The sequence below is a fragment of the Streptomyces sp. NPDC102451 genome (assembly GCF_044765485.1).
Classification (GTDB): domain Bacteria; phylum Actinomycetota; class Actinomycetes; order Streptomycetales; family Streptomycetaceae; genus Streptomyces.
Genome location: NZ_JBIWKD010000004.1, coordinates 1 through 57,671, shown reverse-complemented (window position 1 = coordinate 57,671; position 57,671 = coordinate 1). Strand labels below are relative to the sequence as shown.

The window sequence follows — 57,671 nt, the reverse complement described above, 5'->3', positions numbered from 1 at the left end:
CACGGTCGAGGAGGTGCAGGCGGGGGTCGAGGACATCGCCGGGCTGCGCGCCTCGCTGCCGTTCGGGATAGACGGCATCGTGATCAAGGCGGACCTCGCGGCCGACCAGGGCGACGCGGGATCGGGGACGCGGGCGCCGCGCTGGGCCATCGCCTACAAGCTCCCGGCCGTGGAGAAGGTCACCCGGCTGCTGGGCGTCGAGTGGAACGTCGGCAGGACCGGCATCATCGCGCCGCGCGCCGTGCTGGAGCCCGTCGAGATCGACGGATCCACCGTCAGCTACGCCACCCTGCACAACCCGGCCGACATCACGCGCCGCGATCTGCGCCTGGGTGACCATGTCATGGTCTACAAGGCGGGCGACATCATCCCCCGCATCGAGGCCCCGGTCGCGCATCTGCGGACGGGTGAGGAGCAGCCGATCGCCTTCCCCGAGGTCTGCCCGCAGTGCGGCTCGGAGATCGACATGAGCGAGCAGCGCTGGCGTTGCACCCGGGGGCGCAACTGCCGTCTGGTCGCCTCCATCTCCTACGCGGCCGGCCGTGACCAGCTCGACATCGAAGGGCTCGGCGTCACCCGGGTCGTCCAGCTCGTCGACGCGGGCCTCGTGCAGGACTTCGCCGATCTCTTCACCCTGGAGCGGGACCGGCTGCTCTCCCTGGAGCGGATGGGGGAGACCTCCACCGACAATCTGCTGGCGGCCGTCGAGACGGCCAGGACCAGGCCGCTCTCCCGCGTCTTCTGTGCCCTCGGTGTACGGGGCACGGGGCGCTCCATGTCCCGGCGGATCGCCCGTCACTTCGCCTCGATGGACCGGATCGTCGCCGCCGACGCGGAGGCGTTGCAGCAGGTCGACGGCATCGGCAAGGAGAAGGCGGCGGCGGTCGTCACGGAGCTGGAGGAGCTGGCGCCGCTGATCGGCAAGCTGGTGGCCGCCGAGGTCAACATGACGGAGCCCGGTGCGACCCCGCCGCCGGAGCCCGGCGCCGAGCCGGAGGACGGCGCCGAGGACCAGGCGTCCGGCCTGCCGCTCGCGGGCATGACGGTCGTGGTCACGGGAGCCATGACAGGGGTCCTGGAGAAGCTCTCGCGGAATCAGATGAACGAGCTGATCGAGCGGGCCGGCGGAAAGTCCTCCTCCAGCGTCTCCAAGCGCACGAGCCTGCTGGTCGCGGGGGAGAAGGCCGGATCCAAGCGGAGCAAGGCCGAGGACCTGGGTGTCCGGATAGCCGCGCCCGAGGAATTCGCGGAGCTGGTCGAGACCTACCTGGCCCCGGTGGCGTAAAGGTATACGCGGGCACGAACCTTGGAATTATCAAGGGAGTGGCCTTTTCATCCCTTGTATTGCATAGTGAGGGATCGATCATGCCTCGCTATCAGCGGTCGACAAGTGGTGACGGCTGGGGCGTCAGACCTGAGGGTGAGGGCCGATGCGTTCTTCGCGTGACGGACGGCTGCGCGGCCGGCCCGTCCTCCGGCAGCGGGACGCACACACGGGTGCGGCGCACCGTCCCGGCCCCGTCAGGGGACTGGCCATCGACCTGGGCAGCTCCGGGACCCGTGCCTGGGTCCCGGGGCGGGGCCCCGTCGCCTGCGGACCGGCCGACTGGGACGGCGGCGGGGGCCGGCCGGTCCGGCGGGGCCGCATCGTCGACGCGGCGTCCTGCGCCGGACTGCTGGGCCGCCTCGCCGACACCGCGCTGGGCGAGCACCGCCAGGACAGTGTGATCGTGCTCAGTCACCCGGTCCTGGCCGGACGCGAACACCGCACGCTGGCGGCGGAACTCCTCGGCGCCCTGGGCGCGTCCGGTGCCGTGGTCCTCAACAGCGCCAGCGCCGCGGCCGCGTGCGCCGGGCTGCTCGGCGGCGGTCCCGTGCTGGTCGTCGACATGGGCGCCGAGCTGACCGAAGTCGCCCTGCTGGTGGACGGCAAGGTCGTCGACGCCCGCCAGGCCGACGCGGGACTCAGCGATCTCGAACCGAGGTCGCTGCCTGCCGAACTCGCCCGGAGCGTCCTCGATATGATCACGTCCATGTGGCATGAGGACCAGCACGGCGCGGTGCGCGGGGCGTTGCGCCGTGGGCCCGTGCTCACCGGCGGCGGTGCGTTCCGCCGCGATGTCACCGACCTGATCGCGGACTGCCTCGGTGCGCCGGTGCGGGTCGTCCCCGACCCCTCGACCGCTGTCGTACGGGGCGCCGCGCTGATCCTGGACTCCGTCCTGGCCTCCTCCGGCACGGGCACGGTGTCCCCCCGCCCGGTCCGGCTGAGGTGAGCCCCCTCCCGGGGGCTCCCCGGGGGAACGCGCCCCCGCGGGGGACGCACGGCACACCGCCGCACGACGTGCGGTACTTCCTCGCCGCGCTGCTCCTCGGCGTCCTGACACTTCTCGGCGGCGCGCCCGCGGCAGCCGGAGCCGCACTTCCCGCACCGCTCCCCGGCGCCGCGCATGCCGCGACCGGGCCCGCGCTTCCGGACACCGGCGCCGCGCGCGCCGCCGCAGGGCCCGCCCACCTCGCCGCGCGCGCCTCCCTGCCGGAGGCGACTGTCCGGTCCGCCCCCGTCCGGTGGTCGGAGGAGGACCGGGCGGCCGTCTCGGGCCCGGGGCCGCGTGCGGGCGCGGACCGCCCGCACGGGCCGCACCACGTTCCCCCGCCCGGCCACGGCGCCCTGCCCCCGCGCCCGCAGAGCCTTCCCCTGCCTCGGGGTGCCACGCCCGGCGGAGGGCGCGCCGCGCCCTTCGCCGTCGTACGGGCCGGGGCGGCGCTGCCGGGTGTGCGGGGTCCTCCAGGAGTGACGGCCGGTCAGCCGGCCCTTCGCCGGTCCTGCTCCACAGACCCGTCACCCCGCCCTCCCTCCTGAGGCCTCCCCTCCGGGGCCAGGGCGGACGACGCCCACTCAAGGGGACTCCCATGACTCGCGCCACCACGGTGCGAGCGGTTCTGGCTGCCGCCGTTCTGCTCGTCTCCGTGCTCATCACGCTGACCATGTCACCCAGACTCGGCCTCGACCTCCAGGGCGGCACCCGGATGGTGCTGCAGGCCAAGGACTCCGGCACCGCGAAGGCGGACCGGGAGAGCACCGACCGCACCCTGGAGGTGCTGCGACAGCGCATCGACTCCCTCGGTGTCGCCGAACCGGTCCTGACCCGCTCGGGCGAGGACCGGATCATCGTCGAACTGCCCGACGTCCAGGATCCGCGCCAGGCCGCCGAGGTCATCGGCAGGACCGCCCAGCTCAGCTTCCACGCCGTCCAGGGTCCCGGGACCGAGGAGAAGAAGGAGGGGACGGCGAAGGACGGGCCGACACTCCCCGACGAGCAGGGCGGCCTTCTCGATCTCGGCCCGGTGCAGCTCTCCGGCGCCGGCGTGAAGGACGCCACCGCGGACTTCGACGCCCAGCAGGGCACGGGCTGGAGCGTCTCCCTCGACTTCCACAAGGACGCGGGCAAGAAGTGGACCGGCCTGACCGGGGAAGCCGCGTGCCATCCAGCCGGTGACGAACGGCGCCGCGTCGCCATCGTCCTCGACGGGAAGGTCATCTCCTCGCCGCAGGTCTCCCCTTCGGTCGGCTGCAACGTAGGACTCCCCTCCGGGTCCACACAGATCACCGGCTCGTTCAGCGCCGGCGAGGCACGTGATCTCGCCCTGCTCATCAAGGGCGGCGCGCTCCCGCTCCCCGTGGAGATCGTCGAGCAGCGGACCGTCGGCCCGACGCTCGGTGCGGCCGCCATCGACGCCAGCGCCCGGGCCGCGCTCATCGGCGCCGCGGCCACCGCCCTCTTCATCACCGTGATGTACCGGCTGTTCGGAGCGCTCGCCGCGACGGCCCTCGCCGCGTACGGCGTGATCTCCTACGCCGTCCTCGTCGCCCTGGGGGTCACGCTGACCCTGCCGGGCCTCGCCGGTTTCGTCCTCGCCATCGGAATGGCGGTCGATGCCAACGTCCTTGTCTTCGAACGGGCCCGCGAGGAGTACGCGGACCGGCGGAACGGTTCGCTGCGCTCGGCGCTCAGCGCCGGATTCCGTAACGCCTGGAGCGCCGTCGCCGACTCCAACGTCACCACGCTCATCGCCGCCGGGCTCCTCTTCTTCCTCGGCTCGGGACCGGTCAAGGGCTTCGGTGTCACGCTCGCCATCGGGGTGCTGGTCTCGATGTTCTCCGCGCTCGTCATCGCGAGGGCGCTCACGGAGATCGCGGCCGGCTCCCGGTTCGTCGGCGACTACCGGGGCGTCAACGGCATCGCGCGGCCCGGCAGGGTCCGTACCTGGCTGAACGAACGCGACCCCCAGCTGTTCCGCTCCCCGCGCCGCTGGCTGATGGTGTCCACCGCGCTCGTCCTCCTCGCCGTGACCGGCATCCTCGTGCGGGGCGTCGACCTGGGGGTCGAATTCACCGGCGGGCGGCTGGTCGAGTACTCCACCAGCCGCCCCGTCGATGTCGAGACCGCCCGCGACGCGATCGCCGCCGCGGGCTTCACCGACGCCGAGGTCACCACCGCGGGCGAGCACGACCTCTCCGTACGCACCGGGACGCTGGACAACGACGGGGAACACGCCCTGCGGGCCGCGCTGGCCGAGGAGGGCGGCGAGGCCACCAAGGTGCGTGACGAGCTGATCGGCCCCAGCCTCGGGGACGAGCTGCGGCGCAACGCCCTGATCGCCCTGGGCGTGGCCGTGGTGGTACAACTCGCCTACCTTGCGGCCCGGTTCCGCTGGACGTTCGCGGTGGCCTCGGTCGGGGCCCTGGTCCACGACGTCGTCATCCTGGTCGGCGCCTTCGCCTGGCTCGGGCGCCCCGTCGACGGGATCTTCCTGGCCGCCCTGCTCACCGTCATCGGCTACTCCGTCAACGACTCCGTCGTGGTGTTCGACCGGGTACGGGAGCTGTGGGCCAGGAACCGGCGCGCCCCGGTCGCCGACGTCGCCAACCGCGCCGTCCTGCAGACCGTCCCGCGCACCGTCAACACGGGGATGGGCGCCCTGTTCATCCTGGTCGCCCTCGCCGTGCTGGGCGGTGACTCGCTCGCGGACTTCGCGCTCGCCCTCCTCATCGGCATCTGCGTGGGCACGTACTCCTCGGTGATGACCGCCGTACCGGGGGCGCTCCTCCTGGAGAGGAGCAGCAAGGCTCCGCCGCCCGCCCGGAAGCGGGCCCCGGGGCGTAAGAAGAAGGCGGTCGGCAGACCACGTCGGGACCCTGCCGACAACGGGGCACGCGTCTAGGCACTGTGACGCGCCGGGCGGGGCCGGGGTGCCGTCCCGCCCCGCCCGGCGTGTACGGGGAGTACGCGCGCCGGACTGCGGCACAATCCTGATCACATCGAGTGATCGGAGTGTGCCGCCCATGCCCCAGGTGCTGCGTGAGGCCCGGGACACGCTCGTACCGGACATGGGCGGCCCGCACGGCCCGCTGCCGCCGGTACTGCTCGTCCTGACCGTGCTCACCGGGCTGGTCGACGCGTTCAGCTATCTGCTCCTCGGGCACGTCTTCGTCGCCAACATGACGGGCAACGTCATGTTCCTGGGCTTCTCCTTCGCGGGCGCGGCGAGCTTCTCGACACTGGCCTCGGCGGTGGCACTCCTGTCGTTCGGGGCGGGGGCGCTGGCCGGCGGCATCGCGGTCCACCGGGCCAGGGCGCACCGGGGCCGTCAGCTGCAGCACGCGCTCCTCGTCGAGACCGTCTTCGTGGCCGCCGCCATGATCGTCACGCTGATCTCGGGCGGACCGTACACCGGGGGAGTCCGCTTCGCCCTCATCGTGCTGCTCGGCGTCGGACTCGGTGTGCAGAACGCGGTCGTCCGGGCGCTCGCCGTACCCGACCTCACCACGACCGTGGTGACCCGCACCCTCACCGGAGCGGTGGCCGACAGCCGGCTCGCCATGGGGCCCGGCAGCAAGGCGGGGCGCCGCGTCCTCTCCGCCGCGGCGCTGCTGGCCGGTGCCTCCGTCGGAGCCCTGGCCCTGCTGAACGGGCACCCGTCGCTGCCGCTGATCCTCGCCGTGAGCCTCCTGGCCGTCATGGCCACGGCGGCGACGCCACTGGCCCGGAGCGACGCGCCCTGGACGCGGCCCGCGGGCGGGGCATGAGCGCGGCCCGGCCGCCCGCCCCGTGTCACGCGCGACAGCCGGCGGGCCCGGACCGTAACGTCACGGGCACCCGTCGACCGCATCGATACGCTCAGGAGCCGCCGTATGCCCACCGAACCGCTGTCCGCAGACGACATCGACGCCGGCCTGCGCGAGTTGCCCGGCTGGCGGCTGGAGGGGGACCGGATCACGCGCACCTACCGGCTGCCGTCCCATTTCGCCGCCGCCGGGCTGACCGTCCACGTCGCCCAGATCCAGGAGGAGCTCAACCACCACTCGGACCTGACGCTGGGCTACAACACGGTGGCCCTCGCCGTGCACACGCATGACGCGGGTGGTGCCGTCACCCGCAAGGACCTCGCGCTGGCCGCCCGGGTGGAGGCGATCGCCGCCGGGCACGGCGCGGAGTAGGCGGCCCTCACGGGGCAGGGCCGAAGCGGGGGTGTGCGGCGAGCCAGCGCGCGTAACTGTCGCTGCGCCGCACGGCCTCCGTGTACGCCGCACGGGTGTGCCCGCTCACCGCGGCGGACGCGGCGCTCGCCGCGGGGGACCGCGGATGCCGGCCCAGCAGATGACGCCAGCTCAGCGGCGAGCCCGCCAGGGGCCGGGTCACCAGGCCCGGGGTCGGCGGGAACGTGGCCCGGCACAGTCCGATCGCCCGCCCCACCTGGACCAGATGCACGACGGACACCGTGTCCGTCTCGTACACCGACGCGGGGGTGAAGCCGGCCCGCGCGCACGCCGCGGTGAAGCAGTCGGCGAAGCAGCCGTCGCCGGGCACGTCGGCCCAGCACTCGTCCGCCAGCGCGGAGAGTTCGAGCTCCTGCCGGTCCGCCAGCGGGTGGCTCTCGGGCAGCATGACGAACACCGGGTCGATCCCGATCACCTGCCAGACGAGCCGGTCACCCATCGGCGGCGGGCTCTCCCCGCAGGCCCCGATCAGGGCGAAGTCCAGCCGCCCGTCGATCAGCAGCGAGGCGATCTCCGCCACCGACCACGAGGTGTACGTGGACACGGGCGCCGTCGGGTGTGCGGCGGCCAGCCGGTCGACCAGGCCGCCGAGCAGCGGGCCGTGCGTGCCGCCGAGCCGGAAGCGCTCCACGGCGGCCGAGGCGTTGGCGAAGCGCACCGCCTCCTCCTGGAGCCCGCTCACCGCGGGCAGCACCACCCGGGCCCGCTCCAGGACCAGTTCGCCGAGCAGGGTGGGCCGCGCACCCGTGTGGTCCCGGTCGAAGAGCGAACCGCCGAGCGCCTTCTCGATCCGCCGCAACTGGGCACTGAGCGCGGGCTGCGCGAGCCCGAGGGCCGCCGCGGCCTTCGTGAGACTGCCGGTGTCGGCTATGGCCCGTACGGTGCGCAGGTGACGTAACTCCAGCTCCATGCGCGCACGTTATGGCCGCCGGCACCCACCGGCAATACGTGGGGCGCGGCCGTCTCGACGGGTGGTCCGCCACGCCCGCCCGCTGCCTGCTCCGGACCGCTATCCGTTCCGCCCCGCCGAGTACCGGAGCGCGTCGACGACCAGGTCGAGGAGCGGGCCGGTCCGCTCCGGCGAGTCGCTCGCCGTCGTGGAGAGGAAGACCCCGAGCAGCATCATCATGACGTCCTCCGGCCCGACGTCCGCGCGCAGCGAACCGTCCCGCACGCCCCCGGCCAGGATCACCGCGATGGCCGCCGTGATCCGCTCCCGCGTCGCGGGCGTGGCGATGCTGCCCGATGCCCAGCCCGCCCGCAGCGTGGCCGACATCCCTCGCTTGACCTGGACGAACGCCGCGTACCGGTCCATCCAGGCGCGGAGCGCGGCTTCGGGCGGAAGCTCGGCGAGCAAGGTGGGGGCGCTGGAGACGACCTCGTCCAGCTCCGCGGAGTAGACGGCCTCCACGAGCGCCTCCCGGGTCGGGAAGTGGCGGTAGAGCGTGCCGATCCCGATACCGGCCTCGCGGGCGATCGCGTCCAGGGGGACGGTCTCGGCCGTCGAGGCGAAGGCGGTACGGGCGACGGAGAGGATCCGGTCGCGGTTGCGCCGTGCGTCGGCGCGCGCGGGGCGCCCGGACGGCGCCGTGCCGGGGTCCGTGGCCTGGGGTTCGGGCTCGGGCAAAGCGGAGGCCCTCCGTTTCTGCTAGGTTGGAGTAAGCGGAGACACTCCGCTTACCTCATCGTCTCACGAGAACGGGACCGTCATGGCCTCTCCCACCCGATCTCTCCAGCACACGGCATCCGGCGCACCGCGCGCCGGCGGGCCCGGGCGGCTCGCGGGCCGCACCGTCTCCCGCGTCGGCTTCGGCGCCATGCAACTCGAACGTCTGAGGGGCGACCGCAAGGCGGCCGTGGCCCTCCTGCGCCGCACCGTCGAGCTCGGAATCGATCACATCGACACCGCCCAGTTCTACGGCCACGGCTTCGTCAACGACGTGATCCGCGAAGCCATCCGCCCCGAGGACGATGTCATCGTGGTCAGCAAGGTAGGGGCCGATCCCGAGCCCGACGGCCCCATTCCCCTGCGCTTCGCCCAGCGCCCCGAGCAGCTGCGCGCCAGCGTCGAGGACAATCTGGCGAGCCTCGGCCTCGAACAGATCCCCCTCGTCAATCTGCGCCGGCCCGACTCCGGCCCCGGACTGCGCGCCGAGGGCGACCAGATCGTCGCCCTCGACGACCAGCTCGCCGTGATGACCGCCCTGCGGGACGAAGGCAAGATCGGTGCGATCGGCCTCAGCAGCGTGACCGCCGACGGAGTGCGCAGGGCCCTTCCCGCGGGCATCGCCTGCGTGCAGAACGCGTACAGCCTCCTGACGCGCGACGACGAGGACACGCTCCGGCTCTGCCTCGCCGAGGACATCGCCTGGGTGCCGTACTTCCCCCTCGGCAGCGCCTTCGACGGCCTGCCGAAGGTGTCCGACGAGCCCGCCGTGATCACCGCCGCCCGTGAGCTGGCGGCCACCCCCGCGCAGGTCGGCCTGGCCTGGCTGCTCCACCACGCCCCGCACCTGCTGCTGATCCCCGGCACGGCCGACCCCGGTCACCTGAAGGAGAACGTCGACGCGGGAGCACTCACGCTCGACGAGGCGACGCTCGCCGCCCTCGACGCCGTGCCGTCCCGCTCGGGGGACATCGCGTTGGGCTGAGGGAGGGGCGGGGCAGCCCTTAGGGTGGCGCCGTGCTGGATTACGACGAGGAAGCCGCCCGGTACGACAGGACCCGCGGTGGGGAGCCCCGGGCCGAGGCCGCGGCGAGTGCCGTCCTCGGACTGCTGCCCCCCACCGCCCGTACGCTGCTGGACATCGGCTGTGGGACGGGGCTGGTCACCCAACGGATCGCCCACGGCCGCCCGGCACTCCGGGTGTTCGGCGCGGACGCCTCGTACGGCATGGCCCGGCTGGCCCGGCAGCGGATCGGGTCGGTGACCCTCGCCGACGTACGGCAACTGCCCCTGCCCGCCGCGGCGGTCGACGCGGTCAGCGCCGTCTGGCTGCTGCACCTGCTGCGCGGTGACGGCGCCGTCCGCGAGGTGGTCACCGAGGCGGCCCGGGTGCTGCGGCCCGGAGGGGTGTTCGTCGCCACGGTCGACAAGGACGCCGGGCACGACGTGGGCAGCGACATCGACGCGGTGCTCGCCCCCTACCGCAGCTCACGGCCGGCCGACGCGGCGGACCTGGTCACCGGCTACGCGACGACCTGCGGCCTGGAGCCCGCCGACGGGGCCGGCTTCGCCGGGCACGGGCAGGGCCGCTCCCCGCTGCGCACCGCCCGGGCGGTGCTGCGGGGCGACTACGCCTCGCGGCTGGCCCTGCCCGGGACGGCCGCCACCCGGCTCGCCGCCGAGCTCACCGCGCTGCCCGACCCGGACCGCGCCCGCGCCGACCCCGCGTACCGGCTGCTGGCCTTCCGGGTACGCGGCTGACGGCGGGCCTCGAACGCCGGTGCGGGGAAGGGGACTTCGGGGAAGCGCCTCTACGCTGCAGGGCTGTCCACCCGGATCAGGGTCTGCTGACCGGCCGCGACGAGCTCGGACCGGCCGTCCCGCACGCCGAACACTTCAAGTCGGCACACGGTGAGCGTGCGTCCTGGCCTCAGGACCGTGCCCACCGCCTCGACCTGGTCGCCGAGGGCGGGCGAGAGGAGGTTGAGCTTGTACTCGACGGTGAGGACCTCACTGTTCCCGGGGAACAGGGTGAGCGCGGCATAGCCCCCGGCGCTGTCCGCGCCGGCGCTGGTGGCACCGGCGTGGATGTAGCCGTGCTGCTGGGTGACTTCGGGGCGGCTCGGCAGGACGATACGGCTCCACGGGCGGCTCGCTCACCAGCCGGCGTCGTCATGAAGCACGTCGTCGAGGACCGGCCCCTTCCGGGATGACCTCGGCGCGGCATACCGACCGAGCCGGCGCAGGCCGGCTACCCCGCCGGGGCCGTCTCCGTCCCCTCCCCGTCGTCCCTGGCCGCAGCCGTGCTGCCCCGCTCGATCAGCCGGGGCAGCGGGACCTGCACGGTGCGGGCCGGGCCGCCGTCGAGCAGCGCCGTCAGTTCCCGTGCCGCGAGGCGGCCGAACGCGACCGGGTCCCGGGACAGCGCGGTCAGCCACGGCGCGGTCAGCCTGCAGAGCGCGGAGTCCTCCCAGGACACCACCGACACGTCGTCCGGGACCGCCAGACCGAGGCCCGTGGCGACCGCCGAACCGGCCGCGGCCATCACGTCGTTGTCGTAGATCAGGGCCGTCGGACGGATCCGTCGCTCCAGCACCCGCCGGGTGACCGCCGCGCCCTCGATGTCGGAGTAGTCCGTGGTCACCGAGTGCGCCTCGGCCAGCCCGCGCCGGTCGGCCTCGGTCCGCAGGGACTCGATGCGGCGGTCGGTGTGGGCCAGGGTGGAGAGGCCCGCGATGTGCACGATGCGCCGGTGACCCAGCTCGCACAGCCGTCCGACGACCGCCGCCATGGCTCCCGCGTCGTCCGCGCGGATCTGTGAGAGCCCCGGATGCGGGCCCGTGTCTCCGCCGGGCAGTGTGCCGATGACGACGGCGTGCAGGCCCAGTTCGTCCAGCAGGGCGGCGCGCGGATCGTCCGTACGCGGATCGACCACCAGTACGCCGTCGACCCGGTGCTCGGCCCACCAGCGCCTGTAGACCGCGCATTCGGCCGCCATGTCCTCCACCACCTGGAAGAGCAGCCCGAGTTGGCGCTCGGCGAGCACCTCCTGGATGCCGGAGATCAGCTGGAGGAAGAACGAGTCCACGCCCAGATGGGCCGCCGGGCGTGCCAGGACCAGCCCCACCGTGGCCGACCCCTCGCCGGAGAGTGCCCGCGCGGCCGTACTGGGCCGCCAGCCCAGCTGTTCGGCGACCCGGCGGATCCGGTCGCGGGTGAGCTCCGAGACGCCCGGACGGCCGTTGAGCGCGAACGAGACGGCGCTCTCCGAGACCCCCGCGCGCTGAGCGATGTCCTTCATGGTCGGCCGGCGTGCCGGTGTGCGTCTGGCCGGTGAATCGTCCTCGGCCGACGGCCCCTTCGGTGTCACCCGGTGCCTCTCTCCCGCGTACCCGTGGTCCCCACATGAGGGCGGCGCGTTCGCCCGGCCCCGGGGAAGTGTAAGCCGTGCGGAGCGCCCGGTCGAGAGAACTCGACCGGATACTAATGCGCTTGAGCTGTTGCATCCTAATGCGCTTTAGTTCTCCGCCTTCAACTGGAGGTGAAACCGGTCTGACCTGTGTATATGTCGAAAGCGCCGGTCGATCTTCGGTGAATGTATTGACTTTCCCCCGGGTGCCTTGCAGTCTCAGCCGAGCGAAGGCGGCCGACGGGTTCGCCACTCCGCTTGCCTTCGCCTGCCTGGTCCGAGCAAAGGAGCCGTTCACCGTGCGCATCTCCCGCAGAGCAGCCGTCGCTGCCGTCGTACTCGCCACCGTCCTGCCGTTGAGCGCCTGCGGGGGCGGCTCCGGAGCGGGCTCCACCGATGCGTCGGGCAAGGTCGAGGGGGAGATCACCTTCCAGACCTGGAACCTGCAGGCGAACTTCAAGGACTACTTCAACGGCGTGATCGCCGACTTCGAGAAGAAGTACCCGGGCACCGAGGTCAAGTGGGTCGACCGCCCGGGCGAGGGCTACGCCGACAAGATCAGCGCCGATGCGGCCGGCGGCACCCTCCCCGACGTCGTGAACGTCTCGCCCGACCTGGTGGCGCCGCTGGCCGAGGCGGGCATCGCCCTGGACCTCGACAAGGCGGCCTCCAAGTACCGCGAGGAGTACCTGCCGGAAGCCTGGACGAGCCATCAGGTGCCCGGCACCGAGGGCACGTTCGCCTTCCCCTGGTACCTCAACACCGGGCCGATGTTCTACAACAAGCGGCTGCTGGAGAAGGCCGGACTCGACCCGGCGAAGCCCCCGGCCACGTACGACGAGGTCTTCGCCGCCGGGCTGAAGCTGGCCGGTGCGAGTGACGGGAAGGTCGCGGCCCTCGCCAATGTGCCGACCATCGAGGACTTCGGCCGCTACGGCGGCGCGCTGATGAACGACGACGGCACCGGCTTCGCCTTCAATGACGCCAAGGGCATCGAACTCCTCACCAAGTACAAGGAGTTGTACGACGCCAAGGCGCTCGACCCGCAGGCGCTGACCGCGACGCCCGAGTCCTCGGGCCACAAGTTCCTCACGGAGTCCGTGGCGATGAACCCCGGCAGCGCGCTGGACCTGGCCAACTTCAAGAAGCAGGCGCCCGGGCTCTACAAGAACATCGGCATCACCGACCAGGTCAGCAACACCGGCAAGGCCAACATGTACGTCATGGGCGTCATGGTGAACGCGCAGTCGAAGCAGAAGCCCGCCTCCGTGGCCTTCGCGCACTACGTCACCGACGCGACCCGGCAGATGGAGTTCGCGAAGCAGGTCGCCATCTTCCCGAGCACCGCGGGATCGCTCGACGACCCCTACTTCACCGAGGAGGACGGCACGGACGAGACCCGCGTCCGGGTCGCCGCCGCCAAGTCGCTGAAGACCGCGGTCAATTACACCCCGGTGCTGTTCAGCGAGCAGATGAAGACCGAGCTCCGCAACCAGATCGCCAAGGCCCTCCAGGGGAAGCAGAGCCCCGAGGAAGCTCTTGACAACGCTGTCAAGGCCTGCGACCGGCTCCTGCAGCAGAGCTGAGACCTGATGAAGACCCCAGTCACCCCCTCATCCGCCGTCCGCACGACGGCCGGCGGCGTCCCCGGGCCCCGCTCCCGCCCGGCGGAGAGCGGGCCCGGTGCCCCGGGCGGCAGCCGGCCGGGCCGTCGGTTCAGCCGCCATCTGCCGCTCAGTCCCTGGCTGTTCGCGGCTCCCGGGCTGCTGGTCGTCGGCGCCTTCAGCCTGTACCCGTTCTTCAGCACCCTGGTCAACGCCTTCACCGACCGCCGGACGCTCGTCCCCGGCACGTTCGTCGGCCTGGACAACTTCCAGGAGCTGCTGCACGACGAGATGTTCTGGATCGGGCTCCGCAACAGCACGCTCTACGTCCTCGGCGTCGTACCCGCGCTCGTGATCCTCCCGCTGCTGCTGGCGATGCTCGTCCAACGGCACATCCCCGGCATCACCTTCTTCCGCTCCGCCTTCTACACCCCGGTCGTCGCCTCCATCGTGGTCGTCGGCCTGATCTGGGTGTGGATGCTCGACGACCGCGGGCTGATCAACTCCCTGCTGGAGGCGGTGGGCGTCGGCAAGGTCGGCTTCCTCAGCGACCAGTGGCTGCTGCTCATGAGCGCGATGACGGTCACGGTCTGGAAGGGCCTCGGCTACTACATGATCATCTATCTGGCCGCCCTGGCCAACGTGCCCCGTGAGCTGCACGAGGCGGCCGCCGTGGACGGTGCGGGAGCGGTACGCCGCTTCTTCACCGTCACCGTTCCCGCCGTCCGCTCGACCATGGTGCTGGTCGCGGCGCTGGCCTCCGTCTCGGCCTTCAAGGTCTTCTCCGAGGTCTATCTGATGGCGGGCCCCTCCGGTGGTCCGGCCGGTGAGGACACCACCCTCGTGATGCTGGTCCAGCGCGTCGGCACCGGACTGACCGGACGCGTCGGATACGCCTCCGCCATCTCGGTCGTCATCTTCGTCGTCACCGTCGGGCTGATGCTGCTGGTGCTCCGCGCCGACCGCAAGGAGGACGCGTGAGCATCCTGAGGACCACCGACGCCGAGGGCCGCCGCATCCCGCTCCGGCAGCTCGTCCTGCGCTACGTGCTGCTGCTCCTCGTGCTGGCCCTGACCGTCGGGCCGTTCCTGTGGCAGCTCTCGACCTCGCTCAAGGGTCCGGGCGAGGACATCTTCAGCTCCCCGCCGAAGTTCTTCCCCAGCGATCCGACCCTGGACAACTACACGCGGGTCGCCGACACCATCCCGGTCTGGGAGTACGCCCTGAACTCCCTGAAGGTCGCCTCCGCCAACGTGGTGACCAACTGCGTGGGCGCCGCGCTGGCCGGCTACGCCCTGGCCAGGCTGCGCTACCGGGGGCGCCGGGCCGCCACCCTGGCGTTCATCCTGGCCATGCTGGTGCCCGTGGAGGGCATCATCATCGCCCAGTTCACCACCATGCGGGACCTCGGCCTCAACAACACCCTGCTAGGAGTGCTCCTGCCGGGCTCCATCGGCGCGATGAACGTCCTGCTGATGCGCAACGCCTTCCTGAACCTCCCGCAGGAGGTGGAGGAAGCCGCGTACGTCGACGGCGCCAACGTCTGGCAGCGCTTCCTGCGGATCGCGCTTCCCTCGGTCAAGGGCACCCTCGCCGTCGTGGCGATCTTCGCCTTCATGGGCGCCTGGGACGACTTCCTGTGGCCGCTGATCGTGCTCAGCGACCCGGAGAACTTCACGCTGACCATCGGACTGAACTATCTGCACGGCACCTTCGCCAACGACGAACGGCTCGTCGCGGCGGGCACGATCATCGCCGTCGCCCCGCTCATCGCGCTCTTCGCCTGCCTGCAGCGCTTCTTCTTCCGGGGCGTCGGTGAAGGCGCCGTCAAGGGCTGACCGTCCGCGCCGCCCGCCGCCCCCACCACAGAACCAGGATCACCCCTTCCATGAGCTCCACCGCGCCCCGCTTCGGCGCCAACTACACGCCCAGCCAGGGCTGGTTCCACCACTGGCTGGACTTCGACCTCGACTCCGTACGCGCCGACCTGGACTCGATCGCCGGCCTCGGCCTCGACCACATCAGGGTCTTCCCGCTCTGGCCGCTCTTCCAGCCCAACCGCACACTGATCCGCCCGCGCGCCGTCGAGCAGCTCGTCGCGCTCGCCGACGCGGCGGCCGAACGCGGCCTCGACGTCAACGTGGACGGACTGCAGGGGCATCTGTCGAGCTTCGACTTCCTGCCCGCCTGGACGCAGACCTGGCACCGCCGCAACCTCTTCGCCGATCCGGACGTCGTGGCCGCCCAGGCCGCGTACCTGCGGACCCTCGCAGGCGCCCTCGCCGACCGGCGCAACTTCATCGGCATGACCCTGGGCAACGAGATCAACCAGTTCTCCGGAAGCCCGCACCCCGACCCCGACCCCATCACGCCCAGGCAGGCCGCCGACTGGCTGCGGACCCTGCTCGACGCCTGCGAGGAGGGCGCCCCGGGCAAGCTCCATCTGCACGCGGAGTACGACGCCTCCTGGTACCAGGACGACCACGCCTTCACCCCCGCCCACGCCGCCCGGATCGGGGCGGTCACCGCCGTGCACTCCTGGGTCTTCAACGGCACCGCCCAGCGCCACGGCCGCGACGGCACGGCCACCGAGCACCACGCGGCGTACCTGATCGAGCTCTCCAAGGCCTGGGCGCACGACCCGCACCGGCCGGTGTGGCTCCAGGAGGTGGGCGCGCCCGCCCCCCTGATCCCCGCCGGGCACGCCGCCCCGTTCACGGAGGCGACCGTCGCGAACGCCCTGGACTGCGAGGACGTCTGGGGCGTCACCTGGTGGTGCTCCCACGACGTCTCGCGCTCCCTGGCCGACTTCCCCGAACTGGAATACGGGCTCGGGCTGCTCACCAACGACCGGCAGGTCAAGCCAGCCGGGCGGGCCATCGCCCGGATCGTCGAGGAACAGCGCGCCGCCGCCCACCGGCCCGCGCCCCGGACCACCGCGCTCGTCGTCGACACCGGGGACGACGACACCGCGCCCCGCCGCTCGGTGTGCGCCCCCGGCGGTGAGGTCTTCGAGGCGTTCGCCCGGCTCACCGCGGACGGCGCCCGCCCCACCACGGTCCTCGCGAGCCGCGCCGGTGACCGGGACCACCTCGTCGGGCGCGGTATCACCGAGGTGGTCACGCCCGCCCAGGTCCTCTGAACCGGCGTACCCCCCCCCCCCACAGCACCGGAATCGCACCCCGCACGATACGGAGCAGACCATGACCCAGCCCCAGCCCCAGCAGCGCCCCGCCACCCCCACCCGCCGTACCGTCGTCCTCGCCGGCGCCGGTGCCGCGGCCGCCCTCCTTGCCCCCGCCCTCCCCGGACGGGCCGCCGCAGCCAGCGCGGCACCGGCGCCGGGGGCGCCCCAGCCCTGTGCCTCGTACTGGTTCCCCGACTCGCTGCCCGCCGGCACCCCCGGCGACGGCGTCACCTGGCGCAGCCTGAAGGCATGGCGTCCGGAGACCGACCCGGACCTGCCGTTCAACACCGCGTCCGTGCCGCTCGCCGACCGCTTCACCCCGGTCCCGGCCAACACCACGGCCCGGACCGACCAGGCGCGGATCACCTCCCTGGTGGCCTTCGGCAACACGGCGGGCAACCCGTCCCAGGGCTCGGCCACCGCCGACTACTACGCCCTGAACCACTGGGCGTACATCGACGAGCTGGTCTTCTGGGGCGGCTCGGCCGGCGAGGGCCTGATCCTGGCTCCGAACGCCCCGGTCGTGGACGCGGCCCACCGGCACGGCGTGCCCGTCCTCGGCACCGTGTTCCTGCCGCCCGTGCACCACGGAGGCGACCTGCGATGGACCCGAGACCTCGTGCAGCGCGACGCGGCCGGGCGCTTCCCGCTGGCCGCGAAACTGGTCGAGGCGGCGGTCGCGCACGGCTTCGACGGCTGGTTCCTCAACGCCGAGACCGAGGGCGGGGACGCCGCGCTCGGCGCCGAGATGCTGGCGTTCGTCACCGACCTGCGCGCCCGCGGCGAGGCCGCCGGGCTCCGCACCACCTGGTACGACGCCATGACGGTGAGCGGCCGGGTCGGCTGGCAGGGCGCCCTCAACGACGAGAACACCGCCCTGTTCCAGCAGGCGGACTCGATGTTCGTCGACTTCCGCTGGACCCCGGAGACCCTCGCGGCGTCCGGTGAACGGGCCGAGGACATCGGGCGCAGCCGCTACGACCTGTGGGCCGGCGTCGACGTCGAGTCGACCGGCTGGAACCGGGAGGCCGACTGGGACGCGATCGTGCCCACCGACCGCCCGCACACCGTCTCGTACGGCTTCTACCGCCCCGAGTGGACGCTGAACCACCTGCCCGAGGACCGCACCCCCGGGCAGTTCCACGCCGCCGACCAGCGGTTCTGGACCGGCAGCTCGCTCGACCCCGCGAGGCCCGGCCCCGAGGACGGCTGGCGCGCCCCGGCGGTGGTGCTCGCCGACCGTTCGACGATCGACCGGCTGCCGTTCGCCACCACCTTCAACACCGGGCACGGCCTGCGGTGGTACGAGCGGGGGCGGCCGGTCTCGGACACCGCGTGGAACCATCTGGGGCTCCAGGACCGGCTCCCCGGGCGCCGCTGGGTCGTCCGCACCGAGGGCAGCACGCCGTCCGTCGGCTTCGACTTCGCCGACGCCTGGCGTGGAGGGAGCAGCCTCCTGGTCGACGCCGACCTCAAGGCCCCGGCCACCGTCGAACTGTTCGGGACCCGGCTGCCGCTCTCCCGGCGTACGGCCGTCGAACTCACCCACCGCACCGACCCGGGCTCCGGACCGGTCACCGTGGAACTGGCCGTCGCCCTGCACGAACCCGACCGGGCGGGCGACCCGATCGCCTACACCTATGTGCCGGCCGGAGAGCTGAGGCCGGGCGCGGGCTGGACCACAACGACCGTGCGGCTGGGCTCCCTGCGCGGCACCGCCCGCGCACTGGGCGTGCGGCTCACCGGCGCGGGCGCGGTGCGGTGGAGGCTCGGCGCGCTGGCCGTACGCGATACGGTCGGCAAGCCCCACGCACCGACCGCACTGCGCGTCACCGACGCCGCCGCCGACGGCACGGAGCTGCGCCTGCGCTGGCACCACGCACCCGGCCCCGTACGCCACTACGAGGTGCACCGGATCCTCCCCGACGGCACCCCGCGCTTCCTCGGAGGCACGTGCCAGACCGCTTTCCACGTGTCAGGCATCCGCAGGGAAGCGGGCGAGGAAACCGCGCGCTTCCAGGTCAGGGCCGTGGACGAGCTCTACGCCCTGTCCGGCCCCGCCGTCACCGCACACCGCTGGTAACCCGTCCTCACCCGCACCCACATCACAACGGAGTCACCCTCATGCACGACGACCGCACTCTGGTGGAAGCCCGTCTGAAGCGTGTCCTGGACGAACGCATCCGGCCCGCCGTACACCCGGAGTCCGTACCCCTGGACGTCGCCGTCTGGAACGCTCCCGGCGAACCCGTCCCCGTCGCCGAGGGCCTCGCCGGCCCCGTCGAGCCGATCGCGGTCGGCGACCGGTGGGGAGCCCCGTGGAGCACCTGCTGGTTCCGTGTCTCGGGGACCGTCCCCGCGCACTGGGCGGGCCGGACCGTCGAGGCGCTCCTCGACCTGGGCTTCGACGAGAACATGCCCGGCTTCCAGTGCGAAGGCCTGGTCTACCGGCCCGACGGCACCCCGGTGAAGGGCCTCAACCCGCGTAACCAGTGGGTGCGCGTGGGGGCTCCCGTCGAGGGCGGCGAAGAGGTCCTGCTGCACATCGAGGCCGCGTCCAACCCCGTCATCCTCGACTACCACCCCTTCCTGCCGACCCGGCTCGGCGACAAGGAGACGGCCGGCAGCGAGCCCCAGTACACCCTCGCCCGGATGGACCTCGCCGTCTTCGACGAGCACGTGTGGAACCTCGTCCAGGACCTGGAGGTGCTGGGTGAGCTGATGGCGGAACTGCCCGTCGAGGGGGCCCGCCGCTGGGACATCCTGCGCGCGATCGGCCGGGCCCTCGACGCCGTCGACCTCCAGGACGTCAACGGCACCGCGGAGGCGGCCCGCGCGGAGCTGGCCGGGGTGCTCGCCACCCCCGCGCAGCCGTCCGCCCACCGCATCAGCGCGGTGGGGCACGCCCACATCGACTCCGCCTGGCTGTGGCCGCTGCGCGAGACGGTCCGCAAGGTCGCGCGCACGACGTCCAACATGACGGCCCTGCTGGAGGACGAGCCGGACTTCGTGTTCGCGATGTCCCAGGCCCAGCAGTTCGCGTGGATCAAGGAACACCGCCCCGAGGTGTACGCCAAGGTCAAGAAGGCGGTCGCGGAGGGCAGGTTCGTGCCGTCCGGCGGGATGTGGGTCGAGTCCGACACCAATATGCCCGGATCCGAGGCGATGGCCCGTCAGTTCGTCCACGGCAAGCGGTTCTTCATCGACGAGTTCGGCATCGAGAACGACGAGGCGTGGCTCCCCGACACCTTCGGCTTCGCCGCCGGGCTGCCGCAGATCATCAAGGCGGCGGGCTCCAAGTGGCTGCTCACACAGAAGATCTCGTGGAGCCAGACCAACAAGTTCCCCCACCACACCTTCCGTTGGGAAGGCATCGACGGCACGCGGATCTTCACCCACTTCCCGCCGGTCGACACGTACAACTGCTCCATGAAGGGCAGTGAGATCGCCCACGCGGCGGACAACTTCAAGGACAAGGGCGTCGCCCGTCACTCGCTCGCCCCGACCGGGTGGGGTGACGGCGGCGGCGGGACGACCCGCGAGATGATCGCCAAGGCCGCCCGGATGCGCAGCCTGGAGGGCTCGGCCACCGTCGAGTGGGAGAAGCCCGCAGACTTCTTCGCCAAGGCCGAGGCCGAATATCCGGACGCCCCGGTGTGGGTCGGCGAGCTGTACCTGGAACTCCACCGCGCCACCCTCACCAGCCAGGCGAAGACCAAGCAGGGCAACCGGCGCAGCGAACACCTGCTGCGGGAAGCCGAACTGTGGGCCGCGACCGCTGCCGTGCGCGGCGGATACGCCTATCCGTACGAGCAGTTGGACCGGATCTGGAAGACGGTCCTGCTCCACCAGTTCCACGACATCCTGCCGGGTTCGTCGATCGCCTGGGTGCACCGCGAGGCCGAGAAGACCTATGCGGCCGTCGCCGGGGAACTGAACGCCATCGTGGACGCCGCGCAGCGCGCCCTGGCCGGCGACCCCGCCGCCGGGCGTGACCTCGTCTTCAACTCCGCCCCGCACAACCGCGCCGGAGTCGGCGCGGGTGCGGCCGGTGCCGCGCACCGGGGCAGCGAGGGGCAGCTCGCCCCGCGCGAGGGCGGCGGCTTCGTGCTGGACAACGGGCTCCTCCAGGTCGAGATCGACGCCAGGGGACTGGTCGTCTCGGCGTACGACATCGGCGCCGAGCGCGAGACCGTCGCGCCGGGGCAGGCGGCCAACCTCCTCCAGATCCACCCCGACTTCCCGAACATGTGGGACGCCTGGGACGTCGATGCGTTCTACCGGAACACCGTCACCGACCTCACCGGCCTCGACGAACTCACCCCGGTCGAGGACGGTGACACGGTCGGCGTCCGGATCGTACGGAGCTTCGGTGGATCGAAGGTCACCCAGCTGCTGACCCTGACCTCCGGCGCCAAGCGCCTCGACATCGACACCGAGGTCGACTGGCACGAGACGGAGAAGTTCCTCAAGGCCGCGTTCCCGCTGGACGTGCACGCCGAGCGCTACGCCTCCGAGACGCAGTTCGGGCACTTCTACCGGGCCACCCACACCAACACCAGCTGGGAGGCAGCCAAGTTCGAGGCGTGCAACCACCGGTTCGTCCACGTGGAGGAGCCGGGCTGGGGCGTCGCGCTCGTCAACGACTCGACGTACGGGCACGACGTGACCCGTACGGTGCGCACCTCGGACGCGGGCACCACCACCATGGTGCGCGTGTCACTGCTGCGCGCCCCGCGCTTCCCCGACCCGGAGACCGACCAGGGCGTCCACCGCTTCCGGCACGCCCTCGCGCCGGGCGCGGCGATCGGCGACGCGGTCCGTGAGGGCTTCCGCATCAACCTGCCCGAGCGCCGCGTCACCGGCGAGCACGAGGTCGCACCGCTGGTCACCGTCGACAACGACGCCGTGGTCGTCAGCGCGGTCAAGCTGGCCGACGACGCGAGCGGTGACGTGGTCGTACGGCTCTACGAGTCCACCGGCGGCCGGGCCAGGGTCCGCCTCTGCACCGGGTTCGTGGCCACCGGCGTCGCGGTCACCGACCTGCTGGAGCGGCCGCTGGCCGGTGTGACGGCGCCGGAGCTCACCGCGGAGGGCGTGAGCCTGTCGCTGCGCCCGTTCGAGCTGGTCACCCTGCGGCTGGCCCGCGGCTGAACCAGGGTGTGGGGCCGGCCCCCGGCCCCACACCGCCCGGGTCCTGAGGCGGGGGGAGGATCAGGCGTCCTTCCCGGCCGCAGCGCGGCGCTGCCGCTTGCCGAGGGGCGCCTGGGAGAGGTCCTCGGCGCGCTCGGTCGCCTCCAGGATGTCCTCTTCCGCCTCGCCCGAGTCCTGGGACCGTGATGCGGAAGGTTCGGGTACTCATCCGGCGACCATAACCAGCGTGGCCGGTGCGGTTCACCGTGTTTCCCGCGGACGACTCCTGGCCGCGCGGACACACCGGCGCCCCCACCGCACGTACAGCGGTGGGGGCGCCGGGGGATAAGCGGGCGTCAGGCGCCGATGTTCATCTCGGCCGGGTCGGAGCCGATGCGCTTGCCCTCGTCCAGCGCGGCGAACGCGGCCAGGTCGTCGGCGTCCAGCTCGAAGCCGAAGACGTCGATGTTCTCCGCGATCCGCGCCGGCGTCACGGACTTGGGGATCACCACGTGGCCGGTCTGCAGGTGCCAGCGGAGCACCACCTGGGCGGGGCTGCGGCCGTGCTTGCGCGCGACGGCGACCACGGTCGGGACCTCCAGGAGGCCCTTGCCCGAGCCCAGCGGCGACCAGGCCTCGGTGACGATGCCGTGCTCGGCGTGGAAGGCGCGGGACTCGGCCTGCTGGAGCTGCGGGTGCAGCTCGATCTGGTTGACCGCGGGGACGACGGAGGTCTCGCCCAGCAGGCGCTCCAGGTGCTCCGGGAGGAAGTTGGACACGCCGATGGTCTTCGCGCGGCCGTCCGCCAGGATCCGCTCGAAGGCCTTGTACGTGTCGACGTAGGCGTCCTTGGCCGGCACCGGCCAGTGGATGAGGTAGAGGTCGACGTACTCGAGGCCCAGCTTGTCCAGCGACGTGTCGAAGGCGCGCAGCGTCGAGTCGTAACCCTGCTCGGAGTTCCACAGCTTGGTGGTGACGAACAGCTCCTCACGGGGCACGTCCGTGGTGGCGAGGGCCTTTCCGGTGCCCGCCTCGTTCCCGTAGATCGCGGCGGTGTCGATGCTCCGGTACCCGGCCTCCAGGGCCGTGGCCACGGCCGTCGTGGCCTCGTCGTCCGGCACCTGCCAGACACCGAAGCCGAGCTGCGGCATCTCGAGGCCGTTGTTGAGGGTGATGGTGGGGACCTGGCTCACGAGCAGTCGATCCTTACGTTGTGGGTGGGTACTCCCAGAGGGAACGATCGGCAAAGGGTAAGCATTCCCACTCGTCCGGATCCGGTGAACCGGAGAAGAGACGAACCTTCGACCACCCGTCAGGTCCTGCTGCGGCTCAGCGGTAGAGGGCGTCGACCTCGGCCGAGTACGCCGTCTCGATCGCCTTCCGCTTCAGCTTGAGCGACGGGGTCAGCAGACCGTGCTCCTCGGTGAACTGGTGCGCCAGGATGCGGAAGGTGCGGATCGACTCCGCCTGGGACACCGCCGTGTTCGCGGCCACCACCGCCCGGCGCACCTCCATCTCCAGGTCGGGGTCGCGCACCAGATCGGCGGGGCGCATCGGCGTACGGCCCTGCATGGCGAGCCAGTGCTCCACCGACTCGTGGTCGACGGTGACCAGCGCCGCGATGTAGGGGCGGTCGTTCCCGACGACGATGCACTGCGCCACCAGCGGATGCGCGCGCACCCGCTCCTCCAGACCGGCGGGGGCCACGCTCTTGCCGCCGGACGTCACCAGGATCTCCTTCTTGCGCCCGGTGATGGTCAGATAGCCGTCCTCGTCGAGCGCCCCCAGGTCACCGGTGGCCAGCCAGCCGTCGTGCAGCACGGAGTCGGTGGCCTTCGGGTCACCCAGGTAGCCGGAGAAGACGTTGGCCCCGTGCACCCACACCTCGCCGTCCCGGGCGATGTGCACCGTGGAGCCGGGGATCGGCTGGCCCACGGTGCCGTAGCGGGTGCGCTCGGGCGGATTCGCCGTGGCCGCGGCGGTCGTCTCGGTCAGCCCGTAGCCCTCGTAGACCGTGACGCCCGCACCCGCGAAGAACAGCCCGAGCTGCCGGTCCATGCCGGAGCCGCCCGACATGGCGTGCCGCACCCGGCCGCCCATCGCGTCGCGGACCTTGCGGTAGACGACCTTGTCGAAGAACTGGTGCTGCATCCGCAGCCCGGCGGATGGCCCGGGACCCGTGCCGAAGGCCCGCTCCTCGATCGCCTCGGCGTACTTCACGGCGACGTCGACCGCCTTGTCGAACGCTCCGGCGCGGCCCTCGGACTCCGCCTTGCGCCGTGCGCCGTTGAAGACCTTCTCGAAGATGTACGGCACCGCGAGGATGAACGTGGGTCTGAAGGACACCAGATCCGGCATCAGCGCCTTCGCGGACAGCTCCGGCTGGTGCGCCAGCTTCACCCGGCCGCGCAGCGCCGCGATCTCCACCATGCGGCCGAAGACGTGCGCGAGCGGCAGGAAGAGCAGCGTCGCCGCCTCCTCGCCGGGCTTGGAGAGGAACACCGGATGCCAGCGGTCGACCATGGTGTCGGCCTCGAACATGAAGTTGGCGTGCGTGATCACACAGCCCTTGGGGCGCCCCGTCGTGCCGGAGGTGTAGATCACGGTCGCCACCGAGTCGGGGGTCACCGCACGGCGGTGCCGGTGGACGACCTCGTCGTCGATCAGCGCCCCGGCCTCGACGAGCTCGGCCACCACGTCGGCGTCCAGCTGCCAGAGCCGGTGCAGGTTCGGCAGCCGGTCGATCACCGAACCGATCGTCATCGCGTGGTCCTCGTGCTCGACCATGACGGCCGCGACCTCGGCGTCGTGCAGCATCCACAGGACCTGCTCGGCCGACGACGTCGGATAGATCGGTACGGACTGGGCGCCCACCGTCCAGAGGGCGAAGTCGAAGAGCGTCCACTCGTAGCGCGTGCGCGACATCAGGGCGACCCGGTCGCCGAACCGGACGCCGTGCGCGATCAGCCCCTTGGCGAGAGCCAGCACCTCGTCGCGGAAGGCGGCGGCTGACACGTCGTGCCAGCGGCCCTCCGCGTCCTTGCGGCCGAGGGCCGTCCGGTGGGGGTCCTCCTCCGCAAAGTCGAAGACGGTATCGGCAAGACCGCCGACTTGAGGGGCAGCGGCCATGGGTGGGACAGTGAACTCGCGCAATGACCTGCTCCTTGTGGCGCTCCGCACGGCGCCGCGACGCTACCTCACCGCACGAGACTGCGGGAGGGTCCGAAGTCTCCTAAAAACGTGGCATCTGGCCTGCCCAACCGTAGAAATCGGGCCAGATGGGCAAGGCTCGGGCAGACTTCTGACCACGGAGTAAGTGGCTCGGGCGGGAATCTCCACCGAATCTGTACGCGGCACTTACGGCCCCACCCGCTCGCCGTCGCGGATGAGGCCGTTACGCCGGCTCCGGGTGCGAAGGCACGACCGGCCCGCGGTGGAGGCGGTCGCCGCCCGCGAGGATCGCCGCCGCGAGTGCGTCCGCCGCCTCCTGGGCGCTGTCCCTCCGGCGCCCGTGCAGCAGCACGAAGTCCACGTCCCCGAGCTCCGGCAGGCCCGCCCTGGGCGGCACCGGCACGAGCCCCGGTGGGATGAGACCACGGGTGTGCGCCATCACGCCCAGGCCCGCCCTGGCCGCCGCCACGAGGGCGCTCAGGCTCGCGCTCGTACACGCGAAGCGCCAGGGCCTGCCGTGCTCCTCCAGCACCTCCAGGGCCCTCGCCCTGGTGATGCCGGGCGGCGGGAAGGCGATCAGCGGGAGGGGGCGCTCGGGGTCGATCCGCAGCTGCGGGGCACCGATCCAGGTCAGGGTGTCCTGCCAGACCAGCTCCCCGTGGGTGTCCCCGGTGCGGCGCTTGGCCAGCACCAGGTCGAGCCGGCCCGCCGCGAGCTGCCGGTGCAGCGCGCCGGACAGCTCCACCGTGAGCTCCAGCTCGACCTCGGGATGCTCCCGCCGGAACGACTCCAGGATCTCCGGAAGGCGGGTCAGCACGAAGTCCTCGGACGCCCCGAAGCGCAGCCGGCCGCGCAGCCGGGTGCCCGTGAAGAAGGCCGCCGCACGCTCGTTGGCCTGCAGGATCGTCCGGGCGAAGCCCAGCATGGCCTCGCCGTCCTCGGTGAGGTCGACCCGGTGCGTATCCCGGTCGAAGAGCTGCCGGCCGGCCTCCGACTCCAGCCTGCGGACGTGCTGGCTGACCGTGGACTGCCGGACGCCGAGCCGGCGGGCCGCCTGGGTGAAGCTCAGGGTCTGGGCCACGGCCAGGAAGGTACGGAGCTGAACGGGGTCGTACATGGGCCGAGGCTATCGCGCTTCGTGATGACAGTCAGTTCCTTGTACCTGATTCCCGATCGCGGTGATCAGGAGCACGATGGGGAGGGCACGATTCCACCGAGAGAGCACGGAGCACATGAGCCGCCGCACCAGCCGCCGTATCCCCGCGCTGCCGTCCTGGCTGCCGGTCGACCCCTACATCCTGGCGCTGATCGGCACGGTGGTAGTCGCGGCGCTGCTGCCCGTGTCCGGGGCCGGCGCCGATGTGGCGGGCGGCGCGTCGACCGGAGCGGTCGCCCTGCTCTTCTTCCTCTACGGAGCGCGTCTCTCGACCGCCGAGGCGCTCGACGGCCTGAAGCACTGGCGGCTCCACCTCACCGTCCTGGCCTGCACCTTCCTGGTGTTCCCGCTGTTCGGCCTCGCCAGCCACGGGCTCGTCCCGTACGTGCTGACCCCACAGCTCCAGGACGGCTTCCTCTTCCTGTGCCTGGTGCCCTCGACCATCCAGTCGTCGATCGCCTTCACCTCGATCGCCCGCGGCAACGTCCCGGCCGCGATCTGCGCGGGCTCCTTCTCCAGCATCGCCGGCATCGTGCTGACCCCGCTGCTGGCGGCCGCGCTGCTCGGCGGGAGCGGGGGAGGGTTCTCCGCGGACTCCCTGATGAAGATCGTCCTCCAGCTGCTGGTGCCCTTCCTCGCCGGCCAGCTGCTGCGCCGCTGGGTCGGAGGGTTCATCGGCCGCCACCGCAAGGTGCTGGGTTACGTCGACCGCGGCTCGATCCTGCTCGTCGTATACACGGCCTTCAGCGAGGGCATGGTGGCCGGCATCTGGCACCAGGTCACCCCGCTCCGGCTCGGCGCCCTGCTCGGCGCCGAGGCCGTGCTGCTGGCGCTCATGCTCGCGGTGAGCTGGTACGGGGCGAAGCGGCTCGGCTTCGGGCGGGAGGACCGGATCGCCATCCAGTTCGCCGGGTCGAAGAAGAGTCTGGCGGCCGGGCTGCCGATGGCCAGCGTCCTGTTCGGCGCGCACGCGAGCCTCGCGGTGCTGCCGCTGATGCTCTTCCACCAGATGCAGCTGATGGTCTGCGCGGTGATCGCCAAGCGCCGCTCGCGTGACCCGCTGCCGAGCGCTGCCCACGTCCCATCCGCTCCGGCGGAGTTGGTGAACTGAGCCCTCGGCGAGACGCCGACGATACGGAGTGAGTCCTCACTCATTGACGGAGTGAGGACTCACTCCGTATGCTCGCACCCATGACAGCAGCCGAGGAGAACCAGACCACCCGCCGTCGCGCCCCCGCCATGTCGCCGGAAGAGCGGCGCGCGATGATCATCCAGACAGCCATTCCGCTGATCGCCGAGTACGGTGCGGCGGTGACGACCGCGAAGGTCGCCCGCGCCGCGGGTATCGGTGAGGGCACGATCTTCCGGGTCTTCGCCGACAAGGACGAGCTGCTCCAGGCCTGCATGGCCGAGGCGCTCTCCCCCGAGCACGCGATCCGCGAGCTCGACACGATCGACATGTCCCAGCCCCTGCCCGACCGGCTCGCCGAGGCGGCCGAGGCGCTGCAGGCGCACATGGCCAGGATGGGCGCGATCGCCGGCTCACTCGGGCATCGCGGCGGCGGCAAGCATCCCGGCACGGTGCGCGGCGCGGGCCGCAACGAGTCGACGACCCGTCTCCGCTCGGCCCTCGCGGAGCTGCTGGAGCCCGACAGGGCCACCCTGCGCCGCCCGCCGGAACAGATCGCGGCGCTCTTCTTCGGGCTGCTCTTCACCCAGCCGCGTACGGACGACGAGCCCGACCTGACCTCGCAGGAACTGGTGGAGCTCTTCCTGCACGGGGCGCAGTCGGGAGGCGCCGAGTGAGCGCGCGGAGGAGACGCCTGGGGGTCACGGCCCTGGCCGTCGTGGCACCCGTCCTGGTGTGGCTGGCCGCGGACCCGCTGCTGGGACACCGGCTGCGGATCACCGACGGCGAGCAGACGCTCGACGTCGGCGCCTTACCCGTGGCGCTCGTCGCCCTGCTCGCGTCGCTCGCCGGCTGGGGAGTGCTGGCTGCCCTGGAACGGCTCGGCGTACGGCGCGCCCGCGCCGTTTGGACCGGGGTCGCCCTCGCCGTACTGGCCCTCTCCTTCCTGCCGTTGACCGGCGAAGGAATGGACGGCGGCACCCGGGCCGCGCTGGCCCTGATGCACCTGGTGGTGGCGGCGGTGCTGATCCCTGGCCTGCGCACGAAGGACGCCGCGGCGGCACCCCGTGCGTCGACAGCCTCCTGACTCCTGGCTGTCGCGGGTCGCCCTGTCCGAGGTCTCCTGCGGGAAGAGGCGGATATCCCGCAGGCGGGGGCGAACCGGGCCGCGGACCCGTCGTATGGTCCACACCATGACGGCAGAAGAACCGAAGGCCCCGAAACCCCGCGTGCAGCTGGTCATCGGCATCATCCGCCGGGGGAACGAGATCCTGCTCGTGCGAGAGAGTCTCGGCGCCGCAGGAGAGATCCTCTGGTCGCTCCCCGGCGGAGGGGTCGAGGACGGCGAGCTCATGCACGAAGCCCTCCGGCGCGAGCTGCGGGAGGAGACCGGGCTGCTCGTGGGCGATCCGGTGCGGACCGCGTTCCTCATGCACATCGACTCGGAGCGCCACCCTTCGGCCGTGGCCGCCGCCTTCGAGATCGACGCGTGGTCGGGAGACATCGCGCCCCAGGACGACGACATCGAGCAGGCCGCCTTCTTCCCCTTGCCCGATGCCCTGAAGCTACTGGGCGAGCTCGACAGCGCGACGCAGCGGGAGCCCATCGTCGGCTATCTGAACGGGGATGCCGCTCCCGGGACCACCTGGCTGTACCGCAACCGGGGTGGAGAGGAGACGCTGGTCGCCCGCTGGTGACCCACGAGAGGGTCCGGCCGGCGCAGGGGGCGCTCCCCGTCGGCCGGACCCCTGCCCCGTGCAGCGGGCGGGGCCTCAGCCCCGGCCCACCGTCGCCTCCAGGGCGATGCGGTGGTCACCCGCGTACACGTTCATGGACTGGCCCCGCAGAAAGCCGACGAGGGTCAGTCCGCTCTCGGCCGCCAGGTCCACGGCCAGCGACGACGGCGCCGAGACCGCCGCCAGCATCGGGATCCCCGCCATCACCGCCTTCTGCGCCAGTTCGAACGAGGCGCGCCCCGACACCAGCAGGATCGCCTGCGAGAGCGGCAGGCGGTCGTCGGTGAGGGCGCGGCCCACGAGCTTGTCGACCGCGTTGTGGCGGCCCACGTCCTCACGGATGTCGAGCAGCTCCCCCTCCGGGGAGAACAGCGCGGCGGCGTGCAGCCCCCCGGTCCGGTCGAACACCCGCTGTGCCTCGCGCAGCCGGTCGGGGAGGGCGGAGAGCAGGGCGGGCGTCACCCGGACCGGGGGAGTGTCGGCGACGGGATGGCGGGTCGTGGTGCGTACGGCGTCGAGGCTCGCCTTGCCGCACAGTCCGCAGGACGAGGTGGTGTAGACGTTGCGTTCGAGGGTGATGTCGGGGACCACGACACCCGGGGCGAGCTTCACGTCGACCACGTTGTACGTGTTCACCCCGTCGGCCGTCGCCCCGGCGCAGTACACGATCGACTGCACCTCGGACCCCTCGCCGATCACGCCCTCGCTCACCAGGAACCCCGCCGCCAGCGCGAAGTCGTCGCCCGGGGTGCGCATCGTGATGGCGAGCGGCTTGCCGTTCAGCCGGATCTCCAGGGGCTCCTCCGCGACCAGGGTGTCGGGGCGCGTGGTGACCGCCCCGTCCCGGATGCGGATGGTGCGGCGACGCTCGGTGACCCGTCCCATAGCCGTCAATCCCGATTCTGTACGTGTTGGAAGCCGAAACGGCCCTTGATACAGAGGTTGCCATGGGTCACCGGGTTGTCGTGCGGCGAGGTGACCTTGACGATCTCGTTCTCCTGCACGTGGAGGGTCACGTTGCAGCCCACACCGCAGTACGCGCAGACGGTCGTGGTCTGCGTCTGCGCCGCCTCGTCCCAGGTGCCGGCCGCCCGCATGCCGAATTCGGTGCTGAACGACAGCGCACCGGTCGGGCACACCTCGATGCAGTTCCCGCAGAAGACACAGGCCGAGTCGGGGAGCGCCGCGTCGTGCTCGGTGGAGATACGGGCGTCGAAACCGCGCCCCGACACCGCGATGGCGAAGGTGTTCTGCCACTGCTCGCCACAGGCGTCGACGCACTTGTAGCAGAGGATGCACTTGTCGTAATCGCGGACGTACAGCTCGTTGTCGATCTTCGGCTGTTCGTTCATCCGGGCGGCGTCGGCGCCGAAGCGGTCGGGCTCCGCCTCGTACTCCTTGATCCACTCCTCGGCCCGGGGCGTCGTCGACAGATCCGTCGACGAGGCCAGCAGCTCCAGGACCACCTTCCGGCTGTGCCGGGCCCGCTCGGTGTCCGTACGGACCGTCATGCCCGGCTCGGCGCGGCGGGAGCAGGCGGGGGCGAGCGTGCGGGAGCCCTCGACCTCGACCACGCACACCCGGCAGGCGTTCTTCGGGGTGAGCGTGTCCCCCTGGCACAGGGTCGGGATGTCCTTGCCCGCCGACCGGCAGGCGTCCAGGATCGTCGATCCCTCCGGGACCCGGGTCTCCTCGCCGTCCAGCGTGAACGGGACGAGACGGCGCGGCGGCTGAAGCGGAACAGCAGTCACTTGTAGACCCCCAGACGGTCGATGGCGGACTCCACGGCGTTCCACGCGGTCTGGCCGAGACCGCAGATCGAGGCGTCCCGCATGGCCTGCCCCACCTCTCTCATCAGTGCGATGTCCTGGGCGGCCGCGGCGCCCGTACGGTCCACGATCCGGTGCAGCGCCTCCTCCTGGCGGACCGTGCCCACCCGGCAGGGCACGCACTGGCCGCACGACTCGTCGCGGAAGAACTCCGCGATGCGCAGCAGGACGCGGGGGAGCTCCACCGAGTCGTCCAGGACCAGGACCACCCCCGAACCGAGCGTCGTCCCCGCGGCGCGGGTGCCCTCGAAGGTGAGCGGGACGTCCAGCTCGTCGGGGCGTACGAAGCCGCCGGCCGCCCCGCCGAGGAGTACGGCCCTCAGGCGCTCGGGCGGGCCCGCCAGGTCGAGCAGCTCCCGCAGGTTCGCCCCGAAGGGCAGTTCGTAGACGCCGGGGCGGTCGACCTGACCGGAGACGCAGAACAGCTTGGTGCCGGTGGACGTCTCCGTGCCGGTCGCGGCGTACGCGGCGGCGCCGTGCTCCAGGATCGGCAGCACATTGACGAGGGTCTCGACGTTGTTGACGGCCGTCGGCTTGCCGAAGAGGCCCTTCTCGACCGGGAACGGCGGTTTGGAGCGCGGCTCGCCCCGCTGCCCCTCGATCGAGTTGAAGATCGCGGTCTCCTCGCCGCAGATGTACGCCCCCGCCCCGCGCCGGATCTCGATGTCGAAGGCGTACCCCTGGCCGAGGACGTCCGGGCCGAGCAGGCCGCGGGTGCGGGCGCTCGTCAGGGCGTGGGCGAGGCGTTCGTACGCGCGTGGGTACTCGCCGCGCAGATAGATGTAGCCCTGGTGGGCGCCGACGGCGTACCCGGCGATCGTCATCGCTTCGACCAGGGCGTACGGGTCGCCCTCCATCAGCACCCGGTCCTTGAAGGTGCCGGGCTCGCTCTCGTCCGCGTTGCAGACGAGGTAGTGCGGGCCGTCGGCCTGCTGGGCGGTGGCCTGCCACTTGCGGCCCGTCGGGAACGCGGCGCCGCCGCGGCCGACGAGCCCGGCCTCCAGCACCTCGCGGATCACCCCGGCGGGGCCGAGTGCGAAGGCGCGGCGCAGGGCGGTGTAGCCGCCGGTGGAGCGGTAGTCGTCGAGGGAGGCGGGGTCCACGGCGCCGATGTGTCTGAGGAGGACGAGGGTGGGGTCGCCCGCCTGGGGGACGGCTGCGGCGGGCGGGGGCTCGGCGGGAGTCTTCTCCGGGGCTCGGGCGGCCGTGACGAGTGCGGGTGCCGTGGTGGGGGCGAGCACGGCTGAGTGGCGGGTGGTGGTGGCGGGCTCCGCCCGGGCACCGGGGGCTCTGCCCCCGGACCCCCGCTCCTCAATCGCCGGAGGGGCTGATATTGCCCCTGGGGGGTGGGGGAGTTCCGCCGGGGCTGATATTGCCCCTGGGGGGTGGGGGAGTTCCGCTGGGGTTGATATCGCCGGCGAGGACGGTTCCTCCCCAGCCTGCAACAGCAGCGCCGCCGGGGCTCGTTCGCACAGGCCCAGGCAGGGGCTCTCCTGCCAGACCGTGCCCTCGGCCGGGGTGCCCGCTGGGCCCAGGCGTGCGGTGAGGTCCGCGCACACGGCTGCCGAGCCGCGGGCCGCGCAGGCCAGGTCCGTACAGACGTGGAGCACCTTCGCAGGGCGGGGCCGCACCGAGAACATGGCGTAGAAGGTCGCGACTCCGTACGCCTCAGCGGGGGCCACCGTCAGCCGTCGGCAGATGTAGTCCAGCGCGCCCTCACTGATCCAGCCCACGCGGTCGTTCACCGCGTGCAGCGCGGGCAGCAGCTGGTCACGCCGGTCCTTGGCCGCCGCCGCGCCGCCCCTCGCCCAGCGCAGATCCTCGTCCGAGCGCTCGGCGGCACCCTCCCATCCCGACGGCGGGGGGCCCAACAGGGCGTCCACCGCTTCCCGTTCGGCGTCGGATGGGGCCGCGTCGGTGTACTTCAGGTCCATGCCGGCACCAGCTTCTCTATCCGTACGGCGGAGGCCTTGAACTCGGCGGTGCCGGCGATCGGGCAGTTCGCCTCGATGGTCAGCTGGTTGGTGTCGACCTCGTCCGGGAAGTGCATCGTCATGAAGGCGAGGCCCGGCCGGAGCCCCGGGTCGATCCAGACCGGGGCGGTGACACTGCCCCGCCGGGACGAGACCCGTACCTCCTCGCCGACGGCGACGCCGTAGGACGCCGCGTCCTCGGGGCAGAGCTCGATGTACTCGCCCCGGCGCAGCGGTGATGCGTAACCGCTGCTCTGGACACCGGTGTTGTACGAGTCCAGCCGTCGGCCGGTCGTGAGCCGCAGCGGGTAGGACTCGTCGGTGAGGTCGACCGGCGGGTCGTGCTGCACCAGGCCGAACGGGGCCGCCGGGCCGCGCCGCACCGGATCGGTCTCCCAGAGCCGGGCGTGCAGGAAACTCGACGGCAGCTTCTCCGTGTCGGGGCAGGGCCACTGAAGCCCCTGATGCTCCGCGAGCCGCTCGTACGTCATCCCGAAGTGGTCGGGCGACAGGGAGCGCAGTTCGTTCCAGACGGCCTCGGAGTCCTCGAACTTCCAGTCGTGGCCCAGCTGTTCCGCCATGGCGCAGAGGATGTCGATGTCCTCGCGGGCCTCGCCAGGCGGTGCCAGCGCGGCCCTGACCCGCTGCACACGCCGTTCGCTGTTGGTGGTGGTGCCGTCGGTCTCCGCCCAGGCGGCGGTGGCGGGCAGGACCACGTCGGCGAGCTGGGCGGTCCTGGTCAGGAAGATGTCCTGCACCACCAGGTGGTCGAGGGCCTCCAGCCGGCGTACGGCCTGGTCGCTGTCGGCCTCCGACTGCGCGGGGTTCTCCCCGATGCAGTACACAGCGCGGAGTTCGCCGGTCTCCATGGCCTCGAACATCTCGGTCAGCGTCTTGCCGTACCGGGGCTGGATGACGGTGTCCCAGGACCGCTCGAACTTCTGCCGGACCGGCGGGTCGAGGATGTCCTGGAAGCCGGGCAGCTTGTTGGGGATGGCGCCCATGTCGCCGCCGCCCTGCACGTTGTTCTGCCCGCGCAGGGGCTGGACCCCGGAGCCGTACCGTCCGACGTGGCCGGTGAGCAGGCAGAGGTTGATCAGCGCGCGGACGTTGTCGGTGCCGTTGTGGTGTTCGGTGATGCCCAGGGTCCAGCAGAGCTGGGCGCGTTCGGCCGTGGCGTAGGCGTGGGCGAGGTCCCGGATCGCCTCGGCCGGAACCCCGGTCACCTTCTCGGCCGCCGTCAGGGTCCAGGGCTCGACGAGCGCCGCGTACTCCTCGTACCCGGTGGTCGCGCGGTCCACGAAGGCCCGGTTGACCAGCCCCGCGTGGATGATCTCGCGGCCGATGGCGTGGGCGAGCGGGATGTCCGTGCCGACGTTGAGGCCGAGCCAGCTCTCCGCCCATTCGGCGGTGGAGGTGCGGCGCGGGTCGACGGCGTGCATCCGGGCGCCGTTGCGGATGCCCTTCAGCACGTGATGGAAGAAGATCGGGTGCGCGAAACGGGCGTTGGAGCCCCACATCACGATCAGGTCGGTGTGTTCCGCCTCCTCGTACGAGGAGGTGCCGCCGCCGGAGCCGAAGGCGGCCGAGAGGCCCGCGACGCTCGGGGCGTGGCAGGTGCGGTTGCAGGAGTCGACGTTGTTGGTGCCCATCACGACCCGGGTGAACTTCTGGGCGACGTAGTTCATCTCGTTGGTGGCCCGGGCGCAGGACAGCATCGCGAAGGCGTCGGGCCCGTAGGCCTCACGGGTCCGGCGGAATCCGGCAGCCGCCCTGGCCAGTGCCTCGTCCCAGCTCGCCCGGCGCAGCTCACCGTCCTCCCCGCGGACGAGGGGGTGCGTGAGGCGTTCGTACGTCTTCGGCTGCCGGCCCCTGCGGGTCCTGCCGCCCGTGCGTTCGTTCTTCATGCTGCGCTCCCTGCCGGTGCCGGGGACGTGGTGGCGAGGAGATCCGCGAGCGCGTGCACGGCGCGCAGCGTCGGTACGGGCGTTCCGGCCAGCTCGGCCAGCTCGACGACGGCCGCGAGCAGCACGTCGAGTTCGAGGGGTTTGCCCTTCTCCAGGTCCTGGAGGGTGGATGTCTTGTGATCGCCGACGCGCTCCGCGCCCGCGATGCGCCGCTCCACGGAGATCTCGGGGCGGCAGCCGACGGCCGCCGCCACGGCGAGGGTCTCGCGCATCATCGACTCCACGAGTACGCGGGTCTCCGGATGGCGGCAGATCTGGCCCATGGTGGCGCGGGCCAGCGCGCTGATCGGGTTGAAGGAGATGTTGCCGAGCAGTTTGATCCAGATGTCGTTGCGCAGATCTGACTCCACGGGGCACTTGAGTCCGCCCGCGACCATGGCCTCGCTGAAGTCCAGACAGCGCCGGGACACCGACCGGTCCGGCTCGCCGATGGAGAACCGGGTGCCTTCGAGGTGGCGTACGACGCCCGGCGCCTCGATCTCTGTGGCGGCGTAGACGACGCAGCCGATGGCGCGTTCGGGCGGCAGTGTGGCGCTCACCGAGCCCGCCGGGTCGACGCTGTCGAGCCGGCGGCCGGTGTAGGGGCCGGCCAGGCCGTGGAAGTACCACCAGGGGATGCCGTTCTGAGCGGCTATCACCGCGGTGTCCCGGTGCATCAGCGGATGGACCAGGGGCCCTGATCCCGCGTACGAGTTGGCCTTGAGGCCGAGGAAGACGTAGTCGACGGGCCCGACGTCCGACGGGTCGTCGGTGGCGGCGGGCCGTGCGGTGAAGTCACCGCGCGGGCTGAGCACGCGCACACCGTCGCGGCGCATGGCCGCCAGGTGTGGGCCCCGGGCGATGAGATGGACCTCGGCGCCTGCGCGGTGGAGCGCGGCCCCGACATAGGCGCCGATGGCTCCGGCGCCGACAACTGCGACTTTCACGGGGCTCTCCGTTCGGTGAGAGGACCGAGCGAGGGTGTCAAGTCGACAGAATATTGTCTACAGTATGCCTTTGGAGAGGGTCAATACTCGTGACAGCGTGTGCCTCGTCCGTTCCGCGATTCCGGCGGGGACGCCGGAGTGTCCGCGAGAGTTCCCGGGGAGCTGTTCGAGACGCTCCAACCTCGGGCCCGTATTCCTGTGGGATCAGGTGCCCCTGTACCGGTCGGTAGCAACCAAGACTGGATAGTTCCTGCCAAACGTAGCGAGGGGAACCCGTACATGACCGGCTCACGTGTCGTGGCGCTCGGCCACTACCAGCCCGCCAAGGTCCTCACCAACGACGACCTGGCGGCCATGGTCGACACCAGTGACGAGTGGATCACCAGCCGGGTCGGCATCAGGACCCGGCACGTGGGCGGCCCGGACGAACCCGTGGACGAGCTGGCGGCGCACGCCGCGGCCAAGGCCCTCGCCTCGGCGGGACTGCAGCCCGCGGACATCGACATGGTCCTCGTCGCCACGTCCACCGCCATCGACCGCTCGCCGAGCATGTCCGCCCGGGTCGCCGCCCGCCTGGGCATGGGCTCGCCGGCCGTGATGGACATCAACGTGGTCTGCTCCGGGTTCACCCATGCACTGGCCACCGCCGACCACGCCATCCGGGCCGGAGCCGCCACCCGGGCCCTCGTCATCGGCGCCGACAAGATGGGCGACATCGTCGACTGGACGGACCGCTCCACCTGCGTCCTGATGGGCGACGGCGCCGGAGCCGCCGTCGTCACCGCCGACCCCGAGGGGGGTGACAGGCCCGGGATCGGCCCCGTCCTCTGGGGTTCCGTGCCGGAGATGGGCAACGCCGTACGGATCGAGGGCACGCCCCCGCGGTTCGCGCAGGAAGGGCAGTCCGTCTACCGCTGGGCCACCACGCAGCTGCCGCCGATCGCCCGGAAGGTCTGCGAGCGGGCCGGAGTCACGCCCGAGGACCTCGCCGCTGTGGTGCTGCACCAGGCCAACCTGAGGATCATCGAACCCGTCGCCCGTAAGATCGGCGCGGTCAACGCCGTCATCGCCCGGGACGTGGTGGATTCCGGCAACACCTCGGCCGCCTCGATCCCGATGGCCCTGTCCAAACTGGTGGAACGGGGCGAGGTCGACAGCGGTGCGCCCGTCCTGCTCTTCGGCTTCGGCGGCAATCTTTCGTACGCGGGTCAGGTGATCCGCTGCCCCTGAGGCCCCCGTCGTGGCATTGTGCTCGGTAGACTGTAGACGATAAGCAATGCCCGGGCGCTCGGAGGGGGACCGTGATGTTGTCCGCAGGACTGCCGCAAGGAACGGTGCCGAAGCTGGAGCGGCCCGGGCCGTTGCGCGAGCGTGTCTACGAGGCGCTCCTGGAGCTGATCACCACGCGTGCCCTCAGCCCCGGCCAGCATCTCGTCGAGAGTGAACTCGCCGGGCACCTGGGGGTGTCGCGGCAGCCGGTGCGCGAGGCGCTCCAGCGGCTGAACACCGAGGGGTGGGTCGATCTGCGCCCCGCGCAGGGCGCGTTCGTCCATGAGCCCACCGAGGAGGAGGCGGACCAGCTGCTGTCGGTCCGAACCCTGCTGGAGGCGGAGGCCGCCCGGCTGGCCGCCGCCCACTCCGGGCGGCCGGGCATCGAGGCCCTGGAGGAGCTGTGCTCCCAGGGGGAGCGGGCCGTCGCCGCCGACGACGTGGACCTCGCCGTCGCCACGAACGCCGCGTTCCACGCCAAGGTCATGGAGCTGGCGGGCAACGTCGTCCTGTCCGAACTCGCCGGCCAGGTGGACCGCAGGGTCCGCTGGTACTACACACCGGTGGCCCGTCAGCGCGGCACCCAGTCCTGGATCGAGCACCGGGAGCTGATCGCCGCGATCGCCTCCAGGGACGAGCAGCGGGCGACCGAGATCATGCGGGCGCACACCGAGCACACGCGCCAGACGTACCACCGGCGCGAGCAGGCCTGATCGTCGCGCGACCGGAGGCCGGGGCGGAGCGCCCCGGCCTCTTTGGCGTGCCCCGGCGGGGCGCATCTTTGTCCTGAGTGTGGAGAAAGTTGGAGCGGATTCATGCGCAACTTCTTCCCACTCCGGTAAACCGCTGCTACGTTCCCCTCGAAAGCCCGACGGACTGGCCGATGTGGCGGGGAGGGACGCGTGAGACGGATGACGGCACGACCCGCGAACACGCACCAGGCGCGACTGCTCCGGCTGTTGCGTGACGGGGGGCCCAACTCCCGTGCGCAGCTGGGCGATCAGGTCGACCTCTCGCGCTCCAAGCTCGCCGTCGAGGTGGACCGGCTCCTGGAGACCGGACTCGTCGTGGCGGACGGGCTCGCCGCCTCCAGGGGCGGACGCCGCTCCCACAACATCCGGCTCGCCCCCGGACTGCGCTTCCTCGGCGTCGACATCGGCGCCACCTCCATCGATGTGGCCGTCACCAACGCCGAGTTGGAGGTGCTCGGTCACCTCAACCACCCGATGGACGTACGGGAAGGGCCCGTCGCGATCTTCGACCAGGTGCTGGCGATGGCGGCCAAGCTGCGGGCGTCCGGGCTCGCCGAAGGCTTCGACGGCGCGGGCATCGGCGTACCGGGGCCCGTCCGCTTCCCCGAGGGCGTCCCGGTCGCACCGCCGATCATGCCGGGCTGGGACGGCTTCCCGGTCCGCGAGGCGCTCAGCCAGGAACTGGGCTGCCCCGTCATGGTGGACAACGACGTGAACCTGATGGCGCTGGGGGAGCAGCACGCGGGCGTCGCCCGCTCCGTGGGCGACTTCCTCTGCGTCAAGATCGGTACGGGTATCGGCTGCGGCATCGTGGTCGGCGGCGAGGTCTACCGGGGTACGACGGGCAGCGCCGGCGACATCGGCCACATCCAGGTGGAACCCGACGGGCGCGCCTGCGCCTGCGGCAACAAGGGCTGCCTGGAAGCCCACTTCAGCGGCGCGGCCCTCGCCCGTGACGCCGAGGACGCCGCCCGGGCCGGCCGCTCCCCGGAGCTGGCATCCCGGCTGGAAGCGGCCGGAACGCTCTCGGCCGTCGACGTGGCCGCCGCCGCGGCGGCCGGTGACCCCACGGCGCTGGACCTGATCCGCGAGGGCGGCAACCGGGTCGGCCAGGTCATCGCCGGACTCGTCAGCTTCTTCAACCCGGGCCTCGTCGTGATCGGCGGCGGGGTGACCGGGCTCGGCCACAACCTGCTGGCCAGCGTCCGCACCCAGGTCTACCGGCAGTCCCTGCCGCTGGCCACGGGCAATCTCCCCATCGTCCTCGGTGAGCTGGGGCCCGTCGCCGGAGTGACCGGCGCGGCCAGGCTCATCAGCGACCACCTGTTCTCGCCGGCCTGATGTACGGGCCGGCGCGCCGTTCGGCACGCGTTCCGCAGTCACCACCGTAAGCAGCCTGTCCCGAGCTCCGCCCGCAGGACCGCACGGCACGCACCACCGCACGAGCACACAGCACCGTACGAGCCGCAGCACCGCACGAGCACACAGCACCGCACGAGCACACAGCTGTACCGCACCGCACCGCACGCGCACTCAGTACCGCACAGCACGAGCCGCAGCACCGCACCGCACGAACACCGCTGTACCACCCAGCAGTTCCGTCAGCAGTACGGCACCGCCGGCACTGCGCCCTGCCCGCTCACCGGCCTTCCCCGGTCTCTCGGCTCGCCCGAGCAGGGGAGACCCCACTCGCCGAGGGGATTCGTCATGGCACCAGAACCACCTCTGCTCACGATGTCCGGCATCACCAAGTCGTTCCCCGGTGTGCGCGCCCTCGACGGCGTGGACCTGGAGGTCCAGGCCGGTGAAGTCCACTGCCTCCTCGGCCAGAACGGCGCGGGCAAGTCCACCCTCATCAAGGTGCTGGCCGGGGCGCACCAGCCCGACGACGGCGCCATCACCTGGCGCGGCGAGCCGGTCCAGCTGTCCTCGCCGATCACCGCGATGCGGCTGGGAATCGCCACCATCTACCAGGAACTCGACCTGGTGGAGGGCCTGTCGGTCGCCGAGAACGTCTTCCTCGGACATGAACTGACCAGCGCGGGCTTCGTCGTCCGGACCAGGGAGGCCCGCACCACGGCCGCCGCGCTCCTGAAGCGGCTGGGACACCCGGAGATCGACCCGGGCCGCCTGGTCGGCGACCTGTCCGCAGCTCACCAGCAGATCGTCTCCATGGCGCGGGCGCTCTCCCACGACGTACGCCTCATCGTGATGGACGAGCCGTCCGCCGCGCTGGACCCCGACGAGGTCGACAACCTCTTCCGCATCGTCGACGGGCTCACCGCCGACGGGGTGGCCGTCGTCTACATCTCGCACCGGCTGGAGGAGATCCGCCGCATCGGTGACCGGGTGACCGTGCTGAAGGACGGCAGAGCCGTCGCCGTCGGGCTTCCCGCCCACTCCACTCCCACGAACGACATCGTTGCCATGATGACCGGCCGCAACGTCGAGTTCGTCTTCCCGGAGCGGCCCGCACCCGGCGCACGGGCCACGGCCGAACCCGTACTGAAGGTCGAAGGCCTGTGCCGCAAGGGGGAGTTCGAGCCCGTCGACCTGGAACTCATGCCCGGTGAGATCGTCGGCCTGGCCGGACTCGTCGGCTCCGGGCGCTCCGAGATCCTGGAGACCGTCTACGGCGCCCGTAAGCCGACCGCGGGCCGCGTCCTCGTCGACGGCACACCGCTGCGGCCCGGCAGCGTGAGGGCCGCCGTGGCCGCTGGAATCGGCCTCGCTCCCGAGGAACGCAAGGCGCAGGCACTGCTGTTGACGGAATCCGTCACCCGCAACGTCTCGATCTCCACCCTGTCCCGTTTCGCCCGCGGCGGCTGGCTCGACCGTGGCGCTGAGCGCACCGCGGCCAGGACCGCGACCCGGGAGCTCTCCCTGCGGCCCGACAACCCGGACGCCGCCGTCCGCACCCTCTCCGGCGGCAACCAGCAGAAGGCGGTCCTGGCCCGCTGGCTGCTGCGCGGCTGCCGGGTCCTGCTGCTCGACGAACCGACCCGCGGCGTCGACGTCGGCGCCCGCGCCGAGCTCTACGCCGTGATCCGCCGGCTGGCCGACGAAGGCCTCGCCGTTCTGCTCGTCTCCAGCGAAGTGCCCGAAGTGCTGGGCCTCGCCGACCGGGTGCTGGTGCTCCGGGAGGGCCGTGTCGTGCACACGGCCGATGCCAGGGAGCTCGACGAGCACCGTGTACTCGACCTCGTCATGGAAGGGAGCCCGACGTCATGACCCAGCCCGCACCGTCGGCGCAGCACCAGGGGCCCGAGAAGGGGGCCGCGACCGGCCCCGTGGCCGCGCCGCCCTCGAAGCAGGGTGGCGGTCTGCGCGCACTCGGCCTGCGAGCCGATGTCCGTAACCTCTCGCTGCTCGGCGTACTCGTCGTCCTGGCGGTCGTCGGCGGCATCACCGAGCCCGACGCGTTCCTGGACACCGGGAACCTCCAGCTGATCCTGACGCAGTCCTCCGTCATCGGGGTCGTCACCGTCGGTATGACCCTCGTCATCATCGGCGGTGGCATCGACCTCTCGGTCGGCGCGATGGTTGCCCTCGCATCCGTCTGGGCCACGACGCTCGCCACCCAGGACTTCGGTTTCGCCGGCATCCTCTTCACCGCGGTGATCGTCGGCCTCGCCGCCGGGCTCGTCAACGGGGTCCTCATCGCCTACGGGCGGATGGTGCCCTTCATCGCGACGCTCGCCATGCTCGCGTCGGCCCGTGGACTCGCCCTGCTGATCACCGACGGCAAGACACAGATCGTCACGGTCCAGTCGGTCCTCGACCTGGGCCTGCCCGACTCGTACGTCCTGGGCATCCCGCCGCTGGTCCTGGGCTTCGCCGCGGTCACCGTCGTCGGCTGGCTCATCCTGAACCGGACCACGTTCGGACGCCGTACGGTCGCCATCGGAGGCAACGCGGAGGCGGCCAGGCTCGCCGGCATCGACGTACGCCGCCAGCGGCTCTACCTCTATCTGCTCTCCGGCGTGTGCTGCGGCATCGCCGCCTTCATGCTGATCATCCTGTCCGGCTCCGGACAGAACACCAACGGCAACCTGTACGAACTCGACGCCATCGCGGCCGCGATCATCGGCGGCACCCTGCTGAGCGGCGGCCGGGGCACCATCGTCGGATCCGTGCTCGGTGTCCTCGTCTTCACCACGATCACCAACATCTTCGCCCTGAACAACCTGCAGAGCGACGTCCAGCAGATCGCCAAGGGCGCCATCATCGTCGCCGCCGTCCTCGTCCAGCACCGCACCCTGCGCGGCGGCGAGACCTGAGCACCTCTCCAGTAACAGAGCACTGATCACTCACCCGCTGTTCCGTACGCACCACACCGGATGAAGGGTTCGACAGCCATGCCAGAAACCAGCCGCAGAGGACTGCTCTTCGGCACCGCGGCCGTCTCCGCGGGAGCCTTCCTCACCGCCTGTACCAGCAACGAGCCCAAGGAGAAGGCCGCCGCGCAGAGCAATCAGCCGGCCGCCGACGACAAGCCCGGAAAGCCCGTCACCATCGGCTTCGCCGGACCCCAGGCCGACCACGGATGGCTCAACGCCATCAACGTCCAGGCCAAGGCGAGGGCGGAGAAGTACTCCGAGGTCACCCTGGAGATCACCGAGGGCTCCAACGACACCGCCGCCCAGATCGGCCAGGTCAAGACCCTCATCAACAAGAAGGTCGACGTCCTCGTCGTCCTCCCCGCCGACGGCAAGGCGCTCACCCAGGTCGGCCTGGAAGCCATGAAGGCCGGCATCCCCGTCGTCAACCTGGACCGCATCTTCGCCTCCCCACAGGCCTACCGCTGCTGGGTCGGCGGCGACAACTACGGCATGGGCCTCAACGCCGGGCACTACATCGGCGAACAGCTCAAGGACAAGGCGAACGCCAAGGTCGTCGAGCTCGCCGGCATCGACAACCTGGAACTCACCAAGCAGCGCAGCCAGGGCTTCGCCGACGCGCTGAAGAACTACTCCAACATCAAGCTGGTGGCCCGTCAGGCCGCCGACTTCACCGTGGAGTCGGGCCAGGCCAAGATGGCACAGCTCCTCCAGGCACAGAAGCAGTTCGACGCACTGTGGAACCACGACGACGACCAGGGCGTCGGCGCGCTGCGGGCCATCCAGCAGGCCGGCCGCGACGAGTTCCTCATGGTCGGCGGGGCGGGCGCGAAGTCCGCGATGGACGCCATCAAGGCCGACAACAGCGTGCTGAAGGCCACCGTGCTCTACCCGCCCACGATGGCCGCCTCCGCGATCGACCTGGCGCGCGCGCTCGGCCAGAGCAAGGGCATCGCGGGCCTCTCCGAGATGGAGATCCCGACCTCGCTGACCCTGTACTCGGCGGTCGTCACCAAGGAGAACATCGACCAGTACCTGCCGACGGGCTTCAGCTGATCCCGCACCGCCGCCGCCACCGAACCACCGACGAGGAGGAAGCCCGCATGGCCCGCAGGGAAGAAACGGAGCAGGAGACCGAGGCATCGCCGCCGACGGCGACGCTCGGCGTCGGCATGGTCGGATACGCGTTCATGGGCGCCGCCCACTCCCAGGGGTGGCGCACCGCGGGACACGTCTTCGACCTGCCGGTGCGACCCGCTCTCGCCGCGATCTGCGGACGCGACCGTGCGGCTGTCGAGGCCGCCGCCGCCCGGCACGGCTGGGCGGCCGCGGAGACCGACTGGCGCGCCCTGATCGCCCGGGACGACGTGCAGCTGGTCGACATCTGCACGCCCGGCGACAGCCACGCGGAGATCGCCATCGCCGCGCTGGAGGCGGGCAAGCACGTCCTCTGCGAGAAGCCGCTCGCCAACACGGTCGCGGAGGCGGAGGCCATGGCGGAGGCCGCGGAGCGGGCGGCGGCCCGCGGCCAGGTGGCGATCGTGGGCTTCAACTACCGCAAGGTGCCCGCCCTCACCTACGCCCGCACGATGATCGAGGAGGGCAGGCTGGGCCCCCTGCGGCACGTACGGGCCACCTACCTCCAGGACTGGCTCGTCGACCCCGAGTCACCGCTCACCTGGCGGCTGGAGCGCGAGCGCGCCGGATCCGGTGCACTGGGGGACCTCGGGGCGCACATCGTGGACCTCGCCCAGTACCTGGCGGGAGAGCCGCTCGTCGGGGTGTCGGCGGTGAGCGAGACCTTCGTACGGGAGAGGCCCGTGCTCGCCGGGGCCGCCGCCGGGCTCACGGGCGCCGCCGACGGGACCGCGCGGGGGGCGGTGACCGTCGACGACGCGACCCTGTTCACCGGGCGGCTGGCGTCGGGGGCCCTGGCCTCCTTCGAGGCGACCAGGATGGCCGCCGGGCGCAAGAACGCCCTGCGCCTGGAGATCAACGGGGAGCTCGGGTCGATCGCCTTCGACCTGGAACGGCTCAACGAGCTCTCCTTCCACGACCACACCGAACCCGCCACCAGCGCCGGCTTCCGCCGGATCCTCGTCACCGAACCCCAGCACCCCTACCTGGAGGCCTGGTGGCCTCCGGGCCACGGTCTGGGCTACGAGCACACCTTCGTCCACCAGGCCCATGACGTGGTGCGCACGATCACCGAAGGGCGAGCCCCCGTCCCGTCGTTCGCCGACGGCCTCCAGGTGCAACGGGTGCTCGCCGCCGTCGAGGAGAGCGCCGCCAAGAACTCCGTACACACCCCGGTCCCCTTCTAGGAGGTTCCGCGCATGCCTCGTCCCTTCACTCTCTTCACCGGCCAGTGGGCCGACCTGCCGCTGGAGGAGGTCTGCCGGCTGGCCCGGGACTTCGGTTACGACGGCCTCGAACTCGCTTGCTGGGGTGACCACTTCGAGGTCGACAAGGCCCTGGCGGACCCCGGCTACCTCGACGGGCGGCGGCAGCTGCTCGACAAGTACGGCCTGAAGTGCTGGGCGATCTCCAACCACTTGGTGGGCCAGGCGGTCTGCGACAACCCGATCGACGAACGCCACCAGGGCATCCTGCCCGGCCGGATCTGGGGCGACGGGGAGCCCGAGGGCGTCCGGCAGCGGGCCGCCGAGGAGATCAAGAACACCGCCCGGGCGGCGGCGGCCTTCGGTGTCGACACCGTCATCGGCTTCACCGGGTCCTCCATCTGGCACCTGGTCGCCATGTTCCCGCCGGTCCCCCCGCACATGATCGAACGCGGTTACGAGGACTTCGCGGAGCGGTGGAACCCGATCCTGGACGTCTTCGACGCCGAGGGGGTGCGCTTCGCCCACGAGGTGCACCCGAGCGAGATCGCGTACGACTACTGGACCACGCACCGCGCCCTGGAGGCCGTGGGCCACCGGCCCGCGTTCGGGCTGAACTTCGACCCGAGCCACTTCGTGTGGCAGGACCTCGACCCGGTCGGCTTCCTCTACGACTTCAGGGACCGGATCTACCACGTGGACTGCAAGGAGGCCCGTAAGCGCCTCGACGGCCGCAACGGGCGCCTCGGCTCCCACCTTCCGTGGGGCGATCCCCGGCGCGGCTGGGACTTCGTCTCCGCGGGGCACGGCGACGTGCCCTGGGAGGACGTCTTCCGGATGCTGCGGTCCATCGGGTACGAAGGCCCGGTCTCCGTGGAGTGGGAGGACGCCGGGATGGACCGGCTGACGGGGGCGCCGGAGGCACTGGCCTCGCTGAAGCGGTTCGACTTCGACCCGCCGAGCGCGTCGTTCGACGCGGCCTTCGGCGGCGGCGACTAGAGCTCTCAAGGGCTCCGCCCCGGACCCCCGCGCCTCGCCGGCAGGCGTGACGCGGGGTGATCCGGCCTGCCCGGACGCGGCTTTGTCCTGCCCTGGGTAAAAGTTCAACTCAGCACCTGCGCAAGGGCTTTCCGTACCGGACGAACACAGCTACGGTCCCTCACGTGTACACGACATGACTCGCGTCACCGGAGCCCCGCAAGGCGGCCCCGGAGGCGAGCGCGGCAGTCCCCGCGCGGAACGGCAGAACGCACCCGCCCGTACAACCGGCACACTCCGGAGGACGCACGTGCACAGAAGCAGCAGACGGCTCCGCGCCCGAAAATCACTCGCCCTCTTCACCGGCGGACTGCTCGCCGCCGCCACCCTCACCCTGGGCTCCTCGCCCGCCGCGACCGCCGACGCCCCGAAAGCAGCCGTCGCGCAGGACGCAGCGGAGGACTTCCAGCAGGTCACCCTCGCCAAGGGCGCGGACGAGACCGGCGAACCCATCTCGCTGGCGGTGCTCCCCGACCGTAGCGTGCTGCACACCTCGCGCAGCGGCGAGCTGCGGATCACGGACAGCGCGGGCAACACCCGGATCTCCGGCACCATCCCCGTCTACTCGCACGACGAGGAAGGCCTCCAGGGCGTCGGGATCGACCCGGGCTTCGCGGAGAACCGCGCGATCTACCTCTACTACGCGCCCCCGCTGGACACTCCCGCCGGCGACGCCCCGGAGAACGGCACCGCCGCCGACTTCGCGAAGTTCGACGGCGTGAACCGGCTCTCCCGCTTCGTGCTCAACGAGGACGGCACCCTCGACAACGCCAGCGAGAAGAAGGTCCTCGACATCCCGACCACCCGTGGCATGTGCTGCCACGTGGGCGGGGACATCGACTTCGACGCGCAGGGCAACCTCTACCTCTCGACCGGCGACGACTCCAACCCGTTCGCGTCCGACGGCTTCTCCCCGCTGGACGACCGGGCCGACCGCAACCCCGCCTTCGACGCCCGCCGCACCTCCGGCAACACCAACGACCTCCGCGGCAAGATCCTCCGCATCAAGGTCGGCGACGACGGCTCATACACGGTCCCCGACGGCAACCTCTTCGCTCCGGGCACGGACAAGACGCGCCCCGAGATCTACGCGATGGGCTTCCGCAACCCCTTCCGCTTCAGCGTGGACCAGGCCACCGGCATCCTCTACGTCGGTGACTACGGCCCCGACGCCGGTGCCGCCGACCCGAACCGCGGACCGTCCGGGCAGGTCGAGTTCGCCCGGGTGACGAAGCCAGGCAACTTCGGCTGGCCCTTCTGCACCGGCGACAACGACGCCTACCGGGACTACGACTTCGCCACGCAGACGTCCGGCCCCGCCTTCGACTGCGCGGCCCCGAAGAACGACTCGGCGCACAACACCGGCCTCGTCGACCTGCCGCCCGCGCAGGCCGCCTGGATCCCGTACGACGGCGCCTCCGTGCCCGAGTTCGGCACCGGATCCGAGTCCCCGATGGGTGGACCCGTCTACCACTACGACGCGGACCTCGACTCGCCGGTGAAGTTCCCCGAGGAGTACGACGGTGACTTCTTCGCCGGGGAGTTCGGCCGGCAGTGGATCAAGCGCATCGAGCAGGACGCCGACGGCGCCGTCCAGTCCATCAACGACGTCCCGTGGACAGGGACCCAGGTCATGGACATGGCCTTCGGGCCCGACGGAGCGCTGTACGTCCTGGACTACGGCCTCTCCTGGTTCGGCGGTGACGAGCACTCGGGGCTGTACCGCATCGAGAACGCCACCGGCGGCCGCTCACCCATCGCCGAGGCCTCCTCGGACAAGACCTCCGGTGTCGCACCGCTCAAGGTGAAGTTCTCCTCGGCGGGCACCACCGACGGGGACGGCGACGCCCTCACGTACGCCTGGGACTTCGGTGACGGCGGCACCTCCACCGCGGCCAACCCCACGTACACGTACAAGAAGAACGGCACCTACACCGCCACCGTGACCGCCGAGGACCCCACGGGCCGCACCGGTTCGGCGAGCGTGCACGTGACCGTCGGCAACACCGCGCCCGTCGTCGACATGCAGTTCCCGTCCGACGGCCAGCTCTTCGAGTTCGGCGACGAGGTGCCCTTCAAGGTCACCGTCACCGACCCGGAGGACGGCACCATCGACTGCTCCAAGGTCGAGGTCAAGTTCACCCTGGGCCACGACAGCCACGGCCATGACATCACCACCGAGCACGGCTGCGAAGGCACCATCAAGACCGCCATGGAGGGCGGCCACGACCCCAACGCCAACATCTACGGCGGGATCTCGGCCGCGTACACCGACGGCGGGGGCGGCGGCCAGGCCGCGCTGACCGGCCGTGACCAGGCGAAGCTCCAGCCGCGCCACCGCCAGGCCGAGCACTTCACCGACTCCTCCGGCGTCACCACCCCGAACAAGACCAGCGCCCACGGCGGCCGGACCGTCGGTGACATCGAGAACGACGACTGGATCTCCTTCACCCCGTACATCCTCGACGGCACCACCAAGCTCACCGCCCGCACCTCGTCGGCCGGCGCGGGAGGCTTCCTCGAAGTACGGACCGGGTCGCCCACCGGAAAGATCCTCGGCTCCGCGCCCATCCCGGTGACCGGCAGCTGGGACACCTTCCAGGACGTCGACGTGCCGCTGCGCGGCGCACCGAAGAAGGCCACGGAACTCTTCCTGGTCTTCAAGGGCGGGGCAGGAGCGCTCTACGACGTGGACGACTTCGAACTGTCCAACAGCCCCGTCGACCGGACCGCGAAGCGTGTCCTCGTCTTCTCCAAGACGGGCGGCTTCCGGCACGACTCGATCCCCGAGGGCACCGCCGCGCTGAAGGAACTGGGCAAGGACACCAACATCACGGTCGACTCCACCGAGGAGGCCGGCCAGTTCACCACCAGCAACCTGGCGCGCTACGACGCGGTCGTCTTCCTGTCGACCACCGGTGACGTCCTGAACGCCGACCAGAAGAAGGCGTTCGAGAACTTCGTGTCCACCGGCGGCGGTTACATGGGCGTCCACGCCGCGGCCGACACCGAGTACGACTGGAAGTTCTACGGCGGTCTCGTCGGGGCCTACTTCGACTCCCACCCGCAGATCCAGCCCGCGACCGTCCGTGTGGAGAACCATGACCACCCGGCGACCGCGCACCTGGACGAGGCCTGGGACCGTACCGACGAGTGGTACAACTACCGCACCAACCCCCGGGACAAGGCCCAGGTCCTCGCCACGCTCGACGAGACCACCTACACCGGCGGCACCATGAAGGGCGACCACCCGATCGCCTGGTGCCAGGCGTACCAGGGCGGCCGCTCCTTCTACACCGGCCTCGGCCACACCAAGGAGTCCTACGCCGAACCCGCCTTCCGCCAGCACCTGCTGGGCGGACTGCGCTACGCAGCAGGACAGGTGAAGGCCAACTGCAAGCCGGACACCGGCTACCGGTCGATCTTCAACGGGAAGACCCTCGAAGGGTGGAAGCAGGCCGGCCCCGGGAAGTTCACCGTGGCCGACGGTGAGCTCCGCTCCGAGGGCGGCATGGGCCTGCTGACCTACCAGGCCAAGGAGCTGAAGTCCTACTCGCTGAAGCTCGACTGGAAGATGGCGGGCGACGACAACTCCGGTGTCTTCGTCGGCTTCCCCGAGTCGGACGACCCGTGGTCCGCGGTGAACAACGGCTACGAGGTGCAGATCGACGCCACCGACGCGGCGGACCGCACCACCGGCGCCGTCTACACCTTCAAGTCCGCCAACATCAAGGCCCGTGACCAGGTTCTCCGGCCGCCCGGCCAGTGGAACAGCTACGAGATCAAGGTCCAGGGCGAGCGGCTCCAGGTCTTCCTCAACGGGGTGAAGATCAACGACTTCACCAACACCGACCCGGTCCGCAGCCTCAAGAACGGCTACATCGGCCTCCAGAACCACGGAGCCGACGACCAGGTGTCCTTCCGCGACATCCAGCTGAAGGAGCTGCCCTCCACGTAGGGCGGCGACTCCTGCGCCGGTGGTGGGCGGGGGAAGGGTTCCTCTTCCCCCGCCCACCGTCCACCACCCCTCTTCCGCCCCCAGGGAGGCAGCCCGTGACCGCACACGCCGCTCGTACCGGAGTCTGGTTCATCGGAGCACGCGGCTCCGTCGCCACCACCGCCACCACCGGGTGCGCGGCCATCGCGGCAGGGCTCCACCCGCCGACCGGCATGGTCACCGAGACACCACCCTTCACCGACAGCGGACTGCCACCCCTGACCACCCTCGTCTTCGGCGGCCACGACACCCTCGACTGCCCCCTGCCCAAGCGGGCCGAGGCGCTCGCCGCCGGGGGAGTGCTCCCGCACGGGCTCCCCTCCGCCGTCGAGGCCGAACTCACCGCCGCCGACGCGGAGATACGCCCCGGAGGCCCCCTCCCGGGCGACACCCGCAGCGACGAGGAGCTCATCACCGCCTTCGCCGCCGACATCCGGGACTTCACGCACCGCCACGGGCTGGCCCGCACCGTCGTCATCAACGTCGCCTCGACCGAACCCGCACCCGGCGACGACGACTCCCGGCTGCCCGCCAGCTCCCTCTACGCGGCGGCCGCGCTCCGCGCCGGCTGCCCGTACGCCAACTTCACCCCCTCCACCGGGCTGCGCAGCCCGCACCTCCAGGACGCCGTCGACTCCTGCGGACTTCCCCACGCCGGACGCGACGGCAAGACAGGCCAGACGCTGCTCCGCTCCGTGCTCGCACCGATGTTCGTCCAGCGCGCACTGCCGGTGCGGGCCTGGTCGGGCACCAACCTGCTGGGCGGCGGGGACGGGGCGGCGCTGGCCGACCCGGCCGCGGCGGCCGCGAAGAACGCCGGCAAGGAACGCGTACTCGCCGACACGCTCGGGTCCGCCCCGGAGGGCGAGGTCCACATCGACGACGTGCCGGCGATGGGGGACTGGAAGACGGCGTGGGACCACATCGCCTTCGACGGCTTCCTCGGCTCGCGGATGATCCTCCAGACGATCTGGCAGGGCTGCGACTCCGCCCTCGCCGCACCGCTGGTCCTGGATCTGGCCCGGCTGCTGGCGCGCTCCCACGAGGCGGGCCTGACCGGGCCCCGCCCCGAACTGGGCTTCTACTTCAAGGACCCGGACGGCGGCCCGGCCGCCCTGCCCGAGCAGTACGCCGAGCTGCTGGCCTTCGCCGAGCGCCTGCGGGCCGCCCGGTGAGGCCGCTGCGGCTGCTCGCGGCGGTGGCCGGCGCCCCGCGGCTGCTCGGTGCCCGCCCCACGGCACCCTCGTACAGCCTGTCCGGTGCGAGCGGGACTGCGCCCGCACCGGACAGGCCCTCCACCCGCGCGCGCCTGCGGGCCTGGGCGGAGCTGCTGCGCGTGTCGGCGCTGTTCACCGTGCCCGGGGACGCCCTCGCCGGGGCGGCCGCGGTGGGCCGGCGTCCCGGCCGGGGCACCGCACTCGCGGTCGGTGCCTCGCTCTGTCTGTACGAGGCGGGCATGGCGCTCAACGACTGGGCCGACCGGGAGGAGGACGCCGTCGACCGCCCGCACCGGCCCATTCCCTCGGGACGGGTCGCACCCGGGGCAGCCCTGGCCGCGGCGGGCGTCCTGACGGCCGCGGGCCTCGCCCTGGCGGGCCGAGCGGGCCGCCCCGCGCTGGCGGTCGCGTCCGGCCTGGCGGCCACCGTCTGGGCCTACGACCTGCGGCTCAAGCACACGAGGCTGGGGCCGGCCACGATGGCCTCGGCCCGCACCCTGGACCTGCTGCTCGGCGCGACCGCGACCGCGAGGCCCGGTGCGAGCACGAGGCCCGGTGCGACCGCGAGGCGCGGTGCGAGCGCGGCGGTGGCAACGATGTCGGGCGGGGCCGCAGGGGGAGGCGCGACTGTCCCCGCCCCCGGCCGTACCCCCGCCGCCGCGCTCCCCGCCGCACTCCTGCTCGGCGCCCACACCTACGCCGTCACCGCCGTCTCCCGCCACGAGGCGCAAGGCGGCTCCACCGCCGCGCCCCTGGCCGCGCTGGCCGGTGTCGCCGGACTCGGGGCAGCCGTCCTGCGCGGCCGGGCGACGCCGGGCGGTCCACCACCGAGCCACCCGGCCGCCGCCGGACGGCTCCTGCTCCCCGCCTTCGCCGCCGCCTACCTCCGCACCTCCGCCGTGCCCCTCCTGCACGCCGCCCTCAACCCCTCCCCGCCTCTCACCCAGCGCGCCGTCGGCGGCGGCATCCGGGCGATGATCCCGCTCCAGGCCGCCCTCGCGGCCAGGGCCGGGGCACCCGTCGGCGGGCTGGCGGTCATGGGGCTCGTCCCCCTCGCCCGCGCGCTCTCCAGGAAGGTGAGCCCCACGTGACCCTCCGCCTCGGCTACGGCACCAACGGACTGACCGACCTCCGGCTCGACGACGCCCTCGGCCTCCTCGCCGACCTCGGCTACGACGGCGTCGGCCTGACCCTCGACCACATGCACCTCGACCCGCTCGCGCCGGACCTCGCCGAGTGCACCCGCCAGGTCGCCCGCAGGCTCACCGGACTCGGCCTCGGCGTCACCGTCGAGACCGGCGCGCGCTACGTCCTGGACCCCCGGCGCAAACACGGCCCGTCCCTCCTCGACCCCGACCCGGACGCCCGCGCGGCCCGCACCGCCCTGCTCGTCCGGGCCGTCGAAGTGGCCTCCGGCCTCGGTGCCCACGCCGTGCACTGCTTCAGCGGCATCACCCCGCCGGGCACCACCACGGACACCGCCTGGCAGCGGCTGACCGAGGCCCTCGCCCCCGTACTGGACGCCTCCGACCGCGCGGGCATCCCCCTCGCCATCGAACCGGAACCCGGCCACCTCCTTGCCACACTCGCCGACTTCCACCACCTCCGCACCCTCCTCGGCGACCCCGCCCCGCTCGGGCTCACCCTCGACATCGGCCACTGCCAGTGCCTGGAACCCGCCTCGCCCGTCGACTGCGTGAAGGAAGCCGCGCCCTGGCTGCGCCACGTACAGATCGAGGACATGCGACGCGGCGTCCACGAACACCTGCCGTTCGGTGACGGCGAGATCGACTTCCCGCCGGTGCTCGAAGCGCTCGCCGCCACCGGATACGCCGGCCTCACCGTCGTCGAACTGCCCCGGCACTCCCACGCGGGCCCCGAACTCGCCCGCAGCTCCATCGACTTCCTGCGCCGGGCCACCGGGACGACGGACGGAGCCGCACCGTGCTGAGCAGCCGCAAGGAACTCGACGACCGGCTCCCCGGAGCGGCCAGGGCCTGGCTCGACGAAGCGCTCGCCGAGGCGGCGCACGCCGCGGAGCACCCCGGCACCGACAGCGGCAACCCGCCCTGGGAGCTGCGCTTCGCCTCGGCGGGACGGCACTGCGGACTCGAACACGCCGACTCCGTACGCGCGCTGCTGCTCGTCGAGGCCCGCGCTGCGCTGTCCGCCGTCACCCGGCTCTACGAGCAGGGCACCGCCGCCGAACGCCGCGCCGTCCTCCTCACCCTGCACCGGCTCGACCTCGGCGCCACCGCCCTCCCGCTCGTCGAGGACGCCCTGCGCACCAACGACACCCGGCTGGTCGCCGCGGCCGTCGGCCCGTACGGCGCGGGCCACCTCGACGCGCACAGCTGGCGGCACGCCGTCCTCAAGTGCCTCTTCACCGAGGTCCCCGTCGAGGCCCTCGACCGGCTCGGCGAGCGGGCCCGCGGCGACGCCGAACTCGCCCGCATGCTGGGCGACTTCGCCGCCGAACGCACCGCTGCGGGACGTGTCGTCCCCGCCGGTCTGCGGACCGTCCTCGACCTCACGGCCCCGGCACCCCCCGCTCCCGCCCCCACCCCCACGTCGACGGAGGAAACCTCATGAGGATCTTCGACCCCCACATCCACATGACCTCCCGCACCACGGACGACTACCGGGCGATGTACGACTCGGGGGTCCGCGCCCTCGTGGAACCCTCCTTCTGGCTCGGCCAGCCCCGCACCTCGCCCGCCAGCTTCTTCGACTACTTCGACGCCCTCCTCGGCTGGGAACCCTTCCGCGCCTCCCAGTACGGCATCGCCCACCACTGCACCCTCGCCCTCAACCCCAAGGAGGCCAACGACCCCCGGTGCACCCCCGTCCTGGACGCCCTGCCCCGCTACCTCGAAAAGGACTCCGTCGTCGCCGTCGGTGAGATCGGCTACGACTCGATGACCCCCGCCGAGGACACCGCCCTCAGCGCCCAGCTCCAGCTCGCTGCCGACCACGGGCTCCCCGCGCTCGTCCACACCCCGCACCGCGACAAGCTCGCCGGCCTGCACCGCACCATCGACGTCATCCGCGAATCGGACCTCGCCCCGGAGCTGGTCCTGCTCGACCACCTCAACGAGACGACCGTGCAGGACGCCCTCGACAGCGGCTGCTGGGCCGGTTTCTCCATCTACCCCGACACCAAGATGGACGAGGACCGCATGATCACGGTCCTGCGGAACCACGGCACCGACAGGATCCTCGTCAACTCGGCCGCCGACTGGGGCAAGAGTGACCCGCTGAAGACCCGCAAGGTCGCCGACACCATGCTCAAGGCCGGATTCGACGAGGACGACGTCGACAAGGTCCTCTGGCGCAACCCCGTCGCCTTCTACGGACAGAGCGGCCGCCTCCAGCTCGACCTCCCCGCCCCCGGCCCGCTCCACGAGGGCAACTCCATCCTCCGCGGCGGTGAGTGAGCCATGCGCTTCCGCCACCCCGACGGCTCCACCGTCCACCTGGCGTACTGCACCAACGTGCACCCCGCCGAGACTCTCGAAGGGGTCCGTGCCCAGCTCCGCGACCACTGCGAGCCCGTGCGCAAACGGCTCGGCCGGGACCGCCTCGGCATCGGCCTCTGGCTCGCCAGGGACGCCGCCCGCGCCCTGATCAACGACCCGGCCGCCCTGCGCGCGCTGCGCGCCGAGCTCGACCACCGCGGCCTCGAAGTGGTCACCCTCAACGGTTTCCCCTACGAGGGCTTCGGGGCCCAGGAGGTCAAGTACCGCGTCTACACACCGGACTGGACCGACCCCGAACGGCTCTCGCACACCACCGACCTGGCCCGGCTGCTCGCCACCCTGCTCCCCGACGACGTCACCGAAGGCACCATCTCCACCCTGCCGATCGCCTGGCGCACCCCGTACGCCGACGAACCCACGGCGGCGGACACGGCGCGCAGGGCCCTCACCACGCTCGCGCAGCGCCTCGACGCCCTCGCCGAACTGACTGGCAAGAACATCAGGATCGGCCTCGAACCCGAACCCGGCTGCACCGTGGAGACCACCGCCGACGCCATCGGTCCGCTCACCACCGTGGGCCACGACCGCATCGGCATCTGCGTCGACACCTGCCACCTCGCCACCTCCTTCGAGGACCCGGACACCGCACTCGACGCCCTGGGCGCGGCCGGCATCACCGTCGCCAAGGCCCAGCTCTCCGCGGCGCTGCACGCCGAACACCCGCACCTGCCCGAGGTGCGCGCCGCCCTGGGCGCCTTCGCCGAACCCCGCTTCCTGCACCAGACACGCACCCTCACCACGGCGGGCCTGCGCGGGACCGACGACCTCGACGAGGCGGTGTCCGGCGGGGCCCTCCCCGACGGCACACCCTGGCGCTCCCACTTCCACGTCCCCCTGCACGCGCCTCCCGCACCCCCTCTGACCTCCACACTCCCCGTCCTGCAGTCCGTGCTGAACCGGCTCGTCGGCGGGCCCGAACCCCTCACCCGGCACCTGGAGGTCGAGACGTACACCTGGCAGGCGCTCCCCGCCGAGCTGCGGCCGCGCACCCGCACCCAGCTCGCCGACGGCATCGCCGCCGAACTCACCCTCGCCCGCGACCTCCTCGTCGACCTCGGACTCAAGGAGCTCCCATGACCGCCCCCGCCGCCGGCGACCGCCCCACCCCGCTCCTCGTCCTCGACGTCGTCGGTCTCACCCCCCAGCTCCTGGCGCACATGCCGAACCTCCGTGCCCTGGCCGGGACGGGCACGCAGGCACCCCTGTCGACCGTCCTGCCCGCCGTCACCTGCGCCGCCCAGTCCACCTTCCTCACCGGCACCACCCCCTCCGAACACGGCATCGTCGCCAACGGCTGGTACTTCCGCGAGCTCGGCGACGTCCTCCTGTGGCGCCAGCACAACGGGCTCGTCGCCGGGGACAAGCTCTGGGACGCCGCCCGCCGCGCCCACCCCGGCTACACCGTCGCCAACATCTGCTGGTGGTACGCGATGGGCGCCGACACCGACTGGACCGTCACTCCCCGCCCCGTGTACTACGCCGACGGACGCAAGGAACCGGACTGCTACACCAGGCCCCCGGCACTGCACGACGAACTGACCGAGAAGCTCGGCACCTTCCCCCTCTTCCACTTCTGGGGCCCCGGCGCCGACCTCGTCTCCTCGCAGTGGATCATCGACGCCACCCGGCACATCCTCACCACCCGAAGCCCCGACCTGGCACTCTGCTACCTCCCGCACCTCGACTACGACCTCCAGCGCTACGGCCCCGACGACCCCCGCTCCCATCAGGCCGCGGCCGACCTCGACCGCGCCATGGCACCCCTGCTCGACGACGCCACGGCCCAGGGCCGCACCGTCGTCGCCCTCTCGGAGTACGGCATCACCCGCGTCGACCGGCCCGTGGACATCAACCGCGCCCTGCGCCGCGCCGGACTCCTGGAGGTGCACACCCAGGACGGCATGGAGTACCTCGACCCCATGGCGTCCCGCGCCTTCGCGGTCGCCGACCACCAGCTCGCCCACGTCTACGTACGCCGGCCCGAGGACCTCGACGCGACCCGGGAGGCGCTCGCCGACCTCCCCGGGATCGCCGAGCTCCTCGACGACGGGGGCAAGAAGGCCCACCACCTCGACCATCCCCGCTCCGGCGAGCTCGTCGCCGTGGCGGAGAAGGACGCCTGGTTCACGTACTACTACTGGCTCGACGACGACCGCGCGCCCGACTTCGCGCAGCTCGTCGAGATCCACCGCAAACCGGGCTACGACCCGGTGGAACTCTTCATGGACCCCCAGGACCCCTATGTCCGGGTGAAGGCCGTCTCCGCGGTCGCACGCAAGAAGCTGGGGATGCGCTACCGCATGGCGGTCGTCCCCCTGGATCCCTCACCTATTCGCGGCAGCCACGGCCGCCTGCCCACGAGCGACGACGAAGGTCCGCTCATCCTCTGCTCCACCCCCCATGCGTTCACCGGCCGAGTCCAGGCCACCGAAGTGAAGTCCTTGCTGCTCCAGCTTGCCGGACTGCACTGACAATCCGTCCCGCCCGCACGTTCACCCGCACGTTCACAGGGAGATTTCTGATCATGAGCCGCACCCCGAAGGACCCCGAGCTCGCGCGCAGACTCAGCCGCCGCAACATCCTCGGCGTCGCCGCCGGAGCCACCGCAGCGACCCTCCTCAGCGGCGCCGCCGCCCAGGCGTCGAGCCCGGGCGCCGGACACGGCAAGGACCACGGACACGGCAAGGACCACGGGAAGGGCCGTGCGGTCCTGCCCCCCGGCCGCCTCGGCATCCAGCTCTACAGCCTCCGCGACAAGGTCTCCACCCTCGGATTCGCCCCCGTCTTCTCCGAACTGGAGAAGTACGGTTACGACGAGATCGAGTTCGCCGGCTACACCCAGGGCTCGGCCGGCGCCATCACCCTCGCCCAGCTCAAGCGGCTGGCGAAGGACCACGGGCTCAACCCCATAGGCAGCCACGTCAACTACTACGACGACAACAACCCCGGCGCCTACTCCTTCGCCCAGAACCTCACCAAGGTCCTCGACGACGCCGAGGCCCTCGGCCTCAAGCACATCGGCACCGCCTCCGGCCCGTTCCGCTACGGCGACACGGTCGACGGCTGGAAGCGCGCCGCCGAGGACTTCAACACCTACGGCGCCGCGGCCCGCAAGCGCGGCATGAAGTTCTACCAGCACAACCACGCGGAGGAGTTCTCCTTCGCCACCGACAAGCCCAAGGTGCGTCTCTACGACGTCCTGCTCGCCGAGACCGACCCCGACCTGGTCTACCTCGAGATGGACATCTACTGGGCGTTCTGCGCGCAGTTCCGCTTCGGCAAGCGGGTGGACGGCACACCCGCCCCCTTCAACCCCATCGACTACGTACTCAAGCAGCCCGACCGCTACCCCCTCTTCCACGTCAAGGACGGCACCCGCAACGACGCCGCCCGCGACGGCTACGACATGACGGACGTCGGCGACGGGGACATCGACTACAAGAACTTCCTGAGCCGCGTCACGGCGCGGACCCACCGCGGCCGCACCTATCACCACTGGCAGACCGAGCACGACAACCCGGTCGAGTCCTTCGCCTTCGCCCGCAAGTCCAGCGCGCACCTGCACTCGCTCCGCGAGAGCCGCTGCGGCGACTGACCCGGCACACAGCAGTGCGGGGGGCCGGGGGGGGGGCCCCCCCCCGCGGGGGGGGGGGGGGGGCGGGGGGCCCGGCGCGGGGGGCCCCGGGGGCCCCGGCGCCCGGGCGGGGGGGGTGGGGGGGGAGCGGGCGC

The 57,671-nt window shown here is 71.7% G+C and carries 46 protein-coding genes and 1 pseudogene (1 of these 47 running past the window's edge); 35 read left to right on the top strand and 12 right to left on the bottom strand.

The genetic code is table 11. The features are described 5' to 3' along the window. The 6 genes from ligA to ACIRD8_RS10590 form a co-directional block, all read left to right on the top strand. On the top strand, positions 1–1,285 hold the 3' portion of the coding sequence (gene ligA, locus ACIRD8_RS10615) for an NAD-dependent DNA ligase LigA (protein WP_403988814.1). Its footprint begins 809 nt before the window's first position; 1,285 of the gene's 2,094 nt are visible here — the last part of the coding sequence; its start codon lies off the left edge, out of view; its stop codon occupies positions 1,283–1,285. Between the two features lie 145 nt (positions 1,286–1,430). Continuing rightward, the gene (locus tag ACIRD8_RS10610; protein ID WP_403988812.1) at positions 1,431–2,276 is read left to right on the top strand and encodes a rod shape-determining protein MreC; all 846 of its coding nucleotides are present in this window, start codon (positions 1,431–1,433) and stop codon (positions 2,274–2,276) included. A gap of 68 nt (positions 2,277–2,344) precedes the next feature. Beyond that, on the top strand, positions 2,345–2,863 hold the full coding sequence (locus ACIRD8_RS10605) for a hypothetical protein (RefSeq protein WP_403988811.1): 519 nt from the start codon (positions 2,345–2,347) through the stop codon (positions 2,861–2,863). Between the two features lie 50 nt (positions 2,864–2,913). Further along, positions 2,914–5,226: a protein translocase subunit SecD gene (gene secD, locus ACIRD8_RS10600; protein WP_403988809.1), complete on the top strand. Its 2,313-nt coding sequence runs from the start codon at positions 2,914–2,916 to the stop codon at positions 5,224–5,226. A 121-nt stretch (positions 5,227–5,347) separates the two neighbouring features. Continuing rightward, the gene (locus ACIRD8_RS10595) at positions 5,348–6,091 is read left to right on the top strand and encodes a DUF1275 family protein (RefSeq protein ID WP_403988807.1); all 744 of its coding nucleotides are present in this window, start codon (positions 5,348–5,350) and stop codon (positions 6,089–6,091) included. Positions 6,092–6,196: 105 nt separating this feature from the next. Beyond that, a complete protein-coding gene (locus tag ACIRD8_RS10590; protein ID WP_403988805.1) occupies positions 6,197–6,502 on the top strand; it encodes a 4a-hydroxytetrahydrobiopterin dehydratase in 306 nt (101 codons plus the stop codon). 7 nt (positions 6,503–6,509) lie between these two features. Here the strand turns inward: ACIRD8_RS10590 and ACIRD8_RS10585 are convergent, their stop codons facing one another. After that, entirely contained in the window at positions 6,510–7,472 is a 963-nt protein-coding gene (locus tag ACIRD8_RS10585; RefSeq protein ID WP_403988804.1) for a LysR substrate-binding domain-containing protein, read from the bottom strand. 99 nt (positions 7,473–7,571) lie between these two features. Then, positions 7,572–8,189: a TetR/AcrR family transcriptional regulator gene (locus ACIRD8_RS10580; RefSeq protein ID WP_403988802.1), complete on the bottom strand. Its 618-nt coding sequence runs from the start codon at positions 8,187–8,189 to the stop codon at positions 7,572–7,574. Positions 8,190–8,271: 82 nt separating this feature from the next. Between ACIRD8_RS10580 and ACIRD8_RS10575 the strand changes: the two genes are divergently transcribed. Continuing rightward, positions 8,272–9,213, top strand: coding sequence for an aldo/keto reductase (locus tag ACIRD8_RS10575; RefSeq protein ID WP_403988800.1), 942 nt, complete (start codon positions 8,272–8,274; stop codon positions 9,211–9,213). Positions 9,214–9,245: 32 nt separating this feature from the next. After that, positions 9,246–9,989 carry a class I SAM-dependent DNA methyltransferase gene (locus tag ACIRD8_RS10570; protein ID WP_403988798.1) on the top strand — a complete coding sequence of 248 codons (744 nt, stop codon included), beginning with the start codon at positions 9,246–9,248 and terminating at the stop codon, positions 9,987–9,989. A 50-nt stretch (positions 9,990–10,039) separates the two neighbouring features. On the opposite strand, the pseudogene ACIRD8_RS10565 reads toward ACIRD8_RS10570, so the two are convergent. Continuing rightward, positions 10,040–10,363: pseudogene (locus ACIRD8_RS10565) on the bottom strand (PaaI family thioesterase); the annotation flags it as partial. 116 nt (positions 10,364–10,479) lie between these two features. Further along, positions 10,480–11,529: a LacI family DNA-binding transcriptional regulator gene (locus tag ACIRD8_RS10560; RefSeq protein WP_403988796.1), complete on the bottom strand. Its 1,050-nt coding sequence runs from the start codon at positions 11,527–11,529 to the stop codon at positions 10,480–10,482. 407 nt (positions 11,530–11,936) lie between these two features. Between ACIRD8_RS10560 and ACIRD8_RS10555 the strand changes: the two genes are divergently transcribed. From ACIRD8_RS10555 to ACIRD8_RS10530, 6 genes are all read left to right on the top strand, one after another. Then, on the top strand, positions 11,937–13,223 hold the full coding sequence (locus ACIRD8_RS10555; RefSeq protein ID WP_403988794.1) for an ABC transporter substrate-binding protein: 1,287 nt from the start codon (positions 11,937–11,939) through the stop codon (positions 13,221–13,223). A 6-nt stretch (positions 13,224–13,229) separates the two neighbouring features. Beyond that, on the top strand, positions 13,230–14,222 hold the full coding sequence (locus ACIRD8_RS10550; protein ID WP_403988792.1) for a carbohydrate ABC transporter permease: 993 nt from the start codon (positions 13,230–13,232) through the stop codon (positions 14,220–14,222). Beyond that, positions 14,219–15,079: a carbohydrate ABC transporter permease gene (locus ACIRD8_RS10545; protein WP_403988790.1), complete on the top strand. Its 861-nt coding sequence runs from the start codon at positions 14,219–14,221 to the stop codon at positions 15,077–15,079. Before ACIRD8_RS10550 ends, ACIRD8_RS10545 begins: the two co-directional genes overlap by 4 nt. A 50-nt stretch (positions 15,080–15,129) precedes the next feature. Beyond that, entirely contained in the window at positions 15,130–16,383 is a 1,254-nt protein-coding gene (locus tag ACIRD8_RS10540; protein WP_403988788.1) for a glycosyl hydrolase, read from the top strand. Positions 16,384–16,444: 61 nt separating this feature from the next. Next, positions 16,445–18,511 carry an endo-beta-N-acetylglucosaminidase gene (locus tag ACIRD8_RS10535; RefSeq protein WP_403988786.1) on the top strand — a complete coding sequence of 689 codons (2,067 nt, stop codon included), beginning with the start codon at positions 16,445–16,447 and terminating at the stop codon, positions 18,509–18,511. A gap of 41 nt (positions 18,512–18,552) precedes the next feature. Further along, on the top strand, positions 18,553–21,582 hold the full coding sequence (locus ACIRD8_RS10530; RefSeq protein WP_403988784.1) for an alpha-mannosidase: 3,030 nt from the start codon (positions 18,553–18,555) through the stop codon (positions 21,580–21,582). A gap of 335 nt (positions 21,583–21,917) precedes the next feature. On the opposite strand, the gene ACIRD8_RS10525 is transcribed toward ACIRD8_RS10530, so the two are convergent. From ACIRD8_RS10525 to ACIRD8_RS10515, 3 genes are all read right to left on the bottom strand, one after another. Further along, positions 21,918–22,754: an aldo/keto reductase gene (locus tag ACIRD8_RS10525; protein WP_403988782.1), complete on the bottom strand. Its 837-nt coding sequence runs from the start codon at positions 22,752–22,754 to the stop codon at positions 21,918–21,920. A 136-nt stretch (positions 22,755–22,890) separates the two neighbouring features. Then, complete coding sequence (locus tag ACIRD8_RS10520) at positions 22,891–24,690, bottom strand: AMP-dependent synthetase/ligase (protein ID WP_403988780.1); 1,800 nt, start codon at positions 24,688–24,690, stop codon at positions 22,891–22,893. A gap of 265 nt (positions 24,691–24,955) precedes the next feature. Next, positions 24,956–25,849 carry a LysR substrate-binding domain-containing protein gene (locus ACIRD8_RS10515; RefSeq protein WP_403988778.1) on the bottom strand — a complete coding sequence of 298 codons (894 nt, stop codon included), beginning with the start codon at positions 25,847–25,849 and terminating at the stop codon, positions 24,956–24,958. 115 nt (positions 25,850–25,964) lie between these two features. Here ACIRD8_RS10515 and ACIRD8_RS10510 point away from each other — a divergent pair, with 115 nt between their 5' ends. The 4 genes from ACIRD8_RS10510 (at position 25,965) to ACIRD8_RS10495 (ending at position 28,714) form a co-directional block, all read left to right on the top strand. Next, positions 25,965–26,999, top strand: a complete 1,035-nt coding sequence (locus tag ACIRD8_RS10510) for a bile acid:sodium symporter family protein (protein WP_403988776.1) — start codon at positions 25,965–25,967, stop codon at positions 26,997–26,999. 80 nt (positions 27,000–27,079) lie between these two features. Continuing rightward, positions 27,080–27,694, top strand: coding sequence for a TetR/AcrR family transcriptional regulator (locus ACIRD8_RS10505; RefSeq protein WP_403988774.1), 615 nt, complete (start codon positions 27,080–27,082; stop codon positions 27,692–27,694). After that, positions 27,691–28,104 carry a DUF6069 family protein gene (locus ACIRD8_RS10500; protein WP_403988772.1) on the top strand — a complete coding sequence of 138 codons (414 nt, stop codon included), beginning with the start codon at positions 27,691–27,693 and terminating at the stop codon, positions 28,102–28,104. Before ACIRD8_RS10505 ends, ACIRD8_RS10500 begins: the two co-directional genes overlap by 4 nt. A gap of 106 nt (positions 28,105–28,210) precedes the next feature. Beyond that, positions 28,211–28,714, top strand: a complete 504-nt coding sequence (locus ACIRD8_RS10495) for an NUDIX hydrolase (protein ID WP_393384076.1) — start codon at positions 28,211–28,213, stop codon at positions 28,712–28,714. 75 nt (positions 28,715–28,789) lie between these two features. Here ACIRD8_RS10495 and fdhD read toward each other — a convergent pair whose 3' ends face one another. Genes fdhD through ACIRD8_RS10470 form a run of 5 tightly spaced genes read right to left on the bottom strand, consistent with a single transcriptional unit; the run spans position 28,790 to position 35,448 of the window. Next, entirely contained in the window at positions 28,790–29,638 is an 849-nt protein-coding gene (gene fdhD, locus ACIRD8_RS10490) for a formate dehydrogenase accessory sulfurtransferase FdhD (protein WP_403988770.1), read from the bottom strand. Between the two features lie 5 nt (positions 29,639–29,643). After that, positions 29,644–30,504 (bottom strand): 2Fe-2S iron-sulfur cluster-binding protein, encoded by an 861-nt coding sequence (locus tag ACIRD8_RS10485; RefSeq protein WP_403988768.1) that lies wholly within the window; start codon positions 30,502–30,504, stop codon positions 29,644–29,646. Further along, complete coding sequence (locus tag ACIRD8_RS10480) at positions 30,501–32,516, bottom strand: NAD(P)H-dependent oxidoreductase subunit E (protein ID WP_403988766.1); 2,016 nt, start codon at positions 32,514–32,516, stop codon at positions 30,501–30,503. The genes ACIRD8_RS10485 and ACIRD8_RS10480 overlap by 4 nt, the downstream gene beginning before the upstream one ends. Further along, on the bottom strand, positions 32,507–34,462 hold the full coding sequence (locus ACIRD8_RS10475) for a molybdopterin oxidoreductase family protein (protein ID WP_403988764.1): 1,956 nt from the start codon (positions 34,460–34,462) through the stop codon (positions 32,507–32,509). The genes ACIRD8_RS10480 and ACIRD8_RS10475 overlap by 10 nt, the downstream gene beginning before the upstream one ends. Then, positions 34,459–35,448, bottom strand: a complete 990-nt coding sequence (locus tag ACIRD8_RS10470) for a 2-dehydropantoate 2-reductase (RefSeq protein ID WP_403988762.1) — start codon at positions 35,446–35,448, stop codon at positions 34,459–34,461. Before ACIRD8_RS10470 ends, ACIRD8_RS10475 begins: the two co-directional genes overlap by 4 nt. Before the next feature lie 279 nt (positions 35,449–35,727). Between ACIRD8_RS10470 and ACIRD8_RS10465 the strand changes: the two genes are divergently transcribed. The 17 genes from ACIRD8_RS10465 (at position 35,728) to ACIRD8_RS10385 (ending at position 57,537) form a co-directional block, all read left to right on the top strand. Then, entirely contained in the window at positions 35,728–36,678 is a 951-nt protein-coding gene (locus ACIRD8_RS10465) for a beta-ketoacyl-ACP synthase III (RefSeq protein ID WP_403988760.1), read from the top strand. 74 nt (positions 36,679–36,752) lie between these two features. After that, complete coding sequence (locus ACIRD8_RS10460) at positions 36,753–37,430, top strand: GntR family transcriptional regulator (protein WP_403988758.1); 678 nt, start codon at positions 36,753–36,755, stop codon at positions 37,428–37,430. A 198-nt stretch (positions 37,431–37,628) separates the two neighbouring features. Beyond that, positions 37,629–38,810 (top strand): ROK family transcriptional regulator, encoded by a 1,182-nt coding sequence (locus tag ACIRD8_RS10455; RefSeq protein WP_099175307.1) that lies wholly within the window; start codon positions 37,629–37,631, stop codon positions 38,808–38,810. Between the two features lie 366 nt (positions 38,811–39,176). Beyond that, complete coding sequence (locus ACIRD8_RS10450; RefSeq protein WP_403988755.1) at positions 39,177–40,700, top strand: sugar ABC transporter ATP-binding protein; 1,524 nt, start codon at positions 39,177–39,179, stop codon at positions 40,698–40,700. Next, complete coding sequence (locus ACIRD8_RS10445; protein WP_403988753.1) at positions 40,697–41,749, top strand: ABC transporter permease; 1,053 nt, start codon at positions 40,697–40,699, stop codon at positions 41,747–41,749. Before ACIRD8_RS10450 ends, ACIRD8_RS10445 begins: the two co-directional genes overlap by 4 nt. A gap of 78 nt (positions 41,750–41,827) precedes the next feature. After that, positions 41,828–42,865: a substrate-binding domain-containing protein gene (locus ACIRD8_RS10440; RefSeq protein WP_383196409.1), complete on the top strand. Its 1,038-nt coding sequence runs from the start codon at positions 41,828–41,830 to the stop codon at positions 42,863–42,865. Positions 42,866–42,912: 47 nt separating this feature from the next. Continuing rightward, positions 42,913–44,133: a Gfo/Idh/MocA family protein gene (locus tag ACIRD8_RS10435; RefSeq protein WP_403988751.1), complete on the top strand. Its 1,221-nt coding sequence runs from the start codon at positions 42,913–42,915 to the stop codon at positions 44,131–44,133. Between the two features lie 12 nt (positions 44,134–44,145). Beyond that, a complete protein-coding gene (locus ACIRD8_RS10430) occupies positions 44,146–45,150 on the top strand; it encodes a sugar phosphate isomerase/epimerase (RefSeq protein WP_129266494.1) in 1,005 nt (334 codons plus the stop codon). 289 nt (positions 45,151–45,439) lie between these two features. Beyond that, positions 45,440–49,147, top strand: a complete 3,708-nt coding sequence (locus ACIRD8_RS10425) for a ThuA domain-containing protein (RefSeq protein WP_403988748.1) — start codon at positions 45,440–45,442, stop codon at positions 49,145–49,147. A 95-nt stretch (positions 49,148–49,242) separates the two neighbouring features. Next, positions 49,243–50,361: an inositol-3-phosphate synthase gene (locus ACIRD8_RS10420; protein WP_403988746.1), complete on the top strand. Its 1,119-nt coding sequence runs from the start codon at positions 49,243–49,245 to the stop codon at positions 50,359–50,361. Beyond that, positions 50,358–51,494 (top strand): SCO3242 family prenyltransferase, encoded by a 1,137-nt coding sequence (locus ACIRD8_RS10415; protein WP_403988744.1) that lies wholly within the window; start codon positions 50,358–50,360, stop codon positions 51,492–51,494. Before ACIRD8_RS10420 ends, ACIRD8_RS10415 begins: the two co-directional genes overlap by 4 nt. Next, entirely contained in the window at positions 51,491–52,354 is an 864-nt protein-coding gene (locus ACIRD8_RS10410; RefSeq protein WP_403988742.1) for a sugar phosphate isomerase/epimerase family protein, read from the top strand. The genes ACIRD8_RS10415 and ACIRD8_RS10410 overlap by 4 nt, the downstream gene beginning before the upstream one ends. Next, entirely contained in the window at positions 52,348–52,995 is a 648-nt protein-coding gene (locus ACIRD8_RS10405; protein WP_403988740.1) for an EboA domain-containing protein, read from the top strand. The genes ACIRD8_RS10410 and ACIRD8_RS10405 overlap by 7 nt, the downstream gene beginning before the upstream one ends. After that, complete coding sequence (locus tag ACIRD8_RS10400; RefSeq protein WP_403988739.1) at positions 52,992–53,840, top strand: TatD family hydrolase; 849 nt, start codon at positions 52,992–52,994, stop codon at positions 53,838–53,840. The genes ACIRD8_RS10405 and ACIRD8_RS10400 overlap by 4 nt, the downstream gene beginning before the upstream one ends. A gap of 3 nt (positions 53,841–53,843) precedes the next feature. After that, positions 53,844–55,019 carry a metabolite traffic protein EboE gene (gene eboE / locus ACIRD8_RS10395; RefSeq protein ID WP_403988737.1) on the top strand — a complete coding sequence of 392 codons (1,176 nt, stop codon included), beginning with the start codon at positions 53,844–53,846 and terminating at the stop codon, positions 55,017–55,019. Beyond that, a complete protein-coding gene (locus ACIRD8_RS10390) occupies positions 55,016–56,413 on the top strand; it encodes a nucleotide pyrophosphatase/phosphodiesterase family protein (protein WP_403988735.1) in 1,398 nt (465 codons plus the stop codon). Before eboE ends, ACIRD8_RS10390 begins: the two co-directional genes overlap by 4 nt. Before the next feature lie 53 nt (positions 56,414–56,466). Beyond that, positions 56,467–57,537 carry a sugar phosphate isomerase/epimerase family protein gene (locus tag ACIRD8_RS10385; protein WP_403988733.1) on the top strand — a complete coding sequence of 357 codons (1,071 nt, stop codon included), beginning with the start codon at positions 56,467–56,469 and terminating at the stop codon, positions 57,535–57,537. The last annotated feature ends 134 nt before the right edge of the window (positions 57,538–57,671 follow it).

Bases quoted from the DNA above. Each gene is read 5' to 3' on its own strand.
- ACIRD8_RS10530 (WP_403988784.1), top strand. From the start codon at position 18,553: ATGCACGACGACCGCACTCTGGTGGAAGCCCGTCTGAAGCGTGTCCTG.
- ACIRD8_RS10480 (WP_403988766.1), bottom strand. From the start codon at position 32,516: ATGGACCTGAAGTACACCGACGCGGCCCCATCCGACGCCGAACGGGAA.
- eboE (WP_403988737.1), top strand. From the start codon at position 53,844: ATGCGCTTCCGCCACCCCGACGGCTCCACCGTCCACCTGGCGTACTGC.
- ACIRD8_RS10460 (WP_403988758.1), top strand. From the start codon at position 36,753: ATGTTGTCCGCAGGACTGCCGCAAGGAACGGTGCCGAAGCTGGAGCGG.
- ACIRD8_RS10385 (WP_403988733.1), top strand. From the start codon at position 56,467: ATGAGCCGCACCCCGAAGGACCCCGAGCTCGCGCGCAGACTCAGCCGC.
- ACIRD8_RS10595 (WP_403988807.1), top strand. From the start codon at position 5,348: ATGCCCCAGGTGCTGCGTGAGGCCCGGGACACGCTCGTACCGGACATG.
- ACIRD8_RS10465 (WP_403988760.1), top strand. From the start codon at position 35,728: ATGACCGGCTCACGTGTCGTGGCGCTCGGCCACTACCAGCCCGCCAAG.
- ACIRD8_RS10550 (WP_403988792.1), top strand. From the start codon at position 13,230: ATGAAGACCCCAGTCACCCCCTCATCCGCCGTCCGCACGACGGCCGGC.
- secD (WP_403988809.1), top strand. From the start codon at position 2,914: ATGACTCGCGCCACCACGGTGCGAGCGGTTCTGGCTGCCGCCGTTCTG.
- ACIRD8_RS10575 (WP_403988800.1), top strand. From the start codon at position 8,272: ATGGCCTCTCCCACCCGATCTCTCCAGCACACGGCATCCGGCGCACCG.
- ACIRD8_RS10440 (WP_383196409.1), top strand. From the start codon at position 41,828: ATGCCAGAAACCAGCCGCAGAGGACTGCTCTTCGGCACCGCGGCCGTC.
- ACIRD8_RS10585 (WP_403988804.1), bottom strand. From the start codon at position 7,472: ATGGAGCTGGAGTTACGTCACCTGCGCACCGTACGGGCCATAGCCGAC.
- ACIRD8_RS10450 (WP_403988755.1), top strand. From the start codon at position 39,177: ATGGCACCAGAACCACCTCTGCTCACGATGTCCGGCATCACCAAGTCG.
- ACIRD8_RS10520 (WP_403988780.1), bottom strand. From the start codon at position 24,690: ATGGCCGCTGCCCCTCAAGTCGGCGGTCTTGCCGATACCGTCTTCGAC.
- ACIRD8_RS10430 (WP_129266494.1), top strand. From the start codon at position 44,146: ATGCCTCGTCCCTTCACTCTCTTCACCGGCCAGTGGGCCGACCTGCCG.
- ACIRD8_RS10510 (WP_403988776.1), top strand. From the start codon at position 25,965: ATGAGCCGCCGCACCAGCCGCCGTATCCCCGCGCTGCCGTCCTGGCTG.
- ACIRD8_RS10505 (WP_403988774.1), top strand. From the start codon at position 27,080: ATGACAGCAGCCGAGGAGAACCAGACCACCCGCCGTCGCGCCCCCGCC.
- ACIRD8_RS10400 (WP_403988739.1), top strand. From the start codon at position 52,992: ATGAGGATCTTCGACCCCCACATCCACATGACCTCCCGCACCACGGAC.
- ACIRD8_RS10590 (WP_403988805.1), top strand. From the start codon at position 6,197: ATGCCCACCGAACCGCTGTCCGCAGACGACATCGACGCCGGCCTGCGC.
- ACIRD8_RS10455 (WP_099175307.1), top strand. From the start codon at position 37,629: ATGACGGCACGACCCGCGAACACGCACCAGGCGCGACTGCTCCGGCTG.
- ACIRD8_RS10495 (WP_393384076.1), top strand. From the start codon at position 28,211: ATGACGGCAGAAGAACCGAAGGCCCCGAAACCCCGCGTGCAGCTGGTC.
- ACIRD8_RS10535 (WP_403988786.1), top strand. From the start codon at position 16,445: ATGACCCAGCCCCAGCCCCAGCAGCGCCCCGCCACCCCCACCCGCCGT.
- ACIRD8_RS10560 (WP_403988796.1), bottom strand. From the start codon at position 11,529: ATGAAGGACATCGCTCAGCGCGCGGGGGTCTCGGAGAGCGCCGTCTCG.
- ACIRD8_RS10515 (WP_403988778.1), bottom strand. From the start codon at position 25,849: ATGTACGACCCCGTTCAGCTCCGTACCTTCCTGGCCGTGGCCCAGACC.
- ACIRD8_RS10475 (WP_403988764.1), bottom strand. From the start codon at position 34,462: ATGAAGAACGAACGCACGGGCGGCAGGACCCGCAGGGGCCGGCAGCCG.
- ACIRD8_RS10445 (WP_403988753.1), top strand. From the start codon at position 40,697: ATGACCCAGCCCGCACCGTCGGCGCAGCACCAGGGGCCCGAGAAGGGG.
- ACIRD8_RS10540 (WP_403988788.1), top strand. From the start codon at position 15,130: ATGAGCTCCACCGCGCCCCGCTTCGGCGCCAACTACACGCCCAGCCAG.
- ACIRD8_RS10610 (WP_403988812.1), top strand. From the start codon at position 1,431: ATGCGTTCTTCGCGTGACGGACGGCTGCGCGGCCGGCCCGTCCTCCGG.
- ACIRD8_RS10390 (WP_403988735.1), top strand. From the start codon at position 55,016: ATGACCGCCCCCGCCGCCGGCGACCGCCCCACCCCGCTCCTCGTCCTC.
- ACIRD8_RS10435 (WP_403988751.1), top strand. From the start codon at position 42,913: ATGGCCCGCAGGGAAGAAACGGAGCAGGAGACCGAGGCATCGCCGCCG.
- fdhD (WP_403988770.1), bottom strand. From the start codon at position 29,638: ATGGGACGGGTCACCGAGCGTCGCCGCACCATCCGCATCCGGGACGGG.